Genomic DNA, 57,671 nt, shown 5'->3' with positions numbered 1-57,671 from the left:
CGGTGCCGGTGTTGGTGATCGTCACGGAGCCGGTCAGTCCCGTACTCCACGCGTTGGTCGTGACGGTCACCCTGCAGGCGCCGGGCTGGGGTTGGGGCCCGGGGTCCGAGGTGTCCAGGCCGAAGAACGTGAGCACCCGGGCCGCCATGCCGTACGCGTACAGGTTGTGGCCGACGCCCTGGAGGCTGATGGCCTCGACGGGAGCCCGGTCACCGGTGGAGCCGTACCGGGTGCGGGTCCAGCCGGACTGGGGCGAGTCCGTGGCGGCCGGAGCCTGACTCACACCCAGCACATTGGTCCACTGCTTTATCTCCTCCCCGAAGTTGGGGTAGCGCAGGACGTCGTCCTCGGTGCCGTGCCACACCTGCATCCGTGGCCGGGGACCGGTGTAGCCCGGGTAGGCGGTGCGGACGAGGTTGCCCCACTCCTGCGGGGTGTGGATCACCGTGCCGCCGGAGCACGCGCTGTTCCACTCGGAGCCGTCGGTGGTGGCGAAGCAGCCGAACGGCACACCCGAGAACGCGGCGCCGGCCGCGAACACGTCGGGGTAGTCGCCCAGCAGGACGTTCGTCATCATCGCGCCGGAGGAGATGCCGGTGGCGAAGATCCGGCTGGTGTCCGCGGAGTACGTACGCGTCACCCAGTCGACCATCGACTTGATGCCGACGGGGTCGCTGCCGCCGCCCCGCTTCAGCGCCTGCGGCGAGGACACGTCGAAGCACTTGCTGGCGCGGGTGACGGACGGGTAGACGACGATGAACCCGTAGCGGTCGGCGAGCGAGGCGTACTCGGTTCCGGAGTACATCGCCGGGCCGGATCCCGTGCAGTAGTGGACGGCCACCACGACCGCGGGGTTCACGGTGACGCTGTCCGGCACGTACAGGTACATCTGCAGGTTGCTGGGGTTGGTGCCGAAGTCGGTGACCTCGGTGAGTGCGGCGGCGGGCGCGACGGTCGGTGCCGCGGGGGGTGCGGCAGTCGGTACCGCGGCGGGTGCGGCCGCGTGGGCCGCCGCCCCGGACGTGGTCGGCTCCGTGCGGGCCGCGGCCCCGGGTGCGCCGAGAAGCAGGGTCGCGAGCAGGGACACGAGCGCTCCGAAGAGCACTGCGAGCCCCGAACGCGACGGTCTCCTCACGGTGTTGCTGCTGCCAGTGGCGGACATGTCCGTCCCTTCCGGATCGCGGCTCGTGGGGAGGACGCGATGGAGTGGTGGCGTGATGGAGCGGCACCATGCGACGGGGCCGGTCGCATGGCATGGTCATGACTGTCGTGGAAGCGCTCCCACAACGGGAGACCGAAACCGGCCACTGCGTGACGTGCGGACCGCCGCGCGTTCCCCCTCGCGGACCGTTGCGCGTTCACCTTCACGGGCGTAAGTTACCGACAGGTAACATCATGAGGGAGTCAACATGCCCATGCTCGACCGCCAGGACGACGTCTTCGTACTCGACCTCGGGGACGGCGAGAACCGCTTCCACCCCGACTGGATCGTCTCGGTCAACTCCGCCCTGGACGAGGTCGAGAAGGCGGAGGGGCCGCGCGCCCTGGTGACCGCCGCGACCGGCAAGTTCTACTCCAGCGGCCTCGACCTGGACTGGCTGTTCGCGCACGCCGACCAGCAACAGGACTACGTCGCCGGCGTCCAGGAGCTGTTCGCGCGGATGCTGTCCCTGCCCGTGATCACGGTGGCCGCCCTCCAGGGGCACACCTTCGCGGCCGGCGCGATGTTCTCGCTGGCCCACGACTTCCGTGTGATGCGCGCCGACCGCGGCTTCTGGTGTCTGCCCGAGGCCGACATCAACATCCCCTTCACACCGGGCATGTCCGCGCTGATCCAGTCCCGGTTGACCCCGCAGACCGCGCACGAGGCCATGACCACGGCCCGCCGGTACGGGGGCGGGGACGCCCTCGCCGCCGCCCTCGTCGACCACGCGGTCGCCGAGGACGCCGTGCGCGCGACCGCCGTGGAACTCGCCCGGGCCCAGGTGGGCAAGGCCGGCCCGACCCTCGGCACCATCAAGTCCCGTATGTACGAGCCCGTCCTCACCACCCTGCGGAACCGGGACGACCCCCTCGGCTGAGCCTCAGACGGCGGCCCAGCCGTTGTCGACCGGCAGGATGACGCCGTTGATGTTGCTGGCGGCGTCCGAGGCGAGGAAGACGATGGCCGCCGCCTGCTCGTCGGCGTCCGCGGCACGGCCGACATTGCCCCGGTAGCCCATGATCACGGACGGACCGAGGGCATCCTGGTCCAACTGGACCTGGATGCCCGTCACCGTGCCGCCCGGGGCGATGGCATTGGTCCGTACGCCCTTGTCCCGGTACATCACGGCGAGCGACTTGGTCAGACCCGCGACGCCGTGCTTCGAGACGGTGTACGCGGCGCCGGCGGCACTGCCGCGCAGGGACGCCTCGGACGCGGTGAACACGATCGCGCCCTTGCCGTTCGCGAGGAGGTGGGGCAGCGCGGCGCGGGTGAGCAGGAACGGCGCGGTCAGATTGATCCGCAGGACGCGCTCCCACTCGTCGTCGTCCGTCTCCCCCGCGGCGGACATCCGGTCCATGATTCCGGCGTTGTTGACCAGTACGTCGATGCCGCCGAAGGTGTCCACGGCGGTGGCGACGACCTGGTCGACGATCCCCTGCTCGCCGAGGTCCCCGACCACGGTGACCGCGGTGCCGCCCGCCGCGACGATCTCCTCGGCGGCCTCCTTGGCACCGTCGGCGTCGAGGTCGGCGAGGACGACACGGGCGCCCTCCGCCGCGAAGCGCAGGGCGGCGGCGCGGCCGATGCCGGATCCGGCCCCGGTGACGACGACCGACTTGCCCGACAGGCCTGTGCTGGTGCTCATGGCTGGTTCTCCCTCGGGGTGTTCCCGGGCCCGGGGGTCGTGGCCCGGCGTACGTGCGCGGCGATCAGGGCGTACACGCCCCTGGCCGTTTCGGCGTCCTTCTGGTCGTAGCCGTGGTCGACTTCGGGGACGTCGTAGTGGTCGAGCAGCGCACCGGCCTCGCGCAGCCGCTCGGCGTACCGGACACCCTCCGCGCGCAGGAGGTCGTACTCCGCGGTGACGACGAAGGCCGGGGCGATGCCCGTGAGATCCGCGGTGTCCGACGGATGGGCGGGCGAGACCAGGGGGTCGGTGCGCCGCCGCGGGTCCGGCACGTACGCGGAGTCGAAGACGTCCGCCATCCAGGGGCGCAGCATCGGCTTGGCGATGGCGGCGTGCTTGTCGCGGGCGTCGGTCGCGAGGTCCAGGGGCGGGTAGTGGAGGACCTGGAGCGCGATGGACGGGGCGCCGTCGTGCCGGTCCTCCGGGGCTCGACGGGCCTCCAGGGCTTGGCGGGCCACCGCCGCCGCGAGGCCGCCGCCCGCGCTCTGGCCGCCCACCGTGAGCCGGTCGCCGTCCCAGCCGTGCTCGGCACCGTGCCCGGCGACCCATCGGACGATCTCGTACGCCTGATGGGGCGGGGCGGGAAACGGGTGCTGGGGTGCGACGACGTAGTCCACGTTGACCACCGCGACGCCCGCTTCCGCGGCGAGGAAACGGCACAGGGGGTCGTCGAGTTGGATCGGCGGGAGGACGTAGCCGCCGCCGTGGAAGTTGACGTGCACGGGTGGGGCCGGTTCCGGGGTCGAGCCGGAAGCGGTGTCGGTGGCTGCGTCCGTGCCGGGCAGGTAGACGACCGCACGGGCCGGACTCAGCGTCATCGGCATCAAGGTCCTCTCCGACATCGGTCTCGGCGCCGCGTTCGCGGTCGTCGTCGCCGTGGTCATCGCGCTCACCCTGCTGCCCGCGATGCTCGGTTTCGCCGGTACGCGGATCTCGGCCGGGAAGCTCAAGACCCGCCGTATGCGGGCGATCGAGCAGGGCGAGCGCGAGCCGATGGGTGTGCGCTGGTCACGGTTCGTCCTGCGCAACCCCGTGAAGGTCCTCGCAGTCTCGGTGGCCGGTCTGCTCCTGCTCGCCGTCCCGGCCCTGTCGCTGCAACTCGGTATGGCCGGCGACGAGGCGGCCACCCCCGGCAGCACCCAGCGCACCGCCTACGACACCATCACCGACGGCTTCGGTCCCGGCTACAACGGGCCGCTGACCGTGGTCGTCGACGCCCGCGGCAGCCACGACCCCAAGGCCGCCGCCCGGGACGCGGTCACCCTGCTCGGCGATCTGCCCGACGTCGCCTCCGTCACCCCCGCGACCTTCAACGCGACCGGTGACGTGGCCCTGATCCGTGCCGTCCCGGGCAGCTCCCCCACCAGCGAGGACACGGTCGGCCTCGTGTCCGACATCCGCGACCGGGCTGCCGCCCTGCACGACGACACCGGCGCCGAGCTGATGGTCACCGGCACCACCGCCCTCAACATCGACATCTCCGACAAGCTGAACGACGCCCTGATCCCGTACCTGTGCGTGGTCGTCGGCCTCGCGCTGATCCTGCTGATGCTGGTGTTCCGCTCGATCCTCGTCCCGCTCAAGGCCGCCGCGGGCTTCCTGCTCAGCGTCCTCGCCACGCTCGGTGTAGTCGTCGCCGTCTTCCAGTGGGGCTGGCTCGCGGACGTCTTCGGCGTCGACCAGACCGGCCCGATCGTGAGCGTGCTGCCGATCTTCATGGTCGGCGTGGTGTTCGGCCTCGCGATGGACTACCAGGTCTTCCTCGTCACCCGGATGCGGGAGGAGTACGTCCACGGGGCCGAGCCGCGGGAGGCGGTGATCGCCGGTTTCCGGCACGGGGCCCGCGTCGTCACGGCCGCCGCGGTCATCATGATCTCCGTGTTCGCCGGGTTCCTCTTCAGCGACACCGCGCTGATCAAGTCGATCGGCCTGGGCCTCGCCGCCGCCGTGTTCTTCGACGCCTTCGTCGTACGGATGACCATCGTCCCGGCGGTCATGGCCCTGCTCGGCCACCGGGCCTGGGCGCTGCCCGGCCGACTGGACCGGATACTGCCCAACGTGGACGTCGAGGGCGAGAAGCTGCGGCACCTGCTGGAGGCGGACGCCGAGAGGCCCGGGGGCGAGACCGAGGGCGAGGAGATCTCCGAGCCGGTCCGCACCGGCAAGGGCTGAACCGCCCGCACCGGCAAGGACCGCCGCCGAACCACCCACGTCGGCGAGAGCCGAGCCGGTCGCCACCGGCCGCGGCCCGGCTGTCCCCACCTGCCGCGACTCGGCTGTCCGCACCGGCCAGGGCCGAGCCCGTCGGCCGTACGATCCCAGCAGGGCGTACAGCGCGAACCGACCGCCCACCCGGCCCTACCCCCCTGGCCCCGCCCTCCGGTCCCACTCCCCCCGGGGACCGGCGGGCGGCCCCCGCAACGAGAGGCCGTCAGGACGTGACCGCACCAACCGCTCCCGGGCGCGGGACACGGGCTCCTTCCGTCGCGCCCGAGACCCTGCTGGACGGGTCGAACCGGACCTCGGACGTCGCGGTCATGAAGTGGCTCATCCGGACGCGGCATGCGGACCTGGCCCATCCGGGGGTCAGGCGCTGGGTGGTGCCGTTGTTCTGCGCCGGCCTCGGCATCCCGGCCGTGCGGGACGCGGGGAACGGCATCGGAGCCGCCGTACCGACCGTGCTGGCGCTGATCGTCGCGTTCTGTGTCCCACTGCTCTGGCGGCAGCAGCGGCCCGTGCTGGTCTTCGCCCTCACCTCCGCCGTCTCCGCGGTGGCCCTCGCCCTGGATGCCGACACGGGCGCGGAGGCCGCGCGGATCGTGGCACTGCTCAACGTGGGCCGCAGCGTCAGACCCGCCCAACTGACGGTCTGTCTGGCGATCGCCGTCGCGCAGACGACCGTGGCGGTCGTCGTCCGCGGCGCCGAACAGCCGAACGAGCAGTTCCTGCAGACTCCGGTGCTGGCGATCGTGCAGTCGGCCCTCGTGATGGCGGTCGCCGCGGCGGGTCTGGTCGGCCGGGTCGTGAACGCGTATATCAGAGCCCTGCACGAACGCGCCGTCCGCCTGGAGGTGGAGCGCGACCAGCGGGCCCGTCTCGCCGCCGCCGCCGAACGCGCCCGTGTCGCCCGGGAGATGCACGACATCCTCGGCCACACCCTCGCCGTGATCGTCGGCCTCGCGGGCGGCGCCGCCGGACTCACCGAGACGAAACCGAAGCGGGGCGCGGAGACCCTGCGCATCATCGCCGACAGCGGCCGCGGCGCCCTGGCCGAACTGCGCCGCCTGCTGGCCGTCATCGGCGAGGAACGCGACACCGAGGACGGCAGCCCCCTCGCCCCGCAGCCGGGCCTCGCCGACCTCGACCCCCTCCTCGAACGCGTCCGCGGCGCAGGACCCACCGTCACCGTGCACACCCAGGGCGCCCTCACAGACCTGGCCCCCGGCCTCCAACTGGCCGTCTACCGCGTAATCCAGGAGTCCCTGACCAACACCCTCAAACACGCGGCCTCCGATACGACGGTCCACGTCACCCTCACGACCGAAGACACGTCCGTACACGCGAAGGTCGAGGACGCCGGACCACCCAGCACCCCGCACTCCCCCGCCCCGCGGGACGAGGGCCGCGGCCTGGTGGGGATGCGCGAACGGGCGGCGCTGTACGGGGGAAGCGTCACCGCGGGCCCGAACTCCCAAGGCGGCTGGACGGTGGACGCCCACTTCCGGACCACCACCACACCGCCCCCGCCACACACCGCACCCACGGAGAAGCGTCCCGCATGACGACTGTCCTCATCGTCGACGACCAGGCCCTGCAACGCCTCGGCTTCAGCATGCTCCTGGAGCAGCACCCCGACCTGACCGTGGTCGGCGAGGCCACCCACGGCGCCGAGGCGGTCCGCCTGACGGCCGAACTGCGCCCCGACGTCGTCCTGATGGACGTCCGCATGCCGGGCATGGACGGCATCGAGGCCACCCGCCGCATCGTGGAGTCGGGCGGCCGCTCACGAGTCCTGGTCCTCACAACCTTCGACCTGGACGAATACGCGTACGCGGCCCTGCGCGCCGGAGCCAGCGGCTTCCTCCTCAAGGACGCCCTCCCCGACGAACTGACGGCGGGCATCCGGGCGGTGGCCTCCGGCGACGCGGTCATCGCCCCCGGCCTGACCCGCAAACTGATCGACGCCTTCTCCGCCCACCTCCCCGGCACCACCCCCGCCCAGGACCGCCAGCTCACCGCCCTCACAACCCGCGAACGCGAGGTGTTGACGGCCATCGCCACGGGCTGGTCCAACGCCGAGATCGCCGACCGCTTCTCCCTGGCCGAGTCCACCGTCAAATCCCATGTCAGCCACATCCTCGCGAAGATCGGGGCCCGGGACCGGGTCCAGGCGGTGATCTTCGCCTATGACATGGGGCTGGTGCGGCCGGCCTGAGCGGGCCCCCGCCGGTCAGGGACGCGGCAGGCGGGAGTGTTCGGGGCGGCGCAACTGCTGGAATGCCCGGTCGTGGTAGACCAGCGGTTCGCCCCGGCCGGGGAGGACATGGCGTACGGCGCCCACCAGGATGATGTGATCGCCCGCGGGGTGGCGGGCGTGTACGGCGCAGTCCAGGACCGCGAGCGCGCCCTCCACCGCCGGGAGCAGGCGGGGCGTGGTCACGGTGTCCTCGGCACGGAACTTGTCCGCTCCGGTGGTGGCGAAACGAGTGGCGAGGGCCCGCTGCTCCTGGCCCAGCAGACTGACCGCGAAACCCCGGCAGTCCATGAAGGCCTCGTAGGAACTGGAGGTCTCGGCGAGGCAGACCAGGACCAGCGCCGGATCCATGGAGACGGAACAGAACGAGGTCGCGGTGAATCCGTACGGACGGCCGTCGGCGTCCTCGGTGGTGACGACGACGACTCCGCCGGCGAGCTGCGCCATGGCCGCCCGGAACCCCTCACGGACCTGGGAGGGCTCGACGTCGGCGACGGCCCGCCGATCGGTGCGGTTCACGGCAGGACCACCACCTGGGAGGCGAAGTTGAGGCCGGCTCCGAAGCCCACGAGGAGCGCGGTGTCCCCGGTGGACGCCTCCTGGGAGGCGAGCAGCGCCTCGAGGGCGAGCGGTATGGACGCCGCCGACGTGTTCCCGGAGCGCACCACGTCGCGGGAGACGGCGGTGGCGCCGGTGAGTCCGAGCCGCTCGGTCATCAGCTCGATCATGCGGAGATTGGCCTGGTGGGGAACGAAGGCGCCGAGCTCGGCCGCCGTCAGCCCGGCCTCTCGGACCGTCCGGGCCAGGGCGGGGGCCACCTCGTCCATGGCCCAGCGGAAGACCCGGCGGCCGTCCATGCGCATCCATGGCCGTTCGGGGGCGGCCCCTTCGGCCGTGGCCCAGGGGGCGGTCATCCTCAGCGCGTCGCTGTGGGCGCCGTACGCGCGCCGTACGACCGGGCCGATCCCCGGTGTGTCGGAGTCGCCCACGACGACCGCGCCCGCGCCGTCCGCGAAGAGGAAGGAGATCGTACGGTCGGTGGGTTCCACGATGTCCGTCATGCGTTCGGCGCCGACGACCAGCACCCGGCGGGCACTGCCCGCGCGGACCGCGTCGGAGGCCATGGCCAGCGCATGGCAGAAGCCGGCGCAGGCGGCGGACAGATCGACGCCCGCGGCGGCGCCCGCGCCCAGCTCGTGTGCCACGCGCACGGCGAGCGGAGGGGTCTGCACCAGGTTGGACATGCTGGCCACCAGCACGAGATCGACTTCGGCGGGCGTGGTTCCGGCCTGTGCCAGGGCCTTCTCCGCCGCCGCGGAGGCCATCATCAGCAGGGTCTCGTCTTGGTCCGCGAAGCGGCGTTCGACGATGCCGCTGCGGGTCTCGATCCACTCCTCGGTGGAATCGATGAGCCGGCAGATCTCGGCGTTGCCGACCACCCGGCGCGGCCGGTAGCCGCCGATCCCGAGAAGCGCGCTGTGGCGGGTCCCGGCTGTCAGGACGGTCCGTGTCATCGCCCTCTCCTCCGTATCGGCTGCGGCATCCGTGAACGGATACGTTCTTCGCGCCCAGCGTCGACGGGGACGGTGGAGAAGCCCTTGAGCTCAGCTCAGGGCGCGGGTGACGGCGGTGGGCCGCGGCGGGCGGACGACTTCCGCGCAACTGCCCGTGCCGTGGCCTCTTTTCACCACGACTCACCCTTTTGGAACTCGGGAGGAATATCCGCCATTCACAAGAGAGTTCACACTACGATGATGGTGGCCGGATGCTGATGACCAGATGATCGATCCGCTTTCCGGACCGCGTTGATAGGTGAAGAGCGTCTGGAATCGATGGTGTTGGCACTCGTTCGACTTCGGGGGGTTCGCGTGCACGCCGAACAGGACACTCCCGTCATCGCGCCGTACGCCGGACCGGACGACGGCATGGCCCTTTCGCGCACGTCCCCGGGGTTTACCCGCGTGATCCCCGGCGGCCCGCGGGCCGGGAACCGCCGGCGGCTCCCGGCCCTCCGTACGGCGATCCGGCGCAACCGGGCCGTGGGCGACGAAGAAAGCGATTGTCGTCCCATTACCACCAACTCGAGCCGCTGACGAGTGAGTGAAAGCTGAACAATAAACTAGGGGGAACAGCTCGTGATACGGCTGATCATCGCCGAGGATGTACCCATGCTCCGCGGGGCGTTGGTGGCGTTGCTGGAACTGGAACAGGATCTCAGCGTCGTGGCGGAGGTGGGGAATGGGAACGACATTCTTCCCACCGCGCTGGAGCACCGGCCCGACATTGCCGTGATCGATGTCGACCTGCCCGGTACCGATGGACTGTCGGCCGCCGCGAAGCTCCGTTCCTGTCTCCCCTCCTGCCGGGTCCTCATCATCACGAGCCTCGGCAATCCGGCGGCGCTCCGGCGCGCACTCGCCGCCCAGGTGGACGGGTACGTGCTCAAGGACGCGCTGCCGAGCGAACTGGCCCAGGCGATACGCAAGGTGGCGGCGGGTCAGCGGGTCATCGATCCGCAACTCGCCCTGATGGCCTGGGACGGCCCGGCGCAGCAGCTGACCCCACGCGAGGTGGACGTACTGCGCCTGGCCGCCGCGGGCGAGGACGTGCGCGTCATCGCGAAGGAGCTGCACCTGAGTGTCGGCACGGTGCGCAACTACCTCACGACGATCGTCCACAAGCTCGGTGCCCGCAATCGGGTCGACGCGGTCCGGATCGCCAAGGACAACGGTGTCATCTGACCACCCGCATGTCAGCACGCATGGTGATGCGTGGGCTGCCGCCCGGGACGGGGCCGAGGTGCGGCGGGCCGGGCCGGCAGAACGGCGCGCAGATGGAACCAGCCCCACTCGGTGGTGACGGTCAGCCCTCCGCCGACGGCACCCAGCCGGTCGGCGAGATTGCCGAGGCCGCCGCTGCGGCGGCCGGCCCCGGTGTGTGGCACCCCGTCCTCGACGCCGTCGTTGGAGATCGCCAGCCAGAGCTGTCCGTCGGCCTCACCGAACTCGATGCGGCAGTGCCTCGCCGCGCTGTGGCGCAGCAGATTGGTGACGGCCTCCCGCAGCACTATGGCCAGGACCGAGCCGGTTCCCGGGTCGAGGTCACCGGGCTCGCCCTCGATCGAGGTCTCCACGTCCGCCGCGTTGAGCACTCCGGACACCGAACGCAGCTCCGCCGTGACGGACATGTTCCGGCAGCCGCGGGCGACGGCCCGGACGTCGGCCAGCGCCTGCCGTGCGATGTTCAGCGTCTCGACCAGTTCCTGCCGGGCGCGGTCGTCGTCGACTCCCACCTTCCGCAGCGTCAGTTCACTTTTCAGCGTGATGGCGGAGAGGCTGTAGCCGAGCAGGTCGTGCAGGTCGCGAGCGACGCGGAGCCGCTCCCCGGAGACCGCGGCCCAGGCCGTCCGGTGACGCAGCCGGTACTGCTCGACGACGATGTCGCTCAGCCGCGTCAGTCCGTAGACCATCAGCCCGATGACCACGGTGGCGAGCGTCAGATAGACCGACGGGACGAGGGCGAACGAGGCGAGGGCGAGTCCGAACACGGCGGCGGCGTTGAGGACGAAGAGGACCCAGGCGAGCACCGACCCCCGGAGCACGACCAGCACGGCCCCCGAGAGGAATCCGCCGAAGCCGCCCCACAGCACGCCGAACATGGGGAACGGGGCGTAGGCCAGTGCGGCCTGCGGGACGAGCGTCCAGGGGCCGACTTTGGCCCTGAGATGAACGGCATAGGGATTGCAGTGAAAGAGCTGCAGCCCGAAGAATGCGATCAGTATCAGCACGGCGCCCACGAGACTCAGTGATTCGTGGTGCCACTTCAGCAGATTCAGTATCGCCATCAGCGCGTAGCCCAACTGGACCGCGCAGGTGATGAACAGGGCCAGTCGCAGCCCGGTCGCGCCTAATTCCGCACCGATTCCCGATTCACGGCCATCGGAGTCGAATTCGTAGTCGTAGTGGTGGTCGTAGTCGTGAAGTCGATTCTCTGCGTAGACCACGTAGCTTTCCCCCTGCGCATACATGGACCGACCCCCGCAGTCGTTCACGAGGGCGTGCGAACAACCGTCACATCACGGAGTGGCCAGCCCGCCCTTCGGCGGGCCGTTCCCGCGAGAGGCACGCCACGGCGCGCGCCTGCGGACGTCGATCAGTCTGCGGTGGCAGCGACCGCCGGTCGCTCCTGCGCGCCCATGAGCTCCCGCTCGTACACGCGCAGGGTGTCGATGAAGGTCTGCCGTTCGGCCGGGCTCAGCGGTTCGAGCGCGACCCGCCAGGCGTTCACGCCGTTCTCCAGCCAGCTGCGCACCGCTTCCCGGTACGGCTGGGCGATGCTGACGATCTTGCGGCGCCGGTCGGCCTCGTCCTCCTTGCGGTCCACCACGCCGTACCGGTTCAGTTCCCCGACGAGCAGGCTGACCGTGGCCGGGACCAACTCCAGCCGGGTGGCCAGCTCGCTGACGGCGAGCGGCCCGTCGAAGAACAGATAGGCCAGCAGGGACAGGTGGCGCGGAGCGAGGTTGTACTCCTCCAACTGCTGAGGCACCGGCGTGCGTTTGGTGCGTGCGACGACACGCGGCATGAGGAGCAGGAGCGTCCGGACCCCGTTGTCGACGCTCAGCCCTGCCTCCTGCCGACCATCGCTTGACATGACACAGCCCCCGCAATAGCTTTGCTTTGAAAGCAAAACAGATTTGTCTTGCTCGCTTACTGCTCCCGAGCCTACCGGAAGGGCCGTCCCATGACGGTGGAACAACAAGCTGATACGGCGCCCCCCGCGCAGTACAGCCCGAAGCGCTGGGCGACGCTGGCCGTCACCCTGTTCGCGGTGTTCATGGACATGGTGGACAACACCGTGCTCAACGTGGCCCTGCCCGCCGTCCAGCAGGACCTGGACGCCTCGTCCGCCCAGCTGGAATGGTCGGTGGCCGGGTACACGCTGGCCTTCGCCGCCGCCATGATCACCGGCGCCCGCCTCGGCGACCAGCTCGGGCGCCGGCGGATCTACCTCATCGGCCTCGGCGCCTTCGTCGTCACCTCGGCGCTGGCTGGCGCGGCGGTCAACCCGGAGATGCTCATCGCCTCCCGGATCCTCCAGGGCGCCGCGGCCGCGCTGATGGTGCCGCAGGTCCTGGCGATGCTCCAGGTGGACTTCCCCAAGTCCGAGCGCCCCAAGGCGATGTCCATGTACGGCATGTCGCTGGCCGTGGGCGGCATCGGCGGCCCCCTGCTCGGCGGCGTCCTGCTGGAGGCCGACCTCTTCGGCCTGGGCTGGCGGCCGGTCTTCTACGTCAACGTTCCCGTCGGACTGGCCGCACTGGTCGCCGCCGCCGTCCTCACCCGTGAGTCGCGAGTGGAGACCCGGGAGAGCTTCGACATCCGCGGCACCCTGATCGCGACCGTCGGCCTGATCAGCCTGCTCTTCCCGCTCGTGCAGGGCCGCGAACTGGACTGGCCCTGGTGGACGTTCGCCCTGATGATCGCCTGCCCGGTGATCCTCTGGCTGTTCGTCCGCTACGAGTACCGGGTGATCGCCCGCGGCGAGTCACCGATCATCGACCCGGCACTGCTGCACCACCGCAGCTCGCTCGGCGGCCTGCTCGTCGCCATCCTGTTCTTCTGCGGGATGGCCTACCAACTGGTCCTCACGGTCCACCTCCAGACGGGCGAGGGGTACTCCCCCCTGCGCACCGCGGTGGCTCTGGTCACCTTCACCGTGGGCGTGGGCATCGGCTCGGCCGTGGCACCTCAACTGATGCCGCTCGGCCGCCGGGTGGTGCTCCTGGGCTGCGCGGTCATGGCCGTGGGCATGGGGGTCATCACCTGGACCGTCGACCACTGGTCCGGCTCGCTGGAGTGGTGGCACCTGGCACCCGGCATGATCGTCTCCGGCATCGGCCTCGCCATGGTCGCGGGGACGCTGCTCACCATCGTGCTGGCGCAGATGCCCAAGTCCGCCTCGGGCGCCGCGTCCTCGCTGATCAACACGGCCATCCAGATCGGCGTGGCCACCGGCGTCGCGATCGTGGGCACCGTCTACTTCACGCTGCTGGAGGACCGGCACACGCCCACCGACTCGGCGGTCGTCGGCCTGCTGACCGTCGTCGGCCTCTACACCCTGGCCGGACTGCTCGCCCTGGTGCTGCCGCCGGGCCGGGTCGACGTGAGCGATGTCGACGCGGACACCGATGCCGACTCCGACCACCACCACGCGACGGCCGCCGCCGGCACGGCCCTGCCCCCGGAGGCCGGGACGAAGGCGCGCGTCGCCCCCTGAGAGGGACCCCCGCCCTCACCAGGGGTGCCCCGCCGCGGTCGGTCGCGGCGGGGCACCGGCATGTCCGCCGCCGGATGCCCCGGACGCCCCGGACGCCCTCGACCGATCCTCGATCATCACGGACCACAGTGAGCGGCACAGGACCTTCGAAACCTTGGGGCCCTCAGAGGACCTCCAGGACCTTCAGGAAAGGAACGTGCCCATGCTCTCCATATCTTCGCGGCGCCTCGTCCGGGGCGGCCTCGGGACACTCGTCGGCGTGCTCGTGCTCCCGCTGATCGGCTCGGCGCCCGCCGGGGCCCAGCAGGACACGAGAGGATCGGCCAAGGCGGTCGCCATGACGGAACTCGACTTCCTGCTCGGCGACTACACCTGCGCGTACACCGACCTCACGCTCGAGGAGCCCACCACGGTCACCCTCAACTGGGACACCAAGAAGACCCTTGAGGGCAAGTTCTACGAGATGCACCTCAAGAGCCCCGCCTTCGAGGGGCGCTGGGTCTTCGGCCTGAACACGGTCGACAACCAGTACACCTCCTTCTACTGGGACACCTGGGGCAACACCGGGACCGCGTCCTCCCCCGGCTGGAAGCGCGGCATGCTGCGCTTCCAGGGTCCGTACGTCACGCCCGGCGGGCACGCCGACAGCAAGGACGAGTTCAGGGTGGTCAACAGCGACCGGTTCACCGACGACGCCTTCATCCGGTTCGAGGGTCAGCCGTGGAAACAGATCAGCCATGTGGACTGCCGCCGGTCCTGAACCGCGGGCGGCGCCCACGCCGGCCCCGAACCGAACCGAGCGCCGCACAAAGCCCCGCACCCGACTCCCGGGCCGGGGCTTTTACATTCCGGCCAACGGGTCGATAAATGCGCGTTACATAAGGTTGCCCGGCCCCACGGGGGTGTGCCAGAATTCACATCCCCTGGGTGTGTCGCCCGACGCGGCGTCACACAATATTGGCTTGTTCTCGCCCCACCTTTTCCTCCCCGTGCCGATCACCCCTGCCGGGTATGAGGAATTCATAGGCACAGCCATGGCGGATTCACTATGGCGATCCGAAGTCCTCTGCGAGGCTCCCAATTGGAATTTTCCGACAGGGGGCCTGGATATGGAAATCGAAGTTTTAGGACCGCTCGACATCCGTCTGGACGGCACATCGATCGTGCCGAGCGCGGGCAAGCCTCGGCAGATACTGGCACTCCTCGCTCTGCGAGCCGGACGGATCGTGCCCGTCCCGGTTCTCATGGAGGAGATCTGGGGTGACCGAATACCCCGGAGCGCGCAGACCACCTTGCAGACCTACATCCTTCAACTCCGCCGCAGGATCAGCGCAGCCCGGCCGGACGTCCGCCGACCGACCGCGAAGGACGTACTGTCCACCCGGTTCGGCGGATACCTGTTGTCCGAACCGGTGCTCAGCAGCGATGTCGGAACGTTCCAACGGCTCACGGCGGAAGGGAGCGCCGCACTGGAGAGGGGCGAGGCCGGCCTGGCCGCCGACGTGCTCGGCAGGGCCCTGAGCCTGTGGCACGGCTCGGCCCTCATCGACGTACCGACGGGGCATGTCCTGGACACCGAGATCCTCGGCATCGAGGAGGCCAGGGCGCGGGCGCTCGAACTGCGGATCGAAGCCGATCTGCGGCTCGGCAGGCACGCCGAACTCCTCGGCGAGCTGCGGATGCTGGTCGCCCAGCATCCGATGCACGAGAGCTTCCATGCGCAGCTGATGATCGCCCTGTGCCGTTCCGGGCACACCTGGCGGGCCCTGGACGTCTATCAGCAACTGCGCTCGGCGCTCGTCGGCGAGCTGGGCGTCGAACCGTCCGACCGGATACAGCGGCTGCACCAGCAGGTCCTGGGCGGAGGCCTGGACAAACCGCGAAGCACCTACGTGGAGCGCGATCTCGCCCTCGAACTGCGGTAACGCGCGGTTCGAAGCAGGGTGTTGAACCCTGCGCGCCGGTGGGAACCGGTCGCGCGCACGACGAGCGGGGCCGTCGCAGTACTGGACGGCCCCGCTCGTCGTGTCCCGTGATCCCCTCCCCCGGTCAGGGCCTGCGGATCACCTTCGTCCAGTCCGCCCTGATCTCGGAGCCCTGGCCGAAGAGCCGGTTCTCGACCTTGCTGTCGGGGTCGAAGAACTTCTGCTCCACCGGCTCACCGCGCCGCGGATCGAAGTAGAAGCCGTCCTTGTGCTTGAGCCGCACCAGCGCCCCGCCGTCGGCCGCGCCCGGCTTGGCCCCGTCCAGCAGACTGCCCAGCCCCATGCCGCAGGTGATCTGGTCGAGCTCGACCCGCTCCTCCGTGCCGCCGTGGTCGAGCGTCATGTACTTGCGGTCGAAGGCGCGCGTGCCGATCTTGTCGGTCTGGAGCTTCTGCCGGCCGTCCACGAACCAGGTCACCCGCTTGCCGCTCTGGTCCAGCCGGACCTCCAGCTCGTGCATCGCGCCCCGCGCCGTCTTGGCCAGCGGGATCGCGTAACCGTACGAGGCGTAGTCCTCCGTGTCGCTCGGCAGGCGCTCGTAGATGGCGTAGATGGTGTCGTTGGTCACCGAGAAGTCGGCGATCGCCCGGGACTCGAAGTCGGCGGTGATCAGCGCGATCGAGGCGAGCCGGATGTCGGACGCCGGATCCTTGACGGTGCTCCCGAACGGGTTCTCGGTGCCGAAGGTCCGGCCCGCCACCTTGTGCACACAGCTGATGGAACCGGTGTCCGGCACCTCGAAGCCCGGGACGTTCTCGGCGGTGAACCGGTTGGGGAAGGCGATCCACTTGATGTGGTCGTCCGAGTCCGCGCCGCCGTCCGGTCCGGTGCTGCGGGCGTAGGCCGGGTCGCCCGTCTTCGGGTTGACGCCGGTGGGCACCACGTTGAGCACCCCGCCCGGCGTGGTGACGACGGCGTCCCCGTTCGGCCACTCCGCGTCGCCCTGGAGCAGCCAGTTGCCGTTCTCACCGGTGGTGAAGCCGGTGCCGTACGTGTCCTGGAACAGGACGGTCCCGCCGCCCGACCCAGCCTGCGACGCCGTCGGCGCGGACTGCGCGGTCGCCGGCAGCAGCGCCACCACGGCCGCCGCGGCCACCACGGCGTACGCCACCTTGTGTCTCATCGTTCCCCTTGCCACAACTACCCCCTGTGTCAGCGGTTTCCGGTTCCGCGACCGTGCCGGAAGGCACCGGAGTTTCTCTTGAGGACCGCTGCGGCACGGGCTTCGACAGCTCCTCGACCGGGGCTCCAGCGGGGGCGGGGAGGGTGGCCCGGCGAGTCAGTTCCCGCACCTCAGGAAGGACACCCCGGACATGGAACGACAGCCCGACCAGCTGCTAGAGGTCAGCGACGAGATCGCCACCGCGCTCGCGGAACGGCGTCCGGTGGTGGCGCTGGAGTCCTCGCTCATCACCACCGACCCCTCGTCCGAGACCGCCTCACTGATCGAGAAGGCGGTACGGGGCGCCGGGGCCGTACCCGCCACCATCGGGATCGCCGGCGGGAAACTCGTCGTCGGTCTGACCGACTCCCTCATCGAACGCTTCGCCTCCACCAAGGGCATTCCGAAGATCAGCGCGCGGGACATCGGCGGCGCGCTGGCCGGCGGCGGCCTCGGGGCGACGACGGTGGCCGGCACCATCGTGATCGCCGAGCGGGCCGGCATCCAGGTCTTCACCACGGCGGGCATCGGCGGTGTGCACCGCCGGGGCGAGGACACCCTCGACATCTCCCCCGACCTGCTCCAGTTCCGCAAAACGAAGATGACCGTGGTCTCCGGCGGCGCGAAGAGCATCCTGGACCACCGGCTGACCGCCGAGTACCTGGAGACCGCCGGTGTCCCCGTGTACGGGTACCGCACCGACAGGCTCGCGGCCTTCGTGGTGCGCGAAGCCGATGTGCCCGTGACCCGCATGGACGATCTGCACACCGCCGCGCGCGCCGCCGAGGCGCACTGGCAGGTCAACGGACCCGGCACGGTGCTGCTCACCACTCCCATCGACGAGCAGGACGCGGTGGACGAGGCGATCGTCGAGGCCGCCATCACCGAAGCCCTCGCCCAGTGCGACCAGGAGGGCATCGTGGGCAACGCGGTCAGCCCGTATCTGATGAAGGCGCTCGCCAGGGCCTCCGGCGGCATGCTGCCCAAGGCCGGCCGCTCCCTGCTGCTCAGCACCGCCCGGGTCGCGGGAGAGTTCTCCACCGCCCTGAGCGCCGTACAGGCCGAGCGGTGAGCGGCGCCCCCGCCGCGGCGGGCCGTGGTGTGATCCTCGACCTCGACGGGACGCTCGCGGACACCCCCGCCGCCATCGCCACCATCACCGCCGAGGTCCTGGCGGCGATGGGCACGGCGGTGTCCCGAGGGGCGGTCCTCTCCACGGTCGGCCGCCCGCTGCCGGCCTCTCTCGCCGGGCTGCTGGGCGTTCCCGTGGAGGACCCACGGGTGGCCGAGGCGACCGAGGAGTACGGGCGGCGGTTCGGCGCCCATGTGCGGGCGGCCGGGCCGCGGTTGCTGTATCCCGGGGTCCTCGAAGGGCTGGACCGGCTGTCCGCCGCCGGTTTCCGGCTGGCCATGGCGACCTCGAAGGTCGAGAAGGCCGCGCGCGCCATCGCCGAACTCACCGGTCTGGACACCCGGCTGACGGTCATCGCGGGCGACGACAGTGTGGAGCGCGGCAAGCCGCACCCCGACATGGCCCTGCATGTCGCCCGGGGACTCGGGATCGCGCCGGAGCAGTGCGTGGTGATCGGAGACGGGGTGCCCGACGCCGAGATGGGGCGGGCCGCCGGCATGACGGTCATCGGGGTCTCGTACGGCGTGTCCGGCCCCGACGAACTGATGCGGGCGGGAGCGGACACGGTCGTGGACTCCTTCCCCGCGGCGGTCACCGCCGTACTGGACGGACACCCGTGAACGCGCCCCGCACTCCCCGCACCCCGCGCACGGACGCACCGCTGGACACCCCGAGGAAAGGAGCGGCTTCGATGCCGCGCAGAACGTTCGTCTCCCGGCACGGCCTGCTGCTCGCCGCCGCCGCACTCGGCACCGTCATGACGACGCCGGGAACCTCCACCGCCAAACCGGGCAGCCGTGGCTACCGGATGGTCTGGGACGACTTCGCCGAGGGGTTCCGCACCGAGGGCGAGGGCGCCCGGTGGTTCCACGTGGCGGGCGGTCCCTACCGGGCCGACGACGGCATCGTCACCACCCGCCCGGGCGAGCTGTCCGTGCGGGCACGCGGCAGCCACCCCGCGACCGGCGAGCCGGCGTTCACGCAGACCATCCCCGCCGAGAACCCGGTCGGCATGCCGGGCTCCGGGGACCACGCCAAGTTCATCGCGTACACCAGTCACACCGCCTCCAGCGGCCACCCGGGTTTCGACGCCCACGAGGGCTACGAACTCCTCTTCGAGACGCGGCTCTCCGGCCGGACCTACGGCACCGCCGACCACACCTTCGGGGACGCGGTGCGGGATCCGGAGGACGATCTGCGGCTGGCCTCCGCGATGATGCTGACCACCGACCCGGAGACCTCCGTCTCCTTCGACTTCGTGGTCACCAACAAGCGGATCTACGCCTGGTACGGGCGCCCCACCTTCCTGCGCGGCCAGTTGGGCGACTACGCCTCGTTCGCACACACCGTGCCGCTGGTCGCACGGCGGCCCGGCGACAGCCACGACTTCGGCATCGCCTACGACCGCGCCGCCGGAGTGGTGCGCTGGCTCATCGACGGCGAGGAGCACTTCCGGGTGGACCGCATCGGACACCGTCTCGACCGGTCCACGGCAACCCTGGACGAGGGCGGCGAGGAGACGCTGGTCAGGCCGAGGCAGCTCAACGCCGGGCTGGGACTGCTGACCCTGCTGGACGCGTCCTGGCCCACGGACAAGGGCCTCGTACGGCTCTCCGCGCGCAAGCACACCACGTACTACCGGCCCTCGGTCGGTGCGCCGCAGGAGCAGACCTTCGCCGACGAGGACAGCACCGACGCCGGGCGGCTCTTCGGACAGGGCGCGGCCGTGCGGCTCGGCTCCTACCGCGTGACCAGCAGGCGCTCGCGGTGACGCCGGAAGAGGTCGTCGGAGTGTGGCGGCTGGCCTCGTACACGGAAGTGGGCGAGGACGGGGGCACAGTGCCGGGGCCGTTGGGCGAGGCACCGGCCGGGCTGCTGATCTACACCGCGGACGGCCATGTCGCGGTGAGCATGATGAAGACCGGGGACGCCCCGGCCCTGGAGACCTACATGGGCTACTCCGGGCACTGGCGGCTGGCCGGGGACCGGATGACGCACCGGGTCCAGGTCAGCGCCCATCCGCGGATGGCGGGCACCGAACAGATACGCCGCGTCACGCTCGACGGCGAAACGCTGTCGCTGCGCGGCACGGCCGTGACACCGGTGGGGGGCCGCGCGCCGGAACGCGTACTCACCTGGCGGCGCGCGAAGCCGGACGGCATCGCAGCCGACGGCATCACATCCGACCGCATCGCGGCCGACAGCACGGCATCCGGCAGCACGGCGTCCGACAGCTCAGGGTTCGACAGCACAGAGTCCGACAGCACGGCGTCCGACGAGACGGCGGAACAGCAGGAGAAGGAGACGCACTGATGCCCAACTACGTGGACGCGCCCGAGGGTTGGTGGCGGGAGTTCATCATGGCCGATCCGCCCAGGACCGCGAAGGCCTCGGTGGTCCGCAAGGACGGCAGTCCCCATGTCGTCCCGGTCGGAGTCATCATGGACGGCGACGACATCATCTACACGTGCCAGAAGGACAGCGTGAAGGGCCGCTCCCTGCAGCGGGACGGCAGGATCGCGATGCTGTGGGACGACGAGCGCCCGCCGTTCTCGTTCGTGCTGGTGCGCGGGCGGGCGACGCTCAGCGAGGACATCGACGAACTGCGTGCCTGGACCGCCCGGATCGGTGGCCGGTACCACGGCAAGCGGCGTGAGGAGGAGTTCTCCGAGCGGTTCACCATCCCCAACGGCGTCGTGGTCCGGGTGAAGGTGGAACAGATCGTCGCCAAGGTGAATCTGTCGGAGACCGTGAACGTGAAGGACTCGTAGCCCTCGCTGTGTCCCTCCCGGGGCCGATGCGGTGACACAACAGTGCGGCGGAGCGGGCCGGTTGGCCGCTCCGCCGCACTGTTGGTCGAGGCGCCGTACTTCCGGTGGAGCGCTCAGGCGGCCCCGTACCGGTCGTCGGCCGGCGCCCGTCGCGCGGTCGTCCGCAGGTCGTCGACCTGCTGCCAGCGGTCGCCGTAGATGGCGTCCCGCATGGCCGGGAAGCGCAGGAAGTCGTGCGGGAAGCCCGGCTCCACGCGGCTGATCCGTTCCAGGCCCGCCAGCCAGTCGTCCTGCAGCACGGCGTCGACGGCCCCCAGGTTGTCGGCGAGCTGCTCGGGCTTGGTGGCGCCGAGGATCGGCACGACGTTTCCGGGCCGGGACAGCAGCCAGGCCAGCGCCACCTGGGCGGGGCTGACTCCGGCGGCCTCGGCGACCCGCACGGTCTCCTCGACGACGTCGTCGCCGGGGCCGGTGCCGCCCTGTCCCCAGGCCACGTGGTCCAGCCGCCCCTCCTCGGAGCGCAGGTACTTGCCGGTGAGCCGCCCGTCGGCCAGCGGGCCCCAGGCGAACACCGGCAGGTCGAAGGCGTGGGCCATCGGGAGGAGTTCACGCTCGACGGTGCGCTCCAGCAGGTTGTACCTGATCTGCAGTCCCGCGAAGGGCGACCAGTCACGCAGTTCGGCCAGGGTGTTGGCCTGGGCCACCTCCCACGCGGGCCAGTCGGACACCCCGACGTAGAGCACCTTGCCCGCGCGCACCTGGTCGTCCAGCGCCCGCATCACCTCGGGCACCGGGGTGAGGGTGTCCCGGGCGTGCACCCACAGCATGTCCACGTGGTCCGTGCCGAGCCGGCGCAGGCTCGCCTCCAGGGAACGCACCAGGTTCTTCCGGTGGTTGCCCGCGGAGTTCAGGTCACCCGGCCGCGTCTGCATCGTGTACTTGGTGCTGAGGACGAACTCGTCGCGGCGTCCGGCGAGCAGCTTGCCGAGCGTCGTCTCCGCCGATCCGTCGCCGTACTCGTCGGCGGTGTCGATGAAGTTGCCGCCGGCCTCGGCGTACTGGTCGAAGATCCGCGCGCGCGTCGCCTCGGGGAGCTTCCAGTCGTCGCCGAAGGTCATGGTGCCCAGCGCCAGCCGGGAGATCCGGACCCCGGTCCTGCCGAGAAGCGTGTAGCGCACGGCTCAGTCCTTCCGGCTCAGTATGACCAGGGGGATCTTCCGTTCGGTCTGGGCCTGGTAGGCAGCGAAGGCCTGCACCTCGGCGGCGGCCTCGGCGAAGAGGCGGTCGCGCTCCTCGCTCCCGGCCGGCACCTCGGTCGCGATGGCCGAGTAGGTCTCCTGGCCGGTCTCGACGGTCACCCGGGGATTCACCTTGATGTTGTGGAACCAGGCGGGGTGGGTGTCCGCCCCGCCGTTGCTGCCGAAGATCAGCAGGCTGCCGTCGGCCTGGGCGAAGAAGAGCGTGGGCACCGTGCGCACCACGCCGGACTTCGCGCCCTTGGTGGTGAGCAGGATGAGCGAACCGCCCTCGAACGGACCGCCGACCTTGCCGCCGTTCTGCCGGAACTCCTGCATGACCGGGAGGTTGTAACTGCCCGGGTCTCCTTCGGCGGGGGTGGTGGGCGCGGGGTCGAACTGGTCAGCAGCCACGGGGACTTCCTCTCGGCGAGACAAACGGAAACTTCTCCATATCGGTACGCGCGCCGAGCCTAAGCGGAGAGACTTCCGTATCGCAAGCAACGACCTCGTACGCCACTGGAGAGGGGCCGAACTATGCTCACGGCCATGGCCGCAGCCCCATCCGAACGCGCCGACGCGGTGCGCAACCGACAGAAGATCCTGGCCGCGGCCGCCCGTCTGGTGGCCGCCGGAGCCGCTGAGCGGCTCTCCCTCGACGAAGTGGCCCGGGCGGCGGACGTGGGCGTGGGCACGGTCTACCGCCGCTTCGGCGACCGCGCCGGACTGGTCTTCGCGCTCCTGGAGGAACAGCATCAGCTGTTCCGGGCCCGGGTGGTGGAGGGCCCGCCTCCCTTGGGGCCGCGGGCCGACGCCGGTGACCGGCTGCGTGCCTTCCTGCACGCGCTCGTCGACCTCTCCGTCGGGCAGCGGGAACTGCTGCTGCTCGCCGAGTCCAGTTCGCCGCCCGCGCGTTACCTCAGCGCCTCCTACGACTTTCAGCACGCGCACGCCGGCCGGCTGATCGCCGAGCTGCGCCCGGATGCCGACGCGGACTTTCTGGCGGACGCGCTGCTGGCCCCCTTCGCGCCCAGCCTGATCGACCACCAGTGCCGGGTCAGGGGCTTCTCGCCGGAGCGGATCAAGGCCGGCTTCGACCAGCTCCTGCGCAGCACGCTGGAGTCGGGAGCGGTGACGGCGGCCGCTGTCGAGCCGACCTCCAGCCGCCTTCCAGCGGAGGCCGGGACCGTGGCGGACGACGGGTGCGCGAACGCACGCCGCTGACGGCATGGCCGCCTGGAGCGCGACGTCCATGCCCACGGCTGCTTCCCCGCACGACGCGGTCCATGGGAGGCGCAAGGATGCTGGACACCGAGGAACTGGCCCAACAGGCCGCCGAATCCGCGCGAGGGGCCGAGGAGGCCCGCAAGCTCGACCCCGACGTGGTCAAACTGCTGGTCGAGGCCGGCTTCGCCCGGCACTTCGTACCCCGGGAGTGCGGCGGCTCCGAGGGCACCTTCGCGGAGCTCACCGAGGCGGTGGCGCGGGTCGGCGCCGCCTGCCCCGCCACCGCCTGGTGCGCCTCGCTCGCTGCCAACCTGGGCCGGATGGCGGCGTATCTGCCCGCCGAGGGCTACCGGGAGGTGTGGGCGCAGGGGCCCGACGCGCTCGTCGTCGGCTCCCTCTCCCCCTTCGGGAAGGCCGCCCCCGCGGCCGGCGGCTGGACACTGTCCGGGCGCTGGCCCTACATCAGCGCCGTCGCGTACGCGGACTGGCTGCTGCTCTGCGGCACGCTGCCCGACGGGGCCGGGCCCCGGGTCTTCGCGGTTCCCCGGGACGAGGTGGAGGTCGTGGAGAGCTGGGAGAGCGTCGGCATGCGGGCCACCGGCAGCCACACGGTGGTCGCCTCCGACGTGTTCGTTCCCGAGCGGCGCGCCTTCGCCCGGGCCGACCTGCTGACGGGCCGCCCCACGGCGTCCACGGCGGCCTGTCACACCGTGCCGCTGGAAGCTGCCAACGGTCTCTCCTTCGCCGGGCCGCTCCTTGGCGCCGCCGAGGGCGCGCTCGGCCAGTGGTCGGCCTACGCGGTGGTCAAGGCGCGCTCCGTACTCCTGCGGCCCCAGGCGCCGGGCCCCAGCCGCGAGGCGCTCGCCGGCGTGCTGGCCCACTCGGCCGGTGAGACGGACGCCGCACGGCTGCTCCTGGAGCGGTGCGCGCGCGTCGCCGACCTGGGCGCGGAGGTGACTCCCGAGCAGACCCGGCGCAATCTGCGCGACACCGCCCTGTCGGTACGGATGCTGGCCTCCGCGGTCAACCGGCTCGCGGCGAACGGCGGCACCACGGGTTACGGGGAGAGCGCCCCGCTGCAGCGTTACTGGCGGGACGTCAACACCTCGGCCACCCACGTGGCGCTCCAGTTCGAATCGGCGGCGCTCGCCTACGCCGAGGGACGGCTGTGGACCACGGAGACCACGCAGACCAGCGGTCCGGCAGCGGCGCGGTAGCGGCCACGCAACGCGGACAGAGCCGGCCGGCCCCGGGAGACGGGGCCGGCCGGCTCTGTCACGGCAGTTCGGGCGGGATGTGGGACGCGTCGGCGCGGCGGTGGTGAATTCACCACCGCCGCGCCGAGTTGTGCTGCCAGTACGGCTCTCAGGCGTGGGAGAGGGGAAGTACACCCCCGTTGTACTCGACCATCTCGCCGAAGACCGACACGACGTCGAGGGCGCTGCCGAGCTCTTCGCCGGCCAGTTCCGCGTAGGCCCGGTGCAGGTTGGCCGGCAACCGCTCGGGATCGCGCAGGTCGCCGTAGGGACCGGGTCCCGTCTCGCGGGCGAGCTGGAGGGGGGTGAGTCCCGCCGCCCTGCCCTTGGCGGCAAGTTCCGTCAGCCAGTGGAAGTACTCCTCGGTCTGTGTCAGCGCCTCGGGGCCGCTGACGGGTCCGTGGCCGCCGACAACGGTCAGCGGGTCCAGCTTCCGCAGGAGTTCCAGGGCGGCGAGGGACCCGGCGACGGAGCCCATCAGCACGAACGGCGTACAGCCGGGAAGCACGACGTCGCCGGCGAACAGCACGCGCTCCTCGGGCAGCCACACCAGCGTGTCGTTGGTGGTGTGCGCGGGGCCCGGGTGGATCAGCTCGATCCGGCGCTCCCCCTGGTGGAGGGTGAGCCCCTGGCGGTACGTCAGGTCGGGCAGCATCAACTCGATGCCGCCCCACTCGACGTCGGGCCACAGCGCGGTCAGACCGAGTCCGGCGGCCGCCATCTCCGTACGGGTGCGCTCGTGCGCGACGACGACGGTGCCCGGGCCCGCCAGTACGGCGTTGCCGAAGGTGTGGTCGCCGTGGAAATGGGTGTTGACGATCAGCCGCGGGGACTCGGGCGTGAGCCCGCCGAGGGCGGCCCGCATGGCCCGCGCCCGCTCGTGGGTGGCGGCCGTGTCCACCAGCACGGGTCCGCCGCCCCGCCCCGGTTCCAGCAGGATGCCCGCGTTGCTGACGCACCAGCCGCCGTCGGGCTGGATGTACGCGAACACGCCGTCCGCCAGCTCTTCCAGCCTTCCCGGGGTGGCGGTCCGGGCCCCGGTCACGGTGCGGCCACTCACGCGGCGGCCCCCTGCCCGAGATGGCTCCGGGCCGTCCGAAGGGTGCCCCGGCTGTTGGCGCCGATGATGTCCCGGGCCCTGAGGAGGGCCTGGGCGATGGTGGTGCCCGGTCCGAAGACGCTCTCCACGGCGGCGGGATCGAGGGCCACCGTGTGCCGGGCGGTGACCAGGGTGCCCTCAGGACCGCTGCTGAAGAGCCACTCGCCGGAGTGGGCCAGCAGTCCGCGCGGCGGGGTGGTCTGCTTGTAGACGATCCGCTCGCCCTCGAAGCACAGCCGCACCGACTGGGTGGTGTGCTTGCTGCCGTCCGCGGCGGAGGTCTCCATGTCCATCGTCTGCACCTCGGCGCCCGCGGTGGCGGCCTCCGCCGGGGTGGTCTCCAGGTCGAGCCCGGCCACGTGCGGCAGCCGCTCGGGCCACAGATCGGCGCGGTACAGGAAGTCGTAGACCTCCGCTGCCGGCGCGGCTATGAGTTCGTCGTCGCTGAAGCTCAGGATCAGCTCGTCCGGCTCCTCGGGGCGTTCCGCCCAGGACCGGAGCGCCCCGATCTCTACTGTGCTGTTGGAGTCCAGCGCGGCGGCGATGCGGTCGGCCGCGCCCGGATCGCCGTCGGTGGTCCACCGGTGCCCCAGTTCCAGCCGCCCGGGGCTGCCCGGCGAGGCGTCCTGGAACCGCCAGTGACCCGACATCTCGGTGAGCGGCGCGGCCGGGGTCTCCTGTGCGAAGTCGATCCGGTTGCCCGCCGGGTCGAGCACGCGCCGCGAGGTCCAGCTGCGCACCCCGTTGCCGACGACCGCCCAGAGCCTGATGCGCTGGATGTCGCCGGTGCGTTCCAGTTCCTGGGACCAGATGCAGGGCGCGAAGAGCAGCGGCCAGCGGCCGACGTCCTCGATGAGCGCGTAGGCGCGGCGGGCCGACGCGGCCAGCTCGGTCACGTGCTCGGCGCTGCGGGTGGGGCTGTCCGCGGTCCTCTCGTGCGTCTCCGTGTCCACGCGGTGGTTCTCCTCAACCTCAGTGATGTGCGAGATCTCAGTGATGTGCGAGGCGGCTCAGTAGTTTCCGAGGCCTCCGCAGACGTTGATCGCCTGCGCGGTGACGGCCGCCGCCGCGTCCGAGACCAGGTACGCCACCATGGCGGCGACCTCGTCGGGGTCGGTGTAGCGGCCGAGGGGGATCTTGGCGTTGAACCGCTCCAGGACCTCGTCCTCGGTGGTGTTCCAGATACGGGCGTAGTGCTGGCGCACGTTGCCCGCCATGGGCGTCTCCACATAGCCGGGGCAGACCGCGTTGACGGTGATTCCGCTCTTGGCCAGTTCGAGGCCGAGGGCCTTGGTGAACCCGACGACGCCGTGTTTGGAGGCCGAGTAGGGCGCGCCGAACACGACGCCCTGCTTGCCGCCCGTGGAGGCGATGCTGACGATCCTGGCGCGCTTCAGCTCACGCATCCGGCCGGTGGTCAGCACCTGCTTGGTGACCAGGAAGACGCTGTTGAGGTTGGTGTTGATGACGTCGAACCAGAGCTCGTCGGGGATCTCCGCGGTGACGCCGCCGCCGCTGCGCCCGGCGTTGTTCACCAGGACCTCCACAGGACCGAACCGGTCGACGGCGGACTGGACGAACCGCTGCACGCTCTCCGCCGAGGTCACGTCGCACACGGTTCCGTCGGCCGTCACACCGCTCTCCTGGAGCTCCTTGACGGTCTGGGTGAGGGCTTCCTCGTCCCGGGCGCAGAGGTAGACGGGGTGTCCGAGCGCGCCCAGGGAGGCCGCGACGGACCGTCCGATGCCCCGGGTCGCTCCGGTGACGACGGCAGTGCCCCGGGGTGCCTGTACCTGCTCCATGGTGTCGGGCCCGTTCTCTCAGGCGGCCTGGGCCGCGGCGTGGTTGACCCGGTCGAGGAACTCCCGGGGCGTCTCGATCCCGGTGACCTCCTCGTCGGTGAGCTCGACCCCGAACCGGTGCTTCATCAGGGCCGCCGTCTCCAGCAGCGCCAGCGAGTCGTAGCCGAGGTCGGTGAAGGGCAGGTCCAGGTTCTGGCCGGTGAGCGTGACGTCGTCGTCGGCGCCGGCGCACTCGGTGAGCACGAGGACCAGGTCGTCGAGGGTGATGGTCATGAGGTGAACTCCTCGCGTACGGAATCGGATGGGGGTGGGGGTGGGGGTGAGGTGATGCCAGTGGAAAGCGGAGGTCAGGCGGTCTCGGGCGAGCGGACCACGACCGCGGCGTTGAAGCCGCCGTGGCCGCGCGCCAGCACCAGCGCGGTGCGCAGCGGCGCCTGGCGGGGTGTGTCGCGCACCAGGTCGAGCCGGTGCTCGGGAACGGGGCGGTCGATGCCCGCGGTGGGCGGGATGACGCCGTCGCGCAGGGCGAGCAGGGCGGCGGCCACGTCGAGCGGGGCCCCACCGCCGAACAGCCGGCCCGTGAGGGTCTTGGGGGCGGTGACCGGCACACCGTAGGGGCCGAAGAGGGCGCGCAGTGCCGCGGCCTCTTCGTCGTCGGCCGTGGGCAGTCCCGCGGCGTCGGCGAAGACCACGTCCACGTCCTCGACGCCCAGCCCGCTGTCGGCGAGGGCGAGTCGTGCGGCGCGTTCGAGACCGGGAGGGCGTCCGGAACCCGGCCGGGGCGAGAAGGTGGCCGCGTATCCGGCGATCTCGCCGTACACCCGGGCCCCGCGCGCACGGGCCGCCGTCTCCTCCTCCAGTACGAGCATCGCGCCCCCCTCGCCCGGCACTTGACCGGCGGCGCGGGTGTCGAAGGGCAGGTAGGCGGTGGCGGGGTCGTCGGAGCGGGAGAGCCGGCCGCTCGCGAGGTGGGAGACCAGGCCCCAGGGGTCGAGGGAGGAGTCCATGCCGCCGGTCAGCGAGAGCTTGACGCCCTGCCGCAGTGTGCGACGGGACTGGCCGATGGCGTCGAGTCCGCCCGCCTGTTCGGAGACGAGGACGCCGCTGGGTCCGCGCAGTTTGTGGCGGATGGAGAGCTGGCCGGTGTTGACCGCGTAGAACCAGGCGAAGGACTCGTAGACGCTGACCTGCTGCGGGCCCTGGGTCCACAGTTTGCGGATCTCCCGGTGGGTGAACTCGAATCCACCGGTGGCGTTGGAGGTGACCACGCCGCAGCCGTACTCGCCGTATCCGTCCTGTTCCGCCAGTTCGGCGGGGTTCGCGTCGGCGTCGGCCAGCGCCTCGGCCCCCGCGACGAGGGCCAGCCGGGTCACCCGGTCGGTCTGCGGCAGCAGTCGGCCCGGGATGTGCTCGGCCGCTTCGAACCCCGCGATCCGCCCGACCAGCCGGGACGGGTAGCGCGAGGCGTCGTAGTCGACGACCGGCCCGATACCACTCGTGCCTTGCAGCGTGGACTGCCACCACTGCTCGGTGCCGAGGCCGTTGGGGGCGGCGACGCCGATGCCGGTGATGACGGCGGTCGGCCGCCCGGTGCGCTCAGGGGTCTCCTGGGCCGCGGGAGTGGCCAGTGTCATCGCGTGGTTTCCTCTCGGGTGATGACCATGGCGGACTGGAAGCCGCCGAAGCCGCTGCCCACGCTGAGGACGGCGTCCACGCCGTGCTCCCGGGCCTCGTTCGGTACGTAGTCCAGGTCGCATTCGGGATCGGGCTCGTGAAGGTTGGCCGTGGGGGGAACGGCACCGTTCTCCATGGCCAGCGCGCAGGCGGCGATCTCGATGGAGCCGATGGCGCCCAGGGAGTGCCCGACCATGGACTTGATGGAACTGATCGGCACCTCGTAGGCGTGCTGCCCGAGGGTCTCCTTGAAGGCGGCCGTCTCGTGCCGGTCGTTCTGCTTGGTGCCCGAGCCGTGCGCGTTGACGTAGTCGACGAGGTCGGGGTTGAGCCGCGCCTGGTCCAGCGAGTGCCGGATGGCCTCGGCCATCTCGTGGCCGTCCGGCCGCAGACCCGTCATGTGGTACGCGTTGCAGCGGGTGGCGTAGCCGCCGATGACCCCGTAGACATGGGCGCCCCGGGCCCGCGCGTGCTCCAGTTCCTCCAGGACGAACATCGCGGCGCCCTCGGCGAGTACGAAGCCGTTGCGGGTGCGGTCGAAGGGCCGGGAGGCGTGCTCGGGGTCGTCGTTGCGGGGCGTGGTGGCCTTGATGGCGTCGAAGCAGGAGACGGCGATCGGCGAGATCGGGGTGTCGGCCGCCCCGGCGATCATGACGTCGACGGTGCCCTCGGCGATGAGGTCACGCGCGTAACCCACGGAGTCCAGCCCGGAGGTGCAGCCGGTGGAGACGACCGTGGCGGGGCCTTCGGCGCCCACGGTCCATGCCACCTCGGCCGCCAGGGAACTGGGCACGAAGGCATCGAAGAGGTGGGGCGAGACATAGTCGCTGTCCACCTCCCACAGCCGGCCGCTGTCGCTGAGGACGAGGTATTCGCGTTCCAGTCCCGTGGTGCCGCCGACGGCGCTGCCGACGCTCACCCCGGTGCGGTGCGGATCGAGTTCCACGAATTCGAGGCCGCTGTCCGCCATGCACTCCCTGGCGCTGACGACGGCGAACTGCGCGGCCCGGTCCAGCCGCCTCGCCTCCCGCGGGCTGAGCCCGGACCGCTGCGGATCGAAGTCGACTTCGGCGGCGACCTGTGAGCGGAAGCGGGAGGGGTCGAAGAAGGAGATGGTGCGGGTGGCGGTGCGGCCCGAGACCAGGAGATCCCAGAACGCCTTCTTGCCCACCCCACCCGGCGCGACAACGCCTATCCCGGTGATTGCGACACTTCGGTTCACTGTCCTGCCCCTCGTTCGGCTGCCTTCGACTGTCGGCGCAACCCCTTGACCACGGCTCGAATTCGACTGGCGGCCCCGTCTCGCCGGGTCCAGCGGTGGTCCACTCCAGGTCGAGACGGGTCGGACAGGCTCGGCCCGCCCGCCGGAGGTGCCGGGGGCCGAGGCAAGGGAGGTCCCGTGGAGCGCCGTCGAAGTGTGCTGCTGCTGCCCGGACAGGGTGCGCAGCGGGAACGTATGGCCGCCGGACTGTACGGCGCGCGGGAGGAGTTCACCGCGCCCATGGACGAGTTCTTCGGCCGGCTAGGCACGACCGGCGCACGGCTGCGGTCGGCGTGGCTGCGCCCCGCGCCCAACCCGGAGCTGGACGAGTCGGCGGTGGCGCAGCCGCTGCTGCTCGCCGTGGGTCACGCGCTGGGACGTGCGGTGGGCGCGGCGGCGGAGCCTCCCGCGCTGCTGCTCGGGCACAGTGTGGGCGAGCTGGCGGCGGCCTGCCTGGTGGGCGTCTTCGATCCGGCGGACATCGGCGCGCTGGCCGCCGCCCGCTCCCGGGCGCTGGAGGGTACGGGGTACGGCGGGATGCTCGCGGTGGCGGCGTCGGAGGGGCAACTGGCAGAAGAGCTTGGGGGTTTCGGCGAAGGGGCGGAACTCAGCGGTTCTGCCGAAGGGATGGCCGTCGGAGTCGACGGGGTGACCGGGTCGGGGACAGCCGACGGGGTGGCTGTCGCGGGGGTGACCGCGGCCGGGGTGGCCGACGCGAGGGTGGCCGACAGGGCGGCCGTCGCGAGGGGGGCTGCCGGGACGGCCTTCGCCGGGGTGGCCGTCGCGGCGCTCAACGGGCCGCGTCAGACGGTGCTGGCGGGCCCGAGGGAGGCGCTGGCCGCCGTGGAGCAACGGCTGCGGGACCGCGGGTTCCTGGTGCGCGCGCTGCGTTCGGGGCACGCCTTCCACAGCCCCGCCATGGAAGGAGCCGCGCTGCGCTTCGCCGAGGCACTGGCGGGTTTCGGGCCGCGTGCTCCCCGGGCGGCCGCCGGCACGGTGGTTTCCACCCGCACCGGGGTCGCGGTGACCGCGGAGCAGGCGCGGGATCCGCACTTCTGGGGCGGGCAGTTGGCCGCCCCGGTGCGGTACTGGCCGGCTCTGCGGGAACTGCTGGACACCTTGGGGAGGCGGCCGGGTCTGCTGCTGCTCGACGGCTCCGCGGACCGGAGCCTGAGCGCCCCCGCCCGGCACCACCCCGCGGTGCGGGACGGCGCCAGCGAGGTGGTCCCCCTGCTGGCCGTCGGCCGGGACGCCGGTGGCCCGGCCGACGCGCGGGTGTTCGCCGAGGCGTTGCACCGGCTGGGGGAACAGCGGGACCACACAGGGGATCACACAGTGGTGAGCTGACCTTGGACGTACTGGATGAGGGCGGCGGGGGTGGTGAGTTCGTCGAGCTGTTCGTCGGGCACGCTGACCTTGAAGTCGTCCTGGATGCGGGTCACGATCTCGTACACGGTGAGCGAGTCGAAACCGAGGTCGGTGAACTCGGTGTGCAGCGTGGAATCCTTGATCTCCTCACTGGTGGCTCCGTCGAAGCAGGCGTTCACGACGCTCTGGAACTCGGTGATGGTGAATTCAGCCATGCGGCACACCCTGTGCGGTCGCACTCGACGGCTGCTGGAGACCGGCTCGACGGCAGGGGGACTCCGTCGGCTCCGCCGCCGCTCGATCCGGCCTCCAGTAGGCGCCCACAGCATCGCCACCATGACGACTGAAGAGACGACGACCACTGACGCGGCAACAATCACTGACGCGACGACGATCACGGACGCAACGACGAAGAACGCTCCCAAGCTCCCCTCCGCCGAGCTGTACGTGGAGGTGACACAGTTCTACGCCCGGCAGATGCACCGGATGGACGGGGACGACTTCGGCGGTTTCGGCGCCACGTTCGTCGCGGACGCGGAGTTCCGCCTCGCGGGCGGCACCGTACTGACCGGCCCCGAGGCGATCGAGGCGGGCGCGCGGGCGGCGGCGGGCAGGTTCGACGGCGCGCAGCCCCGGCACTGGTTCGACATGATGACGGTCGAGGAGGCCGACGACGGCACGGTGTCCACCAGCTACTACGCGACGGTGACGGTCACTTCCGCACAGGGTGCCGTCCTGGTGGAGCCGACCTGCTTCGTCCGGGACACCCTGGTCCGGGTGTCCGGTGTGCTGCACGGCCGGTCCCGGGTCATCGAGCGGGACGACCTCGTGGTGCGCGCCCGGACGCAGGGCTGAGCACGTGTGGTCGGTGGTACTCCCGGTCAAGTCGTTCAGCAGGGCCAAGAGCCGGCTCGCGGCGGGGCTGGGGCCGTGGCGCCAGGAACTGGCCCACGCCTTCTTCCTGGACACACTGTGGGCCGTACGGAACACCGAAGGGGTCCGTACGGTCGTGGTGGTGACGGCCGATCCGCTGGCCGCCTCACAGGCCCGCACCCTGGGCGCGCTGGTCTGCCCGGACGCACCCGATCCCGACCTCAACGACGCCATACGCCTGGGGGCCGCCAAGTGCCGCTCGGTGGGCCCCGAGGGTCCGGTGGCTGTACTCACCGCCGACCTCCCGGGCCTGCGTCCACGCGAACTGGAGCATGTCCTGCGCGCGGCACGGAATCATGATCGGGCCTTCGTCGCCGACCACACCGACGAGGGAACCACCGTCCTGACCGCGCTCACCACCGCCGGCCTCGCACCCGCCTTCGGCCCCGACTCCGCACACCGGCACACCTCACTCGGGGCGTTCCCCGTCGACATGCCGAGCGACTGCGGCATCCGGCTCGACGTGGACACCCCGGAGGACCTGGCGCGGGTGGCACTGCGAGGGGTGGGCCCGTACACGGCGGCGCTGTTCCGCCTGCGAAAGGCGAGGTATCCGGCGGCGGCCGACCCCGTTCAAGGATTTCAGGGCGCTCAGGACGTCCAGGACGTCCAGGACGTCCAGGGCGTTCAGGGTGCTTCGGCGACCGCTTCCTCGTAACGTTCAGGGTGCTTCGGCGACGGCTTCCTCGTAGCGCTGGATCGCCCGTACGAAGGTCGCGCGGTCCTGCGGACTGAGGTCGTCGAAAACCTTGCGCCAGGCCGTGGCCCCGCTGGCCAGCCAGGCATCGACGGCCGCGCGGGTGGTGGGGTCCTCGGTGAGCGAGACGATGCTGCGTCGACGGTCGTCGGGATCGGAGCGGCGCTCCACGACCCCCTCGCGCTGCAGATCGCTGACCATCAGGCTGACCGTAGTCGGCGCGACCTCCAGCCGCGCGGCGAGGTCCTTGACGGACGTGGGCCCGTCGAAGATGAGGCAAGACAGCAGGGAGAGATGTCGGGGCGCCAGCCGCAACGAGCGCAACTGCTCGGGCACGGGGGTGCGCTTGGCACGGGAGACCAACCGCGGCAGGGTGACCAGCATCGCCCGAACCGCCTCTTCGGCGCTGAGACGACTACCCGCCTCCGGCTCCGTCTCCTCTGACATCGCTTCGACCTCCAGGTCCGCCACGGTACCGGACGGTGGGGCGGGGCTGTCGTACGAGGTGGGGACGGTACCGGACCGTGGTGCGGCGCCGTCCTAGGAGGTGGAGCCGGGCGGGGTCACCCCCAGGGCGGGCAGCAGGTACGTCTCCTCGTAGACGAAATGCTCCTCGATACCGGCCACGGTCCGCTCCAACTCCCCCCGCAACCAGTTCACATCCTGCCCGTCGTCACTCTCCACGAGCTTGGTGAGCCGGTCGAGCCCCGCGGCAACCTGCCGATGCTCCTCCCGCAACCGCTCAATGACGGGGGCGATCTCGGGATAACGCTGCTCGAAGACGGGGAAGGCGCCATCCTCCATGGTGTGGTGGTGATGCAGCCCGAGGCAGTACTCGAGGCAGCGGGCGCGTAACTGCTGCACGAGGGAGACACCGTCGCCGTCCCCACCCACGGCCTCCGCGAGCCCGCCCTCCTCGTCGAGCGCGGCCCGCAACGCCGCTAGCTGCGCACGCAGTTCCCGATGCCCGACGAGCAACTGCCGCCCGGCGGCTTGGCTGTCGATGTGCTGAGGAACTGGCATGGAGACCCTCCAGAACAGTTTGTTTTCAAAGCAAACTCACCCTGAGATTACAGAGGCTCCCGGACTGCCGTCAATCACTCAACTGCCCGACCCGTCCGGCCCTAGCGGGCCCACCTCGCGGCGGATCACACCACGGAGACGCAGAGCGAGACAGAGGGAGCGGTCCAGTGCGGGTTCGTTGTCCATCCTGGACGCGACGGTGGTACGCATCTCGCTGCTGAACTCGGCAAGTTCGTCCTGGCTGAGCCAAAGGGCATCGCGACGACGGCGCTGCGCGAGACGCATGCAACCGCCCAGCCACTGTCGCATTACGCACTGTTGCCGTTCAGGCACCCGCGATAGCCTGACGACTTCCGGCAAGGACGCCACGAGCTGCGTGGACGAACGGCACAACGCAGCAGAGCACAAGCGGTGACACACGGGGCACGAGGGGGATCGTGGAGCGGCGCGACGCGCGTGGGCACTACGAGGAGCTGGCAGCCGAGTACGACGAGCACTGGGTCTACGGTCCCGACTACGTTCCCTGGATGTCCGGCCGGATCGTCGAGGCGTTGCGGCTCCGTCCCATTGACCGAATCGCCGACATCGGCTCGGGCACCGGCCTGTTCGCCAAGGAAGTAGCCAGACAGGTCCAGCCACGCCGTCCTCTTCTCTGCGTCGATCCGTCCGAGGCGATGCTCCGTCGGCTGGGCACACCGCCGCCACCCGATCTGACGCCGATCGTCGCGTCCGCCGAGGACATTGCCGAGCAGCGCGCCCACCTGCCGTACGAGCAGCTCGACGCGATGTGGTTGAAGGAGTCGGTGCATCATGTGGCCGACCCCGCGCACACGCTCCAGGGCCTCAGCGACCAACTGGCCCCCGGAGGCCGTCTGCTGGTGGTGATGCTCCCGGCCACCATCCAGTACCCACTCTTCAAGGCGGCCCTCGACCGTTTCGAGGAGCTGCAGCCGAACCCGGCCGTCATCGAGCGGCATCTGCGCGCGGCAGGGCTGCAAGCCGAACTCACCCACGTCGAGCACGAGTTGCGTATCGGCAGGGACAGGTACCTCGGCATGGTGCGTGCCCGCTATATGTCTCTGCTCTCCACCTTCAGTGACAACGAGATCGAGAAGGGCATCGAAGAGATGCGCATCGCTCATCCGGAGCCCGTCCTGGTGTTTCCCGACCGGTTCACGTTCATCCTCGGGCAACGGCGAGGTGGGAACACGTGAGTACCGTGGTCGACGAACGGCTGCGGCGCCTACGGAGCGAACTCGACGATCACTCGCGGATCGCCGATCGGCTGGGGCTCGATCTGGAACGGCCGCTGAGGTCCCTCAACGACGGTTATCCCGAGAACGCCGTCGCCCTCATCGGCAAACTGACCGAGAAGTTACTCAAGGAGCTGTGGCGTCACCACGGCATCGAGGGCGACCCCTCGACCAAGGCCCTGAACGACCTCGTCAAACGCTGTCGTCCGCACATCCGGAGCAGCACGGTCATCGACGCGCTCGAAGACATCCGGCGGCTCCGCAACCGGTCCACACACGACGGGTACGACATCAGCGATGAGGACGGACTGCTGGCGGTCCGCAGGCTCGTCGACGTGCTGGTCTGGTTCACCGACACCGGGAGCGCGGCGCTTCTTGGCGGTGAACCGGACATGGCGCCCGAGGTGGCGCGCCGTTGCGAGTTCCTGGCCGGGCTGTACGTCACCCTCGGCTACCGGCAGGCCAAGCGGTTCGTCCTCAGCCCCGACACCGTGTATCAACTCTTCTGCCGCGAGTCGGGTATGCGCCTGGAGTACGTGGAGCTGATGCTCTCCAGGGACGCGGACGATCTGAGCACCGTCCTTGCCGCGAGCGGTGGCGAGCTGCTGCGGACCCGGCTGCCCAAGCTCACCCGGTTCGTCGTAGTGGACGACGACGGCGGTGCGGCGCCCGGCGCCCTGCATCGGATGCTGGGCCTGGACTTCCGGATCGTGCGGTACGACGGTTTCGTCGACACCATCGTCAGTCTCGAGACGCACCTCGCTGACCTCGCTTCGGCGGACTACCCTGCCGAACCGCGGACCGCCGTTGCCGCAGCGGCTCTGACCACGGATCCGCACACCGGTGAGTCGAAGGTGGAGCGGTCCGGAGACGCGGCTGAGTTGCTGGCGCGCCTCGCGCGCGGCAGCGCGAACGTCCTGGTCACCGGTCGCCCGGGCAGCGGCAAGAGCACGCTTCTGCGCTCCCTGGCCGTCAACCCCGAGACCCGCCGATTCCGCTTCTACTTCGACCTCGGTCTCAAACCGAAGGACGAACCGTTCTCCGAGTACGCGGGGCGCATCCTGGCGCCGTCTATGGCCTCGGAACGCTCGCGTGCCTACGACCTGTTCCTCTACCTGATCCGTTCGGGGACGGCGTTGTGTGTGCTCGATGCTGTCGACGAAGGTGTCGAAGAGGCCAGCCCCGCAGGGTTCCTGCGGCTCTTCGCGGATCTCGCAGCCGTTCTGTCCGCCGAATCGGCGGTGGTCATGAGTTCGCGGGTGTCCTTCCTCGCGGACTCGCCCCAGGTGCGTCAGCTGCTGGACAGCGGTGCAGGCCGCTCGGAGCAGTTGGTCGAGCAGATGTACGCGAACGGCGTCGACCCGTCGCGCGTCCCGCACTTCCATGTCGTACGCCTGGTCGAGCCTGATTCCACGCCACTGGAGAAGCGTCTGAGTGCAGTGCTGGAGCTTCCGCCGGGGCGGACGCTCGCGGAGATCCTCGGCGCACACATCACGCGGACGCTGACCGAGCGTGGGCGGCCCGAACTGGAGCAGCAGCTGCCGGCCGCGTTCGGACCTGCCTTCCTCACCGACCGGACCGTCTTCTCTCTCCTCGACCTGCACCGGCAGCTGGGAGCAGACGCCTTCACGGACGGACGCCTCGAACTCGACGCGTGCGTTCTCGCACCGCTGCTGCGCCCTGCCGGGCCGGATCACGTCGCGTTCATGCACACTGCGTACCAGGAACTGCTGGCCGCCCGACATCTTGCCGGACCCGCGAGCCTGGACGCGGCAGCCGATATTCCCGACGGCGCCTTCCTCACCGAGCAGGTGCGTGCCTTCCTCGCCGGAATGCCCGGCAGCCCAGGAACGGACGACTGCGTACTGCCCGCGGGGGCGTACCTGGTCGGTCCGGCCGAACGGCTGCTGATCCGTAACGTCCAGCGTCCTGTTCGCTTCGACCGCCATGCGGTGACCGTCGCCCACTACCGCGGCTTCCTCGACGCGCTCGAATCGGACGGCACGTCGCAGTGGGACCACCCCGACCAGCCCGCCCACGTCACACACCACCCTTGGACCGACCGGCTGCGCCGCCCCGACTACTACGAGAACTCGCGCTACGACGACCACCCGGCCATCTGCGTCAACTGGTGGAGCGCGTACGCCTACGCGGCATTCGAAGGCAAACGTCTGCCGACCTCTCTCGAATGGGAGGCGGCCGCACGCGGCACCGACGGGCGGCTGTTCCCCTGGGGCGACATGCCCGACAGCGCTCGCGTCAACTGCGCCGACTCGTGGGTCGGCCGACCGGTGGTGACGTACCAGGCGTGGTACCGGGACTTCGCGGACGACGCCGTTCGCCGGGCCGGGGTGACCCCCGTCGGCGAACATCCCGGCAACCGCTCCCCGTTCGGTGTCCTCGACATGGTGGGCAACTGCTGGGAATGGACCTCCACCAGCCTGACCGATCCCGGCGAGGCGGTCATCTGCGGCGGCAGCTACGACAACCCGATGCGCGCGGTGCAGGCCAGCACCAAAGGCATCTACCGAAAGCGTGGCGGAAGCAACGCGGTTGGCTTCCGGTGCGTGCAGGACATCGTCGCCGACACCACTGGAGAAGAGGAGCCGACGGTATGAGTGGCGGCGGACCGCGGCAGGGAACCATCGTCGACAGGCGACCGAGCGGCGGGGGACCTAGTGGCGCGCTCGGCTCCTACATCATCCGGGACGACGAGGACAAGCGGTATTACGGCTTCGACTACCGGCAGATCGTGACCGAGGGATTCCGGACCGTCCGCACAGGCGAACGCGTCCGCTTCCACGTCAGCGCCGAAAGCCCCGACCGGGCGGAGTTCGTCATCCGCCTCGACCAGCCCGAAGCTGCCGAGTACTACGGATGACCGCCGGTGTTCCGCCCCTGGATGACGTCATGGGAGCGCGCCAGGAGCTGACGGTCGTCCTGCCCGTACGGCTGCTACATGCCCCCCGCTGGGCCGAAGGGCCGTTCCCGTTCGAGCTGGGCAGCCGCCGTACCGACGCGGTAGCCCGGTCCACGTACTTCGCGCCCGCCTCCGCCCGCGCCCTCTACGGGGCGCCCGGGCGGCCTCGCCGCTGGTACCTGCCGCTGGACACCAAGCACGACGGACTGCACCTGCTTGGCATGGAACTCCTGCGCGCGGCCACCGCCCGCAACCCCGAACACGCGCTCGCCGTCCTGCACTTCAGCGTGGACAGACCACTGCTGCCAGTGCTGCGGGCGCTGGCCGGACGGAGGCAGAGCACCGCGACGGAACTCCTCACCGGGCCCTTCGACCCGGCCGGGCTGCTCGCCGGCATCGCGGACGTCCGTAACCCCACCGCGCCGTTCGCCATCGCCCGGCCCTACACCATCAGCTTCATGACCCCGACGACGCAGGATGCCCCCGCTCTTCGCACAGACCTGGAAGGGGCGCTTCCCGCCACAGCAGACCGATGGCTGTGGCAACTGGCGTCACGTTCCACACCGGAGGACTTCCCCCTCCCACCGGAGACCGTCGACTCACAACTCAAGGACACCGTACGGATCTCCGCCGACTGGAGCGCCCTGGTTCTACGGCAGGGCGCTGCGTTCCTCGGCCACCGGCCCGACACCGGCACGGGCGACTTCTTCGAATTCGGTGCGCTGCACTCCCGTACGGTCTACCTCGACGCCCTGCTCCTCGGTTCCCTCCAGCGCGATCACATCGACGAACTCACCGACGAACTATCCGAGGTGTTCAACTCTTCCCGGCTGGCACGCCGCGTGGCCACCCTGGAGAGGAACATCGCAGTGTTCCGCAGCACCTACTGGAGACAGCACCTCACCGCCCATGGCGCGGCGAACGATCTTCTGCTGGCCTTCCAGAACCAGCACCGACTGCCCGCCCGCTTCAACGAGATCCTGGCCGAAGCCGCCGACTACAGCAGGCTCGTACAGACCCAGGAAAGCCAGCAGATCAGCGGCGCCCTGGGCGTCCTCACGATTCTCGGCCTGCCCCTCGGCACGGCCCTCGGCATCCTGCAAGTCCTCGACGACCACTCCATGGCACACCTGCTCATCGCACTCGGCCTGTCGGTCGCCGCCGCAGCGGCAGTCCTCACCACCCGGTATGGGCGCCTTGTCCTGTCATCGCTGCGGGGCGGAGACAGAGGGACGTAGAAGACGAGGGCGGCATGGATCAGCCGCATACGGCTGAGCTTTGCAGGACCTCCACCGGCACCGACGCCCCACGGCGAACCCTCTGCTAGAAGTGGGCGTCGGCATCCGTATCGGTCGCCGCCAGCACCGCGACCCGCGTACGGCTGGGGTCGAGTACGGCGAAAGCCACGTCCGCCGTGTCGTGGTGGAACCAGTCCGTGAACGCCATGAAGCGCAGCCAGCGATGGTCGGAGGCGCGCCGCACCGCCTCCGGGAATGGGCCCCCGCCACCAACCGCGCGTTGCAGCGGCCGGGAAACCAGCGTCGTCGAAGTCGTGATTCGCGATGGCGACATCCATACGGCGTATCCGGTGTGAGGGGCCCGTGAAGCGGTGTCCGGCACCGGGGAAGCCGCCGCCGAGGTTGAACCCCGGCGGCAACGGCTCTCGGCACAGGAGCGCAGCATCCGACCGTTGCGGAACCGAGCGTTCCCTGGGGCTTTCGTCAGCCGCGCAGCAGGTTGCCGGAACCCACCTGGGCGCACAAAGGTGGCTCCGTTTCTCCCTCGTACGCCAGATGGAGTTCACGTCGTGCACGAGTGGCCAGAACGTAGTACGTCATGCGCAAGGCAGCCGAGGTGGGGTCGACCGCCGCATCCGTATGCGTGTCGGGGATAACGACGACGTCGAATCCCAGCCCTTTCGCGCTGGCCCGGTGGACCAGCACGATTCCAGGTCTGCCGAGGTCCAGCGTGCGGTAGCGGCTTTGCGCGGCTGGGGCCCGGCAGGTGTACAGCTGTGGCTTGAGCCGTGGCCCTCTGCGCTCCAGGCTGCCGAGTAGCGAGAACTGAGTGTGGGTCGAGTTCACGATCACGCCGATGCTCTGCTGCGGATGCTTCTGCGCCAGGAGGATCAGCAGGTCGACAGCGCCCCTGTGCGGCAGACGGTGCAGCCGCGGAGGCGGTCCTTCGCGTTCGGGTAGGGCAGGCATTCCGGTCCCCGTGTGGAAGTGGGCAGCGAAGGCCGCGATCTGGCGTGTGTTGCGATGATTCCCATCAAGTTCGTAAAGCGTGCACCGGCCCAGGCGCTGGGTGATCTCTGCGAGAGTGGAGTTGGTGTCGGTCAGGCGCTGACACTCGTCGGCGTACACCGTCGTACGGGCCTGAAGCAGTCGGCAGAGGCGGTAGAACTCGGGCGGCAGGTCTTGGCCTTCATCCACGACGAGGGTGAGATCGGGTACTGGGCCGGTCTCCGCGGCGCGGTCGTAGCACGCCTCCCAGTCGTACGAGTCGTCGCCGGTGCGCGGGACTCTCCCGCCGTACCAGTCGGTGAGCCAGGCGTGTGCCGTAGCCACGCGTACACCGCGGTCCGGCGGACCCAGCTTGTGGACGACCGCGGCCAATGACTGCCTCAGGAGGTTGGAGCGGGTCAGCAGGGTCACCGGAGTTCCCGTGAGAGCGAGCATCACGGCCCGTTGGGCGGCCAGGAGGCTCTTGCCGCTGCCCGGCGGACCGCTGACCAGGTGGTTGCCGTCGAAAGCGAGCTCGTCGAGGGAGGCGCGCTGCTCCGGGAAGAGGTCGAGGTAGGTGAGTGTCATGTCTGCTCCAGAGCGGTGGCCGCGGCCGCACGGGCGGAGGCGACGATCGCCTCCAGATAACCGGGCACATGCTCGCCACCCACGACGAGGGCACGGTCGAGGAGTGCATTGCCGGTTTCACAGCTGGTCTCGGGGAGCAGGGCGCAGGCATGACAGGCCGCGCGGTTGAGGTTGCCGAAGCCCTGGCCGGTGTGCTCGGCGCAGAGCGGGTCGGCCGAGCACCAGGCGGCTGCCTCCGTCATCCGCAGCAGTGTCTCCGCCAGTCGCGGGGGTTCGCCCTGACGCACGAGGCCCCCGAGGGTGCCCTCAGCGTCTCCGGCGGCGGTGTAGACGAGGATGCCGTACTGGTCCTGCTCGGGCCGTGCGTAGATCCGTTCGCGCAGGCTCGCTGTCGTGTATCCGGATTCGAAGGAGAGCTGGCGGATCAGCAGATGCGCCAGGGTGTGTAGGAGGACGAATCGAGGCGCGAGTTCGGGTCCAGTGAGGGACTCCAGGCGGTCTTTCTGGAAGGAGCGGTCAAGGTCGGCGCGCAGGCCGGACACCCGCTGACGTACCCTCCCATCGCTTTCCCAGGAGGCTAGTTGGCTCCTGTCCAAGGTGAGGAACATCCCCTCACCGAAGACCTCCACGGCGGGCAGCCACCTCAGACGCCGCGCGGTGTCGGCAGGGACGACAGTGGCGTCCGGGGAGACCCTGGTGAAGCCTGACAGGGCGCGCACCTCACGCAGTCGGTCGGCGAGGACAATCCTGCCGAAGCGGGTGCGCAGGCCCGCCCAGGGTTCCTCGCTCTCGCCGTCCAGGCCGAGGGCGGTCTCGCGCAGTGCAAAGTCGCGAGTGGCGGGTGGGGCGGACGCCGTGAACGCGGCCCACTCCTCCCGGCTCAGATCCGGACGGGCAGGGGGTGCGGACGAGTCCCCGGACGGCGCCGCGGGAGTCTGTCCGGTCTCCTCTGCGATCAGGGCATCGATGAGTTCCTCGTCGGCGCCGGTGTCCTCCTGGATCATCGTCCGGAACATGGCCGCGCGCGGCGTTCCGGACACTCGGCACAGCGACACCCACAGATCGTGTTCCCGTACTCGTTCGGCAAGGGTGTCGGCGGCGTGGACCGACACATCTGTCTCGGGAATGTCGAGAGCCGAGTGCATCACCGGGTAGTACAGGTTTCCCGCGGTGCGCTGCACCACCTGCACCGGCTTGACGCACTCCAGGGCCTCGCTCGCCCGCTGCCACGGATTCCGTCCCGAGCAACGCATTCCATGCGTACCGAGGATGTCCAGCAGATCGCGTGTGGCCCCGCAGCCTTTTGCCGTGCAGGCGATGGAGAGCGCCTCGAGTCCGGAGGCACGCTCGGAGACGAGGAAGCGCAGCTTCTCCCGTTCACCGCACTGACGCCGTTCGCCGGCTTCGCGTCGCGAGTGCGCCCAGAACCACCAGTCGATGTCGCCGAGGTGCCCGGCCGCGCAGATCTGCACGAACCGCATCGGCGCGAGTGTCCGGGCCGGCGAGCAGGAGGAACAGCGGGGCGGTTGGCCGGCCCGCTCGTCGGCAATGCGCCACCGCTTCATGCGCCGGCAGGCACCGCAGAACAGCCAGGAGGGGAAGCGGATGTACGGGGCTCCGGGCGCGTCCGGGGTGTCGTAGCGGTCGTTGGCCGCGGCAGGAGCGGCGTAGAAGCCCGTCACCCCAAGCCGCGAGGCGAGCCTGGGCGATTCGACCTTCTGCTTGGCACGGCTCGGCCAGTCGCCGATCCCGGTGGCCACGAAGGACTCACCCTGGATGTCGAAGACGGCTCCGACTCCGAACGGCAGCACTGTCTGTGACTGGCGTACCCGTAGTGTGCGGCTCACAGGTCGGCTCCCTTCACCATCACCTGGCATTCACGGTCGACATTGCGCATGGAGTTCGGTGTCTCCCACAGGCCGTAGTTCTGCTCGAAGCTCTTGATGAGGTTGGACTGTCCTTTGCCCTGGCTGCGGTAGTACAGCTCCCGGCCGTCTTTGCGAGCCTCCCGAGCAGCGTCCTCCCAGTCGGCGATGAGATCCGCCAACTCCTTCCGTACGGCCTCACCGGCGAAGGGTTCGCACACTTCGGCACGGGACGCCAACTCCTTGGCCAGTGCTTCTAGTTCGGGACCGTGGTCGAGCACGAGCCCGGCCTGGTTCTCGGCGGTGAGACCGAGCCGGTGCCGGACGAGGATGACGAGCGCGGCGTGCAGAGCACGGCGGCGTGACGGCACCGACCACGGGGTGACGCTGGTGGGTTCGACATGCCGGTAGAGGGAGCGGTGGTAGACGTCGAAGGCCTCGTAGTGCGAACGGTCCCGTGGGCGGGTGGCATTGAAGAAGGTGACGACGAGGCCGGGCACGGAATGTCGGCCGACGCGGCTGGTGGCCTGGATGTATTCGGCGGTGGTCTTGGGCTGCCCCTGCATGAGCATCAGTGCGAGGCGCTTCACATCCACGCCGACAGACAGCATGTTGGTGCAGGCCAGGAAGGAGACCGTCTGCGGGTCCTGCCAGTGCTTCTCCAGCCGGTCTAGCAGTACGGGCTGTTCCGCGCGCGGCAGATTACTGGTCAGTTCCTTCACTTGATGTTCGGTCAGCCCCCTTACACCCACGCCAGATTCGAGTCCTGCCAGTTGCGCGGGGATGTCGTCGGCAGCGGCGGTGACGGTGCGGCCGAGTTCACGCAGGCTGTGATGGTAGGCGACCAGGGTCCAGTAGGCGTCCCGGTGTTCCTCGGGAAGTTCCCACGCGCCCTGCAGCATGGCGGCGGCGGTAGCCACGGCAGCGCGACCGGCCGTGTGTCCCTGAGCCATCACTCCGATGTAGCGGCGGCCGGGTCTGGTCGTGTCGGGTTCGGCGAAGTACGAGTGGCGGGCGTCGAGCCCGGCGGGCGGGAACAGCTGGACGTCACCGCCGTACAGAGCCCGGACCTGTTCACCGGAGCGGCGGATGGTCGCCGTGGACGCCACGACCTTGGGTCCGATGCCGTCGGGAGTGGTACACAGGCCCAGGACGGCTGCCTCGTACAGACCGACGGTGGTACCGAGAGGACCGGTGAGCAGGTGCAGCTCGTCCTGGATGACGAGAGAGGGCGGCCTGTTTCCGCTCCCCGCGCCGAACAACCGTCCCGCGCGGGGTTCCCACGCCAGGCGGGTGAACTTGTCCACCGTGCCGAGAACGAAAGTGGGCGGCCGGTCGTAAAGCTGCTCGTCCACGACGGCGACCGGCAACTCGTCGTGGAAGGCGCACTCGTCACGCGGGCAGAAGAAGGCGAACGAATCCGCCGCGGCGCGCACTCCGTAGTCCGCGATGTCGGGCGACTTGCGGGCGGGCAGGATGCGGGTGCCGCACCACGGACAACGATCGAGGATGAAGACGTCGTCGGGGTGGGTGGCGGCGCGCTCACCGTCGAAGGCCGCACGAGCCTTCTCGTAGGTGTTCGGGGTGGTGGTCTCACCCACCCACAGGCCGATCGAGAAGGGTTCCTGTCCGTACGTGGCCGGGTCGGCGCGGCGTTGGGTTTCGAGGGCACAGATGGTGCTCGCCGCGCGTTGGAACTGCTGGGTGGTCAGCAGGCTGAGTGTGTAGCGGCTCAGTACGGCGGTGCCTCCCCCATCGGGTTCCCGCCTGCGGAGCACCATGGCGAAGGCGGCGAGCAGCAGGTACGCCTCCGTCTTGCCGCCGCCGGTCGGGAACCAGATCAGATCGGTGGTGGCCCGGTCCTGGTGCCGGGGTTCCACCACTCCGTCGAGGGCGAGCAGGAAGAACGCCAGCTGGAAGGGTCGCCAGGCCGCGGCCGTGTTCGGTTCCGGGTCGAGGAGTACGGCATCGCGCCGGGATCGGCGGGTTCCCGCCTGGTCTGGGGCGGAGTGGCGCATCTGCTGGGCCATGGCACGGTTGGCGGCGCGGAAGGCGTGCAGCAGTTCGGGGCGGCGTGGGTCGCAGAGGGTGCGCACACCGGACTCGATACGGGTGACGGCGGCACCGATGCGGGCGAGGATGCGGTCGGCTGCGGCGCGACCCCACTCGGGAATGTCCGCATTCAGCTGCCCCACGTACCAGGCTCGGTAGTCAGAGACGAACTCTCCCAACTCTTCGCGAAGTTGGTCGACGGAGACATCGGGGTCGGCGAGGTGAAGGACGTTCAGGACCGGCGATCCCCTCAGGCCGGCCGCCCGAACGCCGCTGACCTCGGCTTCGGGCATGACGGCGGCCTTGAGGCCGGTCACGCGTCGGGTTTCCTCGTCGTGCTGTTCCTCTACCGCACACCCATGACCAACGGCGTGCGTCCGCACATGCTCGTACTGCAAACGCAGTTCCTGTTCCTCCGGGTCACGGCTGGCGAGCCGGACGCTCGGGTACTGGCGGATCTCGCCGTCCACGGGGCGAGCCTCCAGGCCGACCTGGAAGATCATCCGGTCCCACTGGGCGGCCTTCCCAAGGGCCTGCTCATGGAGGGCGATGTTGACCAGGGCGACGGTGACCAGTTGTCCGGTACCGAACTCGCGCCGTCGGACGCGGAGTTCGGCACGGCCGTCGAGCACCGGGACCTGGTCACGGTCCGGCCCGAGCGTGTGCGTCTCGGCGGGCAACGGCACGCGTTCCCAGCGCCGTCCGCGTTCGCCCGTGGCGGCCCGGGTCTGGTAACGGGCGCCGGCGCAGCCGATCTCGATGGTGGTGGCATCGGTGTAGAAGCTGAAGCCGAGCGACGAGGGAAGCCAGGAGTTTGACTCGGGAATGGGATCAGCGGCGGGGGCGGTGTCCTCAGCCGCGCCTTCTGTTCCTGCGCCGTCCAGTTCCTCCGCAGCGACATCCAACTGCCGTTGCAAGTCCGCCTCTTGTGGGTACAGCGTGCCCATGAGGTACTGCCGGTCGGGCGGGGCGTCGAGCGTTTCGTCCTCTCCTCCGGCAGGGCCGACTAGTTGCCGGTGCAGGTAGGCGACGAGTTCCTGTCTGGGGTCCATGATGTTCCTCAAGGGGGACGCGGGGAAGTGCGCGAGTGCGGTTCAGGACCGGGGCTGGTGGTCCCGGAGCGGTGTGCTGGTGGCGGCTCCCCACTGCTCGGCGAGCTGCTCCTGCAGTTCCGTGATACGGGCCCAGGCATCCCGTTCGGTCTGGGCTGTGCACTGCTCGGCCGCCTCCGCCCGTTGGTGGGCTGTCTGAAGGGCAAGGTCCCGCTCGGCAAGCAGGGACTCGGCTTGGCGCAGCTGGGCTTCGAGAGCGGCGAGGCGTAGTTCCGAGTCTTCCCGGTAGCGCCGCAGTCGCTGGTGCGCGTCGTCTGCCCGCTGCCGCTGGACCAACATCGCAACGCTGCCGAAGTCAAACCCGTCCGCGTGCTGTGCCGCTTCCTCCGCGTGCTCGGCCCGGCGGAGTGCGGCCCGGTGCGCCTCGCGGTGCTCCTCCTTCAGCCGCGCAACGCGTTCCTCGCTCTCGGCGCGCACGTGTTGCTCGCGTCGGAGAAGTGATCTGTCCGCGCGGCGCAGCAGCGCCTCTTCCTGGGCGTCGAGTTCCTGTTCGGTGTCCGCGCGGGCGGCGGCGAGACGCGCTTCGGCGGCCTGCCGCTCTTCGGCGAGTTGTTGCCGGTGTTCCTGGCGCAGCCGTTCCACGTATGTCTCGTGCGCTTGCCTGGCTTCGGCCAAGCGCACTTCGACTGGAAGCTCTTTGTGGCCCGCGGTCTTGGCGTGGTCGGTCGTCTTCACGGCGTGGTCCATTTCGGCGGCGTGTCCTGTTGTCTCGGCGTGAGTCACTTCCTTGACCTGGGCCGCTTCCTCGGCCCGGTCCGCCGCCTCGGCCTGGTCCGGCGGTCGTTTCGCGGTCGCGGCGAACTCCCGTAGCGCGTCGCGCGCGGCGAGACGCGATTCGCTGTGCACCAGCGGTTTCTTGGCCAGATAGGCACGAGGTGTGATGCCGACCAGAGCCTCGGACGGCCGCTCGAAGAAGTCCTCCGGCCGCTGCCCGGACTCCCCCACGACGTCGAAGACGCGCCGCAACACCTCCAAAGCCGCAACCATGGAGCGGTCGATCGCCTCGGGTTGCTGGCTCACACGCGTCACGCAGTCTGCGGCGGACTGTCCGAGCAGCACCGTCAGCTGCAGATACCCGACCGAGACCAGCGCGTACTCGGCGAGCCAGGCCACTCCCTCGGCCGGCGCCACAGCCATGCGCCGGGCCTCGTCCCAGTCTGATGTGTGCCGGCCCACGGCGGTCGGCTGCGGCACCTCATCCGTCTCGACCGCCGACACGGATCTCTTGGACGAGACATCAGTTCCCGACGGGCCCTCCACAAGGCGTTCCGCACCGATCGCGAACGCGGATTGCGGGACCGCGTCGACGACCTGTGCAGCGCTCTCTGGATCAGGTGTGAGCGAGGAGGAGTCCTCAACCCGGACGGCAGGAACCGGCGCGTCCCACGTTTCCGCCTCGGATGCCGAATCCGATGCCGAATCGGTGCGCTGCCCCGACTGCCCTCGCGGCACAGTGATCGCGGCCTGCGCTCTCGCCTTCCTCGCCGCACGCCGGGCGGCTCTTGCCCGACCCTCGACCCCTTCCGTTCCTTCGGTCTGCCTTTCGCGTTTTTCGGTCTCCCCTTCGTGCAGCGCCTCTTCCATGACGAGAAGACCGGCCGTCCGCAGCCTCTCCCTCAGCGCGGGACGCAGCTTGACCTCAAGCTGCCGAATGCGCTCCCGGGTCACCCCGAACTCGCGCCCCACCTCATCCAGGGTCGAGGGATCGTCCCCGTCCAGCCCAAGGCGCCGTACGAGAATCCGGTGATCTCGTCCGCCGAACGTACTTACGACATCCATGGCTTGCCCCACGAGCAGGGCGTCCAGGACCACGTGTTCCACGGACGGCAACGGCCGCAGTTGGCCCACGAAGTCACCAAGCGTTACGCCGTCACCAATGACCCGGTCGAGAGAGTCGGTGCGCCGGCTCAGCCGTCGGGCCTCCTCCACTTTCGCCAAACTGACGTCACAGAGCACCGCCACGTCGGCAACGCTCGCCGGCCTGCCTTGCGCGAACAAACTCTGTTCCGCCTTCGCCACCTTGCGGATGTGCTCGTGCATATGGACCGGAATCCGGATGACGGCACCCTCGTCCGCGATGGCCCGGGTGATGGACTGTCGGACCCACCAGGTCGCATACGTCGAGAACTTGAAGCCCTTGGCCGGATCGAACTTCCGCGCGGCGGTCATGAGGCCGAGCACACCGTGCTGGAACAGGTCGTCGTACTCCAGCCCTTGTTCCAGGTAGCCCCGCAGCAGCGAGTGGACGAGCCGCTGATTGTGCAGGACCAGGCAGTTCCGCGCGCGGATTCTGATGTCGTCGGACGGCAGTCCGCTCAGCTCTTCTTTCTCCGGCTCACGCGCGACCCCACTCGCGCCGCCTCGCACCAGCACGCCGAGGCCCACTTCCGCCTCGGCGTTCAGGAGACGGTTCTCAGGGCGGAGATGGAAGCGGTCCCCCTCCAGTACGGTCAGTGCCACCGCCACAGCGGCGGCAAAGTCTCCCGCTTCCGATTCCGGCCGGGTCTCCGAGCCTGCCGGATCCGGCGACTCGGTCTCCCCGGGCGACGGGTCTTCCACCGCTCCGACAGCCACGCCGTCGGGCTCTGCTGTGGACTCTCGAACCCGGACCCCGTTCCGCAACGCCGCGGCTTCCCGGGCGTTCAGCCCGGCCAGCCGGACCAGGCCGTCCACGACCCGCAGCGTCAGGTACCCCTCGGCATCGGCGTAACGCGACAGCAGCGCCCGTACCACCTCGACGCGAGGGAACACATTTTCTTCACGAGTTCGTGCAACCTTTTCCACAGCCCCGCCGTCGGGGTCTGTGTGCACGCGCTTCCCCTGTACGGGCAGCCCCAATCGGGCCAGCTCGTCCCGCAGCCGATCCCGCTCGCTGTCGCCGAGCGCCAGCACGCGCGCACTCTCCGCGAAGACATGTTCCGGAACCGCCCCGTCCACCGCCGCCCGCCGGAGCCGGATCAGCAACTCGGCCAGAGCGGCCTTCATTCCGGGCGCGCCCGCCCCATCGACGGATTGAGGTCTCATTCGCCCACCCCCACCTCATGTCACGGAAGACATTAGAAGTGACGCGTTGACGATGTCAACAGACTGAGCGCATATCAAAAATAGAGCCAATCGTGTACTGTGACTCTGCCGCATTCTTCCCCTGCGACGATGGGCGGAGCGGCAGCAGGTCAGGGGGTCGCGTTCTGGTGCGGGACCGCGGGCAGAGGACAGAGGAGCGGCAGTGAGCCACGAGCTGGTCGACGGCAGATTCCGTATCGGGCAGGTGATCGGCAAGGGCAACATGGGAGAGGTCCACCGGGCCGAGGACCTCCAGGCCGCCGAGGGCACCCCCGAGCGGAAGGTCGCCGTCAAGACCATCCTGCGCCGCCGTACGGGCACCCAGATCGACACGAGCGCCGACCCCAAGGCCGCGCAGCGCTTCGCCCGCGAGGTGCGCATCATGCGCCGGCTCCAACACCCGAACCTCACGCGCCTCGTCGCCGGTGGCGTGGCCGAGAGCAACAGCAACCTGCCCTACCTCGCCATGGAGCTCCTGGACGGCGAGACGCTGCGCGACCTCATCTCGGAAGAGCCCCAGCTCCCGGTGTCATGGGCCGCTGCGATCGGTGCCCAGGTCGCCGACGGCCTCGCCGCCGCCCACACCGCGGGCATCGTCCACCGCGATCTGAAGCCCGCCAACGTCATGCTCACCCAGGGCGGCACCGTCAAGGTCCTCGACTTCGGCATGGGTCGCATCGTCGACGACCCCGACGAGGCCCGGCTCACGAGCACGGGCGTCAGCGTCGGGACCGCTCGTTACATGGCCCCCGAGCAGTTCGAGGCCAAGCAGGTCACGCAGGCCGCCGATCTGTATGCGCTGGGTTGTGTGTTGTACGAGATGCTCGTGGGCGTACCGCCGTTCACGAGTGAATCGCCGTACGAACTCGCCCGCAAGCACGTCGGTGAGGTTCCGACGCCGGTCGCCGTGATCCGCAGTGCTGTCCCCGTGGAGCTCTCCCGACTGGTCGACCGGCTGCTCTCCAAGGACCCTGCGGAACGCCCAGCGGACGCGGTGGCGGTCCGTGACGCGCTGTTGCCGCTGGTCTCCGCGGACGAGGACTCTTCGCAGTTGCCGCACTGGAGCGCGCTGGACCCGACCCGGCCCCTGCGCGACGCCCTCACGCCGGCCTCTGCCGCGCCCACTCCGCAGCCCACGCCGGTGACCGCCGCCTCCGGCACAGCGATGGACGTCTTCGGTGTGCACGAAAAGCTGATCGCCGACTACCGCTTGTTCACCGAGGGCGGCACCGTCATCCGTGACGACCGCATCGCCGGATTCGTCGAGGACGACCTCGACAACAAGTCCCAGTGGCCGAACCCATGGCTGTCGCTCAACCCGTTCTTCCAGAGCGGGGGCACCGTGGTCGAGCTGGCCGGGAAGAAGGTGTTGCACGACGAGTGCGCCCGCATCTTCCAGGCGAAGAAAACAGAGGGCGGCACGGTCCCCGACGGCCGCCCGCTGACCCTCCATCAGCACCAGCGGGAGGCCATCGACGCGGCGGGGTCCGGTGCGTCATACGTACTGACGACCGGTACCGGCTCCGGCAAGTCACTCGGCTACATCGTCCCGATCGTGAACAAGGTGCTGGACGAGCGGGACGCAGAGGGGCCGAACGCCCGGAAGCGAGTACGCGCAATCATCGTGTATCCGATGAACGCGCTCGCCAACAGCCAGCTCAAGGAGCTGGAGAAGTATCTGCGCGACGGCTACGGCGCGGGCCGTGAACCGGTCACCTTCGCCCGCTACACCGGCCAGGAGGATGACGAGAAGCGCAGGGAGATCCGTAAGAACCCGCCGGACATCCTGCTCACCAACTACGTGATGCTCGAACTGATGCTGACCCGCCCGGACGACCGGGCCAGCCTCATCCGCATGGCGCGGGGCCTGGAGTTCCTCGTCTTCGACGAGCTACACACCTACCGCGGCCGCCAGGGCGCCGACGTGGCCCTGCTGATCCGCCGGGTCCGCGAGGCCTGCCAGGCACAGAACCTGCAGTGCATCGGTACATCGGCCACCATGTCTACGGAGGGCACGGTGGAGGACCAGAAGAAGGTCGTCGCCGGCGTGGCGAGCACTCTGTTCGGTACGGAGGTCCGGTCGGAGCACGTCATCGGCGAGACCCTGGTCCGCGCGACCCGCGAGACGCCCGACACCGTCCCCGCCGAACGCCTCAACTCCCCCGCTGCTCCACGCGCGTACGACGATCTCGTGCGTGACCCCCTGGCCCGTTGGATCGAGACACGCTTCGGCCTGGCCACGGACGATGACACGGGGCGTCTGGTTCGCCGACGGCCGACCAAGATCGAAGTCGCGGCGAAGGAGCTGCACGAGCAGTCAGGCGTCGACGAGGAACAGTGCGCAGCCGCGATCCGCGCCACTCTGGAGGCAGGTTCGCAGGCGCTGCATCCCGTGACCGAGCGACCGCTGTTCGCGTTCCGGCTACACCAGTTCCTCTCCAAGGGTGACACCGTGTACGTCACCCTGGAGGACAAGCTCTCCCGCCACCTCACTCGCTCCTACCAGCTCGAACAGCCGGGCAGCGGCGGCAAGTTGCTGATGCCCCTGGCGTTCTGCCGGGAGTGCGGGCAGGAGTACCTGACGGTGTGGCGCACCGAGAAGGACGGCGACGTCCGGTACGAGGCGCGCCGGGACACCTCCGCGACAGGCGGGCGGCAGGGCGACGGCTATCTGTACGTCGACCACGAGCGGGGCTGGCCGGCCAATATCCAGTACGCGGTGGACGACCGCCGACTGCCCGAGTCCTGGCTGGAGTTGGACGACAAGGGCCAGGAGGTCGTGAAGAAGTCGTACCGCGACCGGGTGCCGCGTGCCGTCACCGTCGACCCGCTCGGCCACGAGGGCCAGGGCGAGCTCCAGGCAGCGTTCATCCCGTCCCCGTTCCTGTTCTGCCTGCACTGCGGGGTGGCGTACGAGCAGACTCGCGGCCGGGACTTCGCGAAGCTGGCGACGCTCGACCAGGAAGGCCGGTCCTCCGCGACCTCGCTGATCTCGGCCTCGGTCGTTCGTTCACTGAAGTCCGTGCCGGCGGAAGCCCTGGACAAGGAGGCGCGCAAGCTCCTCACCTTCGTCGACAACCGGCAGGACGCATCGCTCCAGGCAGGTCATTTCAACGACTTCGTCCAGATCACCCAGCTGCGCGGCGCGCTGCACCGGGCGGCGCTGGACGCGGGCGAGAACGGCCTCCATCACGAGGAGCTTGCCTCCGCCGTGACGACCGCGCTCGCCATCGATCCGGTGGACTACACCGGCGAGAGCGACCTGCCGCCCTCGCTCGCCCGTAATGCCGCAAGCACGCTCCGCGATGTGATCGCGTTCCGGCTCTATCTGGATCTGGAGCGCGGCTGGCGCATCACCATGCCGAACCTGGAGCAGACGGGCCTCTTGGAGATCGACTACGACGACCTGGACTGGGTTGCCGCGAAGCAGGACCGGTGGGCGGGCACGCACGAGGCCCTGCGCGACGCCGATCCGGCGCTGCGGGCCGAGATCATGAGGGCGCTGCTGAACGAGATGCGCCGCTCGCTCGCCATCGACGTGTCGTACTTCCGCGACGACTCCTTCGACTCGCTGCAGCGGGCGAGCGAGGAACGGCTGGTGGACCCGTGGGTGCTGTCCCCCACCGACAAGCCTCGGGTCGGCACCGCCTACCCCCACCCGTCCCGTCCGGGGATGGACCGCTCGGGCCTGTTCCTGTCCGCGCGTGCCAAGTTCGGCAAGTACCTGGGACGCGCGGACCGGTCGTTCAAGGAGCTCGAACAGGCCGATCTGCAGCTGGTCATCAAGGAATTGTTGGAGGTCCTGGCCAAGGCCGGCCTGGTGAAGGAGGTGGAGGTCGCCCCCCAGCGCGCGGGCCGCTACCGCAGGCCCACCACTCCGACCGCGGTGGGCTACCGGGTGGCCGCGCAGTCACTCGTGTGGCGGGCGGGAAAGGGTGAGACGGGCACCCACGACCCGCTGACGCGCACCTACCAGAGCGGTGACGGACCGCGTGTCAACACCTTCTTCCGCAAGCTCTACAAGGACGCGGCGGGTGCGCTGTCCGGCCTGTTCGCGCGCGAACACACCGCGCAGGTCGCGCCGGCCGAGCGGGAGAAGCGCGAAGAGGCCTTCCGCAAGGCGGAGTTGAAGCTCCTCTACTGCTCGCCGACGATGGAGCTGGGCGTCGACATCTCCTCGCTGAACGCGGTGATGATGCGCAATGTGCCGCCGACACCCGCGAACTACGCGCAGCGCTCGGGCCGTGCGGGCCGCAGCGGCCAGCCCGCACTGGTCACCACGTACTGCGCAACGGGCAACAGCCACGACCAGTACTACTTCCGCCGCTCGGAGCGCATGGTGGCGGGTTCCGTCGCCCCGCCGCGTCTGGACCTCGCGAACGAGGATCTGGTTCTCTCCCACCTCCAGGGCATCTGGATCGCGGAGGCAGGCCTGAAGCTGGGCCGTTCCATCCCCGAGGTACTGGACGTGTCGTACCCGGACACGGGTGAACGTCCGAACCCCGCTCTTGAGCTGCTGTCCGAGATCCAGGCGGCCTCGCACGACAAGAACGCCCAGCGTCGCACCATCGATTCCGCGCTGCGCGTCCTCGGCCCGCTTTTGCCCGACTTCGTCGAGACGACGTGGTGGCACGACGACTGGATCCAGGACAAGGTACGGACCGTGCCCGAGCGGTTCGACGACGCCTTCGGCCGTTGGCGACAGCTGTTCCGGGCCGCGCTCGACGACCAGTACATCCAGAACAGGCGCCGCCTGGACTACAGCCTCACCGAGGGTGATCGTATCCGGGCCAACTCCCGCCGCCGCGAGGCCGAGACCCAGCTGAACCTGCTGATGAACGAGAGCGTCGACAGCAAGTCCGTCCTCTCCGACTTCAACCCGTACCGCTACCTGGCGTCCGAGGGCTTCCTGCCCGGCTACAGCTTCCCCCGGCTCCCGCTCGCCGCGTACATCCCGACGGTCGGCCGCCGCCGGGGTGACGGCGACTACCTCCAGCGCCCGCGTTTCCTCGCGATCCGCGAGTTCGGCCCCGGCGCGCTGATCTATCACGAGGGCGCCCGTTACCAGGTGACGCGGATCCAGCTGCCGCCGGACTCGTCCGGCGACCTGGCGACCAGCGAGGCCCGCCGCTGCGCGCAGTGCGGCTACCACCACGACCCCGAGGAGCGTCAGGACCGCTGCGAGATGTGCAACGAGCCGCTGGGCTCGGCAACGTACGGCCTGCTGCACCTGCACACCGTGTACACGACGCGTCGCGAGCGGATCTCCTCCGACGAGGAGGAGCGGCGCCGAGCCGGCTTCAAGCTGGAGACTTCGTACCGCTTCCACGACCACGGCATCCGCAAAGGCCGTCTGAACGCGACCATCGCCGATACCTCGGGCGGACAGCTCGCCACGATCGCGTACGGCGACTCGGCGACCGTCCGGATCACCAACACCGGCCGCGTACGCGCCAAGAACGACGAACCGGCCGGCTACTGGCTGGACCTGGCGGACGGCCGCTGGATGAACGACAAGGACGCCTCCGACGCGTCCGGCGACTCCAGCGAACTGCCGGTCATCGACGCGGACGGCAACGAACGACGCCGCAAGAAGCGGGTCATCCCGTACGTGGAGGACCGCCGCAACATCCTCGTGGTCACCCTCGACGAGCCGCTGCAGGAGCCGGTCGCGCTGTCCTTGATGTACGCGCTGGAGCGGGGCATCGAGGCCGCGTTCGAGCTGGAGGACGTCGAACTGTCCAGCGAGCTGCTACCGCCGGACGACGGCCCGCGGGGACGCATCCTGTTCACGGAGGCCGCCGAGGGAGGCGCCGGTGTGCTGCGACGCCTCCAGGCGGAGGAGGACGCACTGGCCAAGGCGGCCCGATACGCACTGTCCATCTGCCACTTCGGCCCGGACGGCAAGGACAAGGGCGATGAGGAGCACCGCCCTGGCCGGGCCTGCGCGCTCGGCTGCTACGAGTGCCTCCTGACGTACGGCAATCAGCTCAACCACGCGCTGATCAACCGACACTCCGTGAAGGATCTGCTGGTGCGGCTCGCCTCGGCGAAGGCCCGGCGGGAGTCCCGCGGGGAGTCGCGTTCGGAGCAGTACCGGCGACTGCTCGACCAGTCCCCCGCCGAGTCGACCCCCGTCGAGGCCTCGGCCGCCGAACTGGCCGCTCAGGGCGACTTCCTGGGCTGGGCGAAGGCGCGCGGACTGCGGCTGCCGGACGAGCCGGGCGCGTTCCTCACCGAGGCGAACGCGACGCCCGACTACGTCTACCGGCTGCCCGGCGTGAACGTCGCCGTCTTCGTGGACTCGCAGACAAAGGAGCAGGACGCCTTCCGCGACGAGGACGCCGAGGAACGCCTGTTCAACGCCCGCTGGGACGTCGTCCGCTTCCCGGAGGGCGCCGACTGGGAAGCCATCGCCACCGCCAACGTCCACTACTTCGGCTCCCCGGCCGCCGGCTGACCGCCTTCCCAGAGAACCTGCCCAGAGCATCAGAGGCCCAGAGGACCAGAGGATTTGACGACCGACATGTCCCAGACTTACGCCACCGGTTCCCTGGTGAAGGCCCGAGGCCGCGAATGGGTGGTGCTCCCGGAGAGCAAGCCCGATCTGCTCGTGCTGCGCCCACTGGGCGGCTCGGACGACGACATCGCCGCCGTGTTCCCGGCGTTCGAGACGGTGGACGAGGCCAGGTTCGCGCCGCCGGAGCCCGGCGACCTCGGCAACCAGCGTGCCGCCGGCCTGCTCCGCACGGCGCTGCGGGTCGGCTTCCGCTCGGGCGCGGGCCCGTTCCGCTCGCTGGCCGGGATCGCGGTGGAGCCGCGCGCCTACCAGCTCGTGCCTCTCCTCATGGCCCTCCGCCAGAAGACGGTCCGCATGCTGATCTCCGACGATGTCGGCATCGGCAAGACGATCGAGGCGGGCCTGGTCGCCAGCGAACTCCTCGCGCAGGGCGAAGCGACGGGCCTGGCGGTGCTCTGCTCACCCGCGCTCGCCGAACAGTGGCAGCAGGAGCTGCGGAGCAAGTTCGGCATCGACGCCGAACTGGTCCTGTCGTCGACCGTCTCGCGTCTCGAACGCCGCCTGGACCTCGGCCAGTCCCTCTTCGACAAGTATCCGCACGTGATCGTGTCGACGGACTTCATCAAGTCCCCGCGCCACCGCGACGACTTCGTACGCCACTGCCCCGACCTGGTGATCGTGGACGAAGCCCACACGTGTGTGGCCGCCGACGACACGTCGACGAGTACACAGAACCAGCTCCGTTACGAGTTGCTGCGCCGCGTCGCTGACGACGACACCCGTCATTTGCTCCTCGTGACGGCGACCCCGCACAGCGGCAAGGAATCCGCCTTCCGCAATCTGCTGGGGCTGGTCAAGCCCGAACTGGCTTCGGTGAGCCTGGAGTCGGAGTCCGGCAGGAAACTGCTGGCCCAGCACTTCGTGGCGCGCAAGCGGGCGGACGTACGCCAGTACCTCACCAAGGAGGACGGCCTCAGCGACGACTCGCTGGCCGAGCGCACCGCGTTCCCCTCGGACCGCTACTTCAAGGACGAGACGTACAAGCTGTCCCCTGAGTACCGGGCCCTGCTCGACGACGCGATCGCGTACGCGAGTGAGCGGGTCGAGGAGGCGGGCGGTCAGGGCCGGCGGGAGGCGCGGATCGCGTGGTGGTCGGCGATCGCGCTCCTGCGGTCGCTGGTGTCGTCGCCGCGGGCCGCCGCGAAGACCCTGCGGACGCGATCGGCGGCGGCGATCGCAGCATCGGCGGAGGAAGCCGACAAGCTGGGCGCTCCGCTCACCAGCGACGCGGCCGACAGTGACTCCATGGAGGGCATGGACATCGCACCAGGCGCGGAGATCAACGAGGACGACCCTCGCTCCCGTCTGGGTGAACTCGCCGACCGCGCCCAGGAGTTGGAGGGCCCCGCCAAGGACCTCAAGCTCAAGGCGCTCATCAAGCACCTCAAGGGACTGCTGGCGGACGGCCACAACCCGATCGTGTTCTGCCGTTACATCCCGACCGCCGAGTACCTCGCCGAGCAGCTGGAGAACGACAAGGACAGCGGCAAGCGCGGCCCGCTCGGTGCCAAGACCGTCGTCAAGGCGGTCACCGGCACGATCTCCCCGCAGCAGCGCATCGAGCGGATCGAGGCACTCGCCGTCGAGGCGGGTGAGGACGCCGCCGCGCGCCGCGTCCTCATCGCCACGGACTGCCTCTCCGAGGGAGTCAATCTCCAGCATCACTTCGACGCCGTCGTCCACTACGACCTGGCCTGGAACCCGACCCGCCACGACCAGCGCGAGGGCCGCGTCGACCGGT

At 70.0% G+C, this 57,671-nt stretch carries 47 protein-coding genes and 1 pseudogene (2 of these 48 cut by a window edge); 24 read left to right on the top strand and 24 right to left on the bottom strand.

Going from position 1 to position 57,671, the window contains the following annotated elements:
- On the bottom strand, positions 1 to 1,162 hold the 5' portion of the coding sequence (locus QF035_RS36650) for an extracellular catalytic domain type 1 short-chain-length polyhydroxyalkanoate depolymerase (RefSeq protein WP_307525120.1). The gene continues 236 nt to the left of window position 1, outside the view; only the first 1,162 of its 1,398 coding nucleotides appear in the window; its start codon is at positions 1,160 to 1,162; its stop codon lies off the left edge, out of view.
- A 247-nt stretch (positions 1,163 to 1,409) separates the two neighbouring features.
- Between QF035_RS36650 and QF035_RS36645 the strand changes: the two genes are divergently transcribed.
- Positions 1,410 to 2,081: an enoyl-CoA hydratase-related protein gene (locus QF035_RS36645; protein ID WP_307525118.1), complete on the top strand. Its 672-nt coding sequence runs from the start codon at positions 1,410 to 1,412 to the stop codon at positions 2,079 to 2,081.
- Between the two features lie 3 nt (positions 2,082 to 2,084).
- On the opposite strand, the gene QF035_RS36640 is transcribed toward QF035_RS36645, so the two are convergent.
- Together QF035_RS36640 and QF035_RS36635 are read right to left on the bottom strand one after the other, a co-directional pair.
- Positions 2,085 to 2,852 carry an SDR family NAD(P)-dependent oxidoreductase gene (locus QF035_RS36640; RefSeq protein ID WP_307525116.1) on the bottom strand — a complete coding sequence of 256 codons (768 nt, stop codon included), beginning with the start codon at positions 2,850 to 2,852 and terminating at the stop codon, positions 2,085 to 2,087.
- Positions 2,849 to 3,712 carry an alpha/beta hydrolase fold domain-containing protein gene (locus QF035_RS36635; RefSeq protein WP_307525114.1) on the bottom strand — a complete coding sequence of 288 codons (864 nt, stop codon included), beginning with the start codon at positions 3,710 to 3,712 and terminating at the stop codon, positions 2,849 to 2,851. The genes QF035_RS36640 and QF035_RS36635 overlap by 4 nt, the downstream gene beginning before the upstream one ends.
- On the opposite strand from QF035_RS36635, the pseudogene QF035_RS36630 reads away from it, so the two are divergent.
- The 3 genes and pseudogenes from QF035_RS36630 to QF035_RS36620 form a co-directional block, all read left to right on the top strand.
- A pseudogene (locus QF035_RS36630) lies at positions 3,690 to 5,066 on the top strand (MMPL family transporter); the annotation flags it as partial. The gene QF035_RS36635 and the pseudogene QF035_RS36630 overlap by 23 nt on opposite strands.
- A gap of 266 nt (positions 5,067 to 5,332) precedes the next feature.
- A complete protein-coding gene (locus QF035_RS36625) occupies positions 5,333 to 6,676 on the top strand; it encodes a sensor histidine kinase (RefSeq protein WP_307525112.1) in 1,344 nt (447 codons plus the stop codon).
- Complete coding sequence (locus QF035_RS36620) at positions 6,673 to 7,329, top strand: response regulator (RefSeq protein WP_307525111.1); 657 nt, start codon at positions 6,673 to 6,675, stop codon at positions 7,327 to 7,329. The genes QF035_RS36625 and QF035_RS36620 overlap by 4 nt, the downstream gene beginning before the upstream one ends.
- Positions 7,330 to 7,344: 15 nt before the next feature.
- Here QF035_RS36620 and QF035_RS36615 read toward each other — a convergent pair whose 3' ends face one another.
- Both QF035_RS36615 and QF035_RS36610 read right to left on the bottom strand, forming a co-directional pair.
- Positions 7,345 to 7,887 carry a flavin reductase family protein gene (locus QF035_RS36615; protein WP_307525110.1) on the bottom strand — a complete coding sequence of 181 codons (543 nt, stop codon included), beginning with the start codon at positions 7,885 to 7,887 and terminating at the stop codon, positions 7,345 to 7,347.
- Positions 7,884 to 8,882, bottom strand: a complete 999-nt coding sequence (locus tag QF035_RS36610) for a beta-ketoacyl-ACP synthase 3 (protein ID WP_307525109.1) — start codon at positions 8,880 to 8,882, stop codon at positions 7,884 to 7,886. Before QF035_RS36610 ends, QF035_RS36615 begins: the two co-directional genes overlap by 4 nt.
- Positions 8,883 to 9,503: 621 nt before the next feature.
- Here QF035_RS36610 and QF035_RS36605 point away from each other — a divergent pair.
- Entirely contained in the window at positions 9,504 to 10,109 is a 606-nt protein-coding gene (locus QF035_RS36605; RefSeq protein ID WP_307525107.1) for a response regulator transcription factor, read from the top strand.
- A gap of 11 nt (positions 10,110 to 10,120) precedes the next feature.
- Here QF035_RS36605 and QF035_RS36600 read toward each other — a convergent pair whose 3' ends face one another.
- Entirely contained in the window at positions 10,121 to 11,371 is a 1,251-nt protein-coding gene (locus QF035_RS36600; protein ID WP_307525105.1) for a sensor histidine kinase, read from the bottom strand.
- Positions 11,372 to 11,520: 149 nt separating this feature from the next.
- Positions 11,521 to 12,021, bottom strand: a complete 501-nt coding sequence (locus QF035_RS36595) for a MarR family winged helix-turn-helix transcriptional regulator (RefSeq protein WP_307525103.1) — start codon at positions 12,019 to 12,021, stop codon at positions 11,521 to 11,523.
- Positions 12,022 to 12,111: 90 nt separating this feature from the next.
- Here QF035_RS36595 and QF035_RS36590 point away from each other — a divergent pair, with 90 nt between their 5' ends.
- The 3 genes from QF035_RS36590 to QF035_RS36580 all read left to right on the top strand — a co-directional run bounded on the left by QF035_RS36590 (position 12,112) and on the right by QF035_RS36580 (position 15,572).
- Positions 12,112 to 13,647 (top strand): MFS transporter, encoded by a 1,536-nt coding sequence (locus tag QF035_RS36590; protein WP_307525101.1) that lies wholly within the window; start codon positions 12,112 to 12,114, stop codon positions 13,645 to 13,647.
- Between the two features lie 202 nt (positions 13,648 to 13,849).
- Complete coding sequence (locus tag QF035_RS36585) at positions 13,850 to 14,407, top strand: hypothetical protein (protein WP_307525099.1); 558 nt, start codon at positions 13,850 to 13,852, stop codon at positions 14,405 to 14,407.
- Positions 14,408 to 14,756: 349 nt separating this feature from the next.
- Complete coding sequence (locus QF035_RS36580; RefSeq protein WP_189838192.1) at positions 14,757 to 15,572, top strand: AfsR/SARP family transcriptional regulator; 816 nt, start codon at positions 14,757 to 14,759, stop codon at positions 15,570 to 15,572.
- A 124-nt stretch (positions 15,573 to 15,696) separates the two neighbouring features.
- Here QF035_RS36580 and QF035_RS36575 read toward each other — a convergent pair whose 3' ends face one another.
- Complete coding sequence (locus tag QF035_RS36575) at positions 15,697 to 16,755, bottom strand: DUF6081 family protein (protein ID WP_307525096.1); 1,059 nt, start codon at positions 16,753 to 16,755, stop codon at positions 15,697 to 15,699.
- Between the two features lie 190 nt (positions 16,756 to 16,945).
- Between QF035_RS36575 and QF035_RS36570 the strand changes: the two genes are divergently transcribed.
- The 5 genes from QF035_RS36570 (at position 16,946) to QF035_RS36550 (ending at position 20,697) form a co-directional block, all read left to right on the top strand.
- Complete coding sequence (locus QF035_RS36570; protein WP_307525095.1) at positions 16,946 to 17,866, top strand: pseudouridine-5'-phosphate glycosidase; 921 nt, start codon at positions 16,946 to 16,948, stop codon at positions 17,864 to 17,866.
- Positions 17,863 to 18,546, top strand: coding sequence for an HAD family hydrolase (locus tag QF035_RS36565; RefSeq protein WP_307525093.1), 684 nt, complete (start codon positions 17,863 to 17,865; stop codon positions 18,544 to 18,546). The genes QF035_RS36570 and QF035_RS36565 overlap by 4 nt, the downstream gene beginning before the upstream one ends.
- Before the next feature lie 71 nt (positions 18,547 to 18,617).
- Positions 18,618 to 19,697, top strand: a complete 1,080-nt coding sequence (locus QF035_RS36560; RefSeq protein ID WP_307525091.1) for a DUF6081 family protein — start codon at positions 18,618 to 18,620, stop codon at positions 19,695 to 19,697.
- On the top strand, positions 19,694 to 20,239 hold the full coding sequence (locus tag QF035_RS36555; RefSeq protein ID WP_307525089.1) for a lipocalin-like domain-containing protein: 546 nt from the start codon (positions 19,694 to 19,696) through the stop codon (positions 20,237 to 20,239). Before QF035_RS36560 ends, QF035_RS36555 begins: the two co-directional genes overlap by 4 nt.
- Positions 20,239 to 20,697: a PPOX class F420-dependent oxidoreductase gene (locus QF035_RS36550; RefSeq protein ID WP_055613718.1), complete on the top strand. Its 459-nt coding sequence runs from the start codon at positions 20,239 to 20,241 to the stop codon at positions 20,695 to 20,697. Before QF035_RS36555 ends, QF035_RS36550 begins: the two co-directional genes overlap by 1 nt.
- Positions 20,698 to 20,810: 113 nt before the next feature.
- Here QF035_RS36550 and QF035_RS36545 read toward each other — a convergent pair whose 3' ends face one another.
- The gene (locus QF035_RS36545) at positions 20,811 to 21,875 is read right to left on the bottom strand and encodes an aldo/keto reductase (RefSeq protein WP_307525087.1); all 1,065 of its coding nucleotides are present in this window, start codon (positions 21,873 to 21,875) and stop codon (positions 20,811 to 20,813) included.
- A gap of 3 nt (positions 21,876 to 21,878) precedes the next feature.
- Complete coding sequence (locus tag QF035_RS36540; RefSeq protein ID WP_307525085.1) at positions 21,879 to 22,346, bottom strand: nitroreductase/quinone reductase family protein; 468 nt, start codon at positions 22,344 to 22,346, stop codon at positions 21,879 to 21,881.
- Positions 22,347 to 22,481: 135 nt separating this feature from the next.
- Between QF035_RS36540 and QF035_RS36535 the strand changes: the two genes are divergently transcribed.
- Both QF035_RS36535 and QF035_RS36530 read left to right on the top strand, forming a co-directional pair.
- On the top strand, positions 22,482 to 23,156 hold the full coding sequence (locus tag QF035_RS36535) for a TetR/AcrR family transcriptional regulator (protein ID WP_307525083.1): 675 nt from the start codon (positions 22,482 to 22,484) through the stop codon (positions 23,154 to 23,156).
- Positions 23,157 to 23,233: 77 nt separating this feature from the next.
- Positions 23,234 to 24,376, top strand: coding sequence for an acyl-CoA dehydrogenase family protein (locus QF035_RS36530; RefSeq protein ID WP_307525082.1), 1,143 nt, complete (start codon positions 23,234 to 23,236; stop codon positions 24,374 to 24,376).
- A 148-nt stretch (positions 24,377 to 24,524) separates the two neighbouring features.
- Here QF035_RS36530 and QF035_RS36525 read toward each other — a convergent pair whose 3' ends face one another.
- From QF035_RS36525 to QF035_RS36500, 6 genes are all read right to left on the bottom strand, one after another.
- Positions 24,525 to 25,475, bottom strand: a complete 951-nt coding sequence (locus tag QF035_RS36525; RefSeq protein WP_307525080.1) for an MBL fold metallo-hydrolase — start codon at positions 25,473 to 25,475, stop codon at positions 24,525 to 24,527.
- A complete protein-coding gene (locus tag QF035_RS36520) occupies positions 25,472 to 26,467 on the bottom strand; it encodes an aromatase/cyclase (protein WP_307525078.1) in 996 nt (331 codons plus the stop codon). The genes QF035_RS36525 and QF035_RS36520 overlap by 4 nt, the downstream gene beginning before the upstream one ends.
- A 57-nt stretch (positions 26,468 to 26,524) precedes the next feature.
- The gene (locus QF035_RS36515) at positions 26,525 to 27,316 is read right to left on the bottom strand and encodes an SDR family NAD(P)-dependent oxidoreductase (protein WP_055613724.1); all 792 of its coding nucleotides are present in this window, start codon (positions 27,314 to 27,316) and stop codon (positions 26,525 to 26,527) included.
- An 18-nt stretch (positions 27,317 to 27,334) separates the two neighbouring features.
- Positions 27,335 to 27,589, bottom strand: a complete 255-nt coding sequence (locus tag QF035_RS36510; protein ID WP_307525074.1) for an acyl carrier protein — start codon at positions 27,587 to 27,589, stop codon at positions 27,335 to 27,337.
- 74 nt (positions 27,590 to 27,663) lie between these two features.
- Entirely contained in the window at positions 27,664 to 28,950 is a 1,287-nt protein-coding gene (locus tag QF035_RS36505; RefSeq protein WP_307525072.1) for a ketosynthase chain-length factor, read from the bottom strand.
- Positions 28,947 to 30,212: a beta-ketoacyl-[acyl-carrier-protein] synthase family protein gene (locus tag QF035_RS36500; protein WP_266740359.1), complete on the bottom strand. Its 1,266-nt coding sequence runs from the start codon at positions 30,210 to 30,212 to the stop codon at positions 28,947 to 28,949. The genes QF035_RS36505 and QF035_RS36500 overlap by 4 nt, the downstream gene beginning before the upstream one ends.
- A gap of 177 nt (positions 30,213 to 30,389) precedes the next feature.
- Here QF035_RS36500 and QF035_RS36495 point away from each other — a divergent pair, with 177 nt between their 5' ends.
- On the top strand, positions 30,390 to 31,598 hold the full coding sequence (locus QF035_RS36495) for an acyltransferase domain-containing protein (RefSeq protein WP_307525069.1): 1,209 nt from the start codon (positions 30,390 to 30,392) through the stop codon (positions 31,596 to 31,598).
- Here QF035_RS36495 and QF035_RS36490 read toward each other — a convergent pair.
- A complete protein-coding gene (locus tag QF035_RS36490; protein ID WP_055613729.1) occupies positions 31,580 to 31,834 on the bottom strand; it encodes an acyl carrier protein in 255 nt (84 codons plus the stop codon). The genes QF035_RS36495 and QF035_RS36490 overlap by 19 nt on opposite strands.
- 121 nt (positions 31,835 to 31,955) lie before the next feature.
- On the opposite strand from QF035_RS36490, the gene QF035_RS36485 reads away from it, so the two are divergent.
- Both QF035_RS36485 and cofC read left to right on the top strand, forming a co-directional pair.
- Positions 31,956 to 32,474 (top strand): nuclear transport factor 2 family protein, encoded by a 519-nt coding sequence (locus QF035_RS36485; protein WP_307525066.1) that lies wholly within the window; start codon positions 31,956 to 31,958, stop codon positions 32,472 to 32,474.
- A 4-nt stretch (positions 32,475 to 32,478) separates the two neighbouring features.
- On the top strand, positions 32,479 to 33,210 hold the full coding sequence (cofC, locus tag QF035_RS36480) for a 2-phospho-L-lactate guanylyltransferase (RefSeq protein WP_307525065.1): 732 nt from the start codon (positions 32,479 to 32,481) through the stop codon (positions 33,208 to 33,210).
- Positions 33,211 to 33,213: 3 nt separating this feature from the next.
- On the opposite strand, the gene QF035_RS36475 is transcribed toward cofC, so the two are convergent.
- Positions 33,214 to 33,696, bottom strand: a complete 483-nt coding sequence (locus tag QF035_RS36475) for a MarR family winged helix-turn-helix transcriptional regulator (protein ID WP_307525063.1) — start codon at positions 33,694 to 33,696, stop codon at positions 33,214 to 33,216.
- A gap of 93 nt (positions 33,697 to 33,789) precedes the next feature.
- Positions 33,790 to 34,272, bottom strand: a complete 483-nt coding sequence (locus QF035_RS36470) for a hemerythrin domain-containing protein (protein WP_307525061.1) — start codon at positions 34,270 to 34,272, stop codon at positions 33,790 to 33,792.
- A 437-nt stretch (positions 34,273 to 34,709) separates the two neighbouring features.
- Between QF035_RS36470 and QF035_RS36465 the strand changes: the two genes are divergently transcribed.
- The 4 genes from QF035_RS36465 to QF035_RS36450 are packed head-to-tail and all read left to right on the top strand — an operon-like array spanning position 34,710 to position 39,683.
- Positions 34,710 to 35,486, top strand: coding sequence for a class I SAM-dependent methyltransferase (locus QF035_RS36465; RefSeq protein WP_307525059.1), 777 nt, complete (start codon positions 34,710 to 34,712; stop codon positions 35,484 to 35,486).
- The gene (locus QF035_RS36460) at positions 35,483 to 38,143 is read left to right on the top strand and encodes an SUMF1/EgtB/PvdO family nonheme iron enzyme (protein ID WP_307525056.1); all 2,661 of its coding nucleotides are present in this window, start codon (positions 35,483 to 35,485) and stop codon (positions 38,141 to 38,143) included. Before QF035_RS36465 ends, QF035_RS36460 begins: the two co-directional genes overlap by 4 nt.
- A complete protein-coding gene (locus QF035_RS36455) occupies positions 38,140 to 38,406 on the top strand; it encodes a hypothetical protein (RefSeq protein WP_307525054.1) in 267 nt (88 codons plus the stop codon). The genes QF035_RS36460 and QF035_RS36455 overlap by 4 nt, the downstream gene beginning before the upstream one ends.
- Positions 38,407 to 38,435: 29 nt before the next feature.
- Positions 38,436 to 39,683 carry a hypothetical protein gene (locus QF035_RS36450; protein WP_307525052.1) on the top strand — a complete coding sequence of 416 codons (1,248 nt, stop codon included), beginning with the start codon at positions 38,436 to 38,438 and terminating at the stop codon, positions 39,681 to 39,683.
- Positions 39,684 to 39,768: 85 nt separating this feature from the next.
- Here the strand turns inward: QF035_RS36450 and QF035_RS36445 are convergent, their stop codons facing one another.
- The 5 genes from QF035_RS36445 to QF035_RS36425 all read right to left on the bottom strand — a co-directional run bounded on the left by QF035_RS36445 (position 39,769) and on the right by QF035_RS36425 (position 49,311).
- Complete coding sequence (locus tag QF035_RS36445) at positions 39,769 to 40,017, bottom strand: DUF6183 family protein (protein WP_307525050.1); 249 nt, start codon at positions 40,015 to 40,017, stop codon at positions 39,769 to 39,771.
- Between the two features lie 149 nt (positions 40,018 to 40,166).
- A complete protein-coding gene (locus QF035_RS36440) occupies positions 40,167 to 41,258 on the bottom strand; it encodes an AAA family ATPase (protein WP_307525048.1) in 1,092 nt (363 codons plus the stop codon).
- Entirely contained in the window at positions 41,255 to 43,105 is a 1,851-nt protein-coding gene (gene drmB, locus QF035_RS36435; protein ID WP_307525046.1) for a DUF1998 domain-containing protein, read from the bottom strand. Before drmB ends, QF035_RS36440 begins: the two co-directional genes overlap by 4 nt.
- Complete coding sequence (locus tag QF035_RS36430; protein WP_307525044.1) at positions 43,102 to 46,227, bottom strand: helicase-related protein; 3,126 nt, start codon at positions 46,225 to 46,227, stop codon at positions 43,102 to 43,104. The genes drmB and QF035_RS36430 overlap by 4 nt, the downstream gene beginning before the upstream one ends.
- A gap of 42 nt (positions 46,228 to 46,269) precedes the next feature.
- The gene (locus QF035_RS36425; protein ID WP_307525043.1) at positions 46,270 to 49,311 is read right to left on the bottom strand and encodes a sigma-70 family RNA polymerase sigma factor; all 3,042 of its coding nucleotides are present in this window, start codon (positions 49,309 to 49,311) and stop codon (positions 46,270 to 46,272) included.
- Between the two features lie 202 nt (positions 49,312 to 49,513).
- Between QF035_RS36425 and QF035_RS36420 the strand changes: the two genes are divergently transcribed.
- Both QF035_RS36420 and QF035_RS36415 read left to right on the top strand, forming a co-directional pair.
- A complete protein-coding gene (locus QF035_RS36420; protein ID WP_307525041.1) occupies positions 49,514 to 55,810 on the top strand; it encodes a protein kinase domain-containing protein in 6,297 nt (2,098 codons plus the stop codon).
- A gap of 66 nt (positions 55,811 to 55,876) precedes the next feature.
- A protein-coding gene (locus QF035_RS36415) for a DEAD/DEAH box helicase (RefSeq protein ID WP_307525039.1) crosses the window boundary here: on the top strand, positions 55,877 to 57,671 show its 5' portion. It continues 1,160 nt past the right edge of the window; 1,795 of the gene's 2,955 nt are visible here — the first part of the coding sequence; the start codon lies at positions 55,877 to 55,879; its stop codon lies off the right edge, out of view.

This window comes from Streptomyces umbrinus (assembly GCF_030817415.1).
Classification (GTDB): domain Bacteria; phylum Actinomycetota; class Actinomycetes; order Streptomycetales; family Streptomycetaceae; genus Streptomyces; species Streptomyces umbrinus_A.
The sequence above is the reverse complement of the archived record's forward strand: the minus strand, read 5'-3'. Positions and strand labels throughout refer to the sequence as shown.

Excerpts from the sequence above, each read along its gene's own strand:
- QF035_RS36645 (WP_307525118.1), top strand. The coding sequence starts at position 1,410 with ATGCCCATGCTCGACCGCCAGGACGACGTCTTCGTACTCGACCTCGGG.
- QF035_RS36640 (WP_307525116.1), bottom strand. The coding sequence starts at position 2,852 with ATGAGCACCAGCACAGGCCTGTCGGGCAAGTCGGTCGTCGTCACCGGG.
- QF035_RS36635 (WP_307525114.1), bottom strand. The coding sequence starts at position 3,712 with ATGACGCTGAGTCCGGCCCGTGCGGTCGTCTACCTGCCCGGCACGGAC.
- QF035_RS36620 (WP_307525111.1), top strand. The coding sequence starts at position 6,673 with ATGACGACTGTCCTCATCGTCGACGACCAGGCCCTGCAACGCCTCGGC.
- QF035_RS36610 (WP_307525109.1), bottom strand. The coding sequence starts at position 8,882 with ATGACACGGACCGTCCTGACAGCCGGGACCCGCCACAGCGCGCTTCTC.
- QF035_RS36595 (WP_307525103.1), bottom strand. The coding sequence starts at position 12,021 with ATGTCAAGCGATGGTCGGCAGGAGGCAGGGCTGAGCGTCGACAACGGG.
- QF035_RS36590 (WP_307525101.1), top strand. The coding sequence starts at position 12,112 with ATGACGGTGGAACAACAAGCTGATACGGCGCCCCCCGCGCAGTACAGC.
- QF035_RS36585 (WP_307525099.1), top strand. The coding sequence starts at position 13,850 with ATGCTCTCCATATCTTCGCGGCGCCTCGTCCGGGGCGGCCTCGGGACA.
- QF035_RS36580 (WP_189838192.1), top strand. The coding sequence starts at position 14,757 with ATGGAAATCGAAGTTTTAGGACCGCTCGACATCCGTCTGGACGGCACA.
- QF035_RS36575 (WP_307525096.1), bottom strand. The coding sequence starts at position 16,755 with ATGAGACACAAGGTGGCGTACGCCGTGGTGGCCGCGGCGGCCGTGGTG.
- QF035_RS36570 (WP_307525095.1), top strand. The coding sequence starts at position 16,946 with ATGGAACGACAGCCCGACCAGCTGCTAGAGGTCAGCGACGAGATCGCC.
- QF035_RS36560 (WP_307525091.1), top strand. The coding sequence starts at position 18,618 with ATGCCGCGCAGAACGTTCGTCTCCCGGCACGGCCTGCTGCTCGCCGCC.
- QF035_RS36550 (WP_055613718.1), top strand. The coding sequence starts at position 20,239 with ATGCCCAACTACGTGGACGCGCCCGAGGGTTGGTGGCGGGAGTTCATC.
- QF035_RS36535 (WP_307525083.1), top strand. The coding sequence starts at position 22,482 with ATGGCCGCAGCCCCATCCGAACGCGCCGACGCGGTGCGCAACCGACAG.
- QF035_RS36530 (WP_307525082.1), top strand. The coding sequence starts at position 23,234 with ATGCTGGACACCGAGGAACTGGCCCAACAGGCCGCCGAATCCGCGCGA.
- QF035_RS36515 (WP_055613724.1), bottom strand. The coding sequence starts at position 27,316 with ATGGAGCAGGTACAGGCACCCCGGGGCACTGCCGTCGTCACCGGAGCG.
- QF035_RS36510 (WP_307525074.1), bottom strand. The coding sequence starts at position 27,589 with ATGACCATCACCCTCGACGACCTGGTCCTCGTGCTCACCGAGTGCGCC.
- QF035_RS36505 (WP_307525072.1), bottom strand. The coding sequence starts at position 28,950 with ATGACACTGGCCACTCCCGCGGCCCAGGAGACCCCTGAGCGCACCGGG.
- QF035_RS36490 (WP_055613729.1), bottom strand. The coding sequence starts at position 31,834 with ATGGCTGAATTCACCATCACCGAGTTCCAGAGCGTCGTGAACGCCTGC.
- QF035_RS36485 (WP_307525066.1), top strand. The coding sequence starts at position 31,956 with ATGACGACTGAAGAGACGACGACCACTGACGCGGCAACAATCACTGAC.
- QF035_RS36475 (WP_307525063.1), bottom strand. The coding sequence starts at position 33,696 with ATGTCAGAGGAGACGGAGCCGGAGGCGGGTAGTCGTCTCAGCGCCGAA.
- QF035_RS36470 (WP_307525061.1), bottom strand. The coding sequence starts at position 34,272 with ATGCCAGTTCCTCAGCACATCGACAGCCAAGCCGCCGGGCGGCAGTTG.
- QF035_RS36455 (WP_307525054.1), top strand. The coding sequence starts at position 38,140 with ATGAGTGGCGGCGGACCGCGGCAGGGAACCATCGTCGACAGGCGACCG.
- QF035_RS36450 (WP_307525052.1), top strand. The coding sequence starts at position 38,436 with ATGGGAGCGCGCCAGGAGCTGACGGTCGTCCTGCCCGTACGGCTGCTA.
- QF035_RS36445 (WP_307525050.1), bottom strand. The coding sequence starts at position 40,017 with ATGTCGCCATCGCGAATCACGACTTCGACGACGCTGGTTTCCCGGCCG.
- QF035_RS36440 (WP_307525048.1), bottom strand. The coding sequence starts at position 41,258 with ATGACACTCACCTACCTCGACCTCTTCCCGGAGCAGCGCGCCTCCCTC.
- QF035_RS36430 (WP_307525044.1), bottom strand. The coding sequence starts at position 46,227 with ATGGACCCCAGACAGGAACTCGTCGCCTACCTGCACCGGCAACTAGTC.
- QF035_RS36425 (WP_307525043.1), bottom strand. The coding sequence starts at position 49,311 with ATGAGACCTCAATCCGTCGATGGGGCGGGCGCGCCCGGAATGAAGGCC.